The sequence below is a fragment of the Amycolatopsis regifaucium genome, assembly GCF_001613935.1.
GTDB classification, from domain to species: Bacteria; Actinomycetota; Actinomycetes; order Mycobacteriales; family Pseudonocardiaceae; genus Amycolatopsis; species Amycolatopsis regifaucium.
In genome coordinates, this window is record NZ_LQCI01000003.1 from 506,845 (window position 1) to 562,951 (window position 56,107).

Annotated in this window: 52 protein-coding genes, 1 tRNA gene and 1 pseudogene (2 of these 54 running past the window's edge); 29 read left to right on the forward strand and 25 right to left on the reverse strand. The window is 68.2% G+C overall.

Annotated elements, in window-relative coordinates:
• From AVL48_RS06210 to AVL48_RS06235, 6 genes are all read left to right on the forward strand, one after another.
• Positions 1–780, forward strand: partial view of an NAD(P)/FAD-dependent oxidoreductase gene (locus AVL48_RS06210; protein ID WP_061986220.1) — the 3' portion only. It extends 549 nt beyond the left edge of the window; only the last 780 of its 1,329 coding nucleotides appear in the window; the start codon falls outside the window, past its left edge; its stop codon occupies positions 778–780.
• Positions 781–893: 113 nt separating this feature from the next.
• Positions 894–967: transfer RNA gene (locus AVL48_RS06215), tRNA-Leu, on the forward strand.
• Positions 968–1,030: 63 nt separating this feature from the next.
• Positions 1,031–2,293, forward strand: a complete 1,263-nt coding sequence (locus AVL48_RS06220; protein ID WP_082857570.1) for a sulfite oxidase — start codon at positions 1,031–1,033, stop codon at positions 2,291–2,293.
• Between the two features lies 1 nt (position 2,294).
• Positions 2,295–2,804: a winged helix-turn-helix domain-containing protein gene (locus tag AVL48_RS06225; protein WP_061986216.1), complete on the forward strand. Its 510-nt coding sequence runs from the start codon at positions 2,295–2,297 to the stop codon at positions 2,802–2,804.
• Between the two features lie 21 nt (positions 2,805–2,825).
• Positions 2,826–3,023 (forward strand): hypothetical protein, encoded by a 198-nt coding sequence (locus AVL48_RS06230; RefSeq protein WP_063054086.1) that lies wholly within the window; start codon positions 2,826–2,828, stop codon positions 3,021–3,023.
• A 77-nt stretch (positions 3,024–3,100) separates the two neighbouring features.
• Positions 3,101–4,228 (forward strand): acyl-CoA dehydrogenase family protein, encoded by a 1,128-nt coding sequence (locus tag AVL48_RS06235; RefSeq protein ID WP_061986212.1) that lies wholly within the window; start codon positions 3,101–3,103, stop codon positions 4,226–4,228.
• 108 nt (positions 4,229–4,336) lie between these two features.
• Here AVL48_RS06235 and AVL48_RS06240 read toward each other — a convergent pair whose 3' ends face one another.
• On the reverse strand, positions 4,337–4,783 hold the full coding sequence (locus tag AVL48_RS06240) for a heavy metal-responsive transcriptional regulator (RefSeq protein WP_061986210.1): 447 nt from the start codon (positions 4,781–4,783) through the stop codon (positions 4,337–4,339).
• 128 nt (positions 4,784–4,911) lie between these two features.
• On the opposite strand from AVL48_RS06240, the gene AVL48_RS06245 reads away from it, so the two are divergent.
• Both AVL48_RS06245 and AVL48_RS06250 read left to right on the forward strand, forming a co-directional pair.
• Entirely contained in the window at positions 4,912–5,709 is a 798-nt protein-coding gene (locus AVL48_RS06245) for a TIGR03084 family metal-binding protein (RefSeq protein ID WP_061986209.1), read from the forward strand.
• 97 nt (positions 5,710–5,806) lie between these two features.
• Positions 5,807–6,448: a histidine phosphatase family protein gene (locus AVL48_RS06250; protein ID WP_061986207.1), complete on the forward strand. Its 642-nt coding sequence runs from the start codon at positions 5,807–5,809 to the stop codon at positions 6,446–6,448.
• Here AVL48_RS06250 and AVL48_RS06255 read toward each other — a convergent pair.
• From AVL48_RS06255 to AVL48_RS06270, 4 genes and pseudogenes are all read right to left on the reverse strand, one after another.
• Complete coding sequence (locus AVL48_RS06255; RefSeq protein ID WP_061986204.1) at positions 6,445–7,650, reverse strand: cytochrome P450; 1,206 nt, start codon at positions 7,648–7,650, stop codon at positions 6,445–6,447. The genes AVL48_RS06250 and AVL48_RS06255 overlap by 4 nt on opposite strands.
• Positions 7,651–7,686: 36 nt before the next feature.
• A complete protein-coding gene (locus tag AVL48_RS06260) occupies positions 7,687–8,388 on the reverse strand; it encodes a TetR/AcrR family transcriptional regulator (protein ID WP_061986360.1) in 702 nt (233 codons plus the stop codon).
• A gap of 104 nt (positions 8,389–8,492) precedes the next feature.
• Positions 8,493–9,430: pseudogene (locus tag AVL48_RS06265) on the reverse strand (CE1 family esterase).
• 168 nt (positions 9,431–9,598) lie between these two features.
• A complete protein-coding gene (locus tag AVL48_RS06270; RefSeq protein ID WP_061986202.1) occupies positions 9,599–10,834 on the reverse strand; it encodes a glycoside hydrolase family 3 N-terminal domain-containing protein in 1,236 nt (411 codons plus the stop codon).
• Positions 10,835–11,108: 274 nt separating this feature from the next.
• Between AVL48_RS06270 and AVL48_RS06275 the strand changes: the two genes are divergently transcribed.
• Genes AVL48_RS06275 through AVL48_RS06285 form a run of 3 tightly spaced genes read left to right on the forward strand, consistent with a single transcriptional unit; the run spans position 11,109 to position 12,555 of the window.
• A complete protein-coding gene (locus tag AVL48_RS06275) occupies positions 11,109–11,459 on the forward strand; it encodes an ArsR/SmtB family transcription factor (protein ID WP_061986200.1) in 351 nt (116 codons plus the stop codon).
• Between the two features lie 29 nt (positions 11,460–11,488).
• A complete protein-coding gene (locus AVL48_RS06280) occupies positions 11,489–11,983 on the forward strand; it encodes an SRPBCC family protein (protein ID WP_061986198.1) in 495 nt (164 codons plus the stop codon).
• Positions 11,980–12,555, forward strand: coding sequence for a TIGR03086 family metal-binding protein (locus tag AVL48_RS06285; RefSeq protein WP_061986196.1), 576 nt, complete (start codon positions 11,980–11,982; stop codon positions 12,553–12,555). Before AVL48_RS06280 ends, AVL48_RS06285 begins: the two co-directional genes overlap by 4 nt.
• Positions 12,556–12,571: 16 nt before the next feature.
• Here the strand turns inward: AVL48_RS06285 and AVL48_RS06290 are convergent, their stop codons facing one another.
• Complete coding sequence (locus AVL48_RS06290; RefSeq protein WP_061986194.1) at positions 12,572–12,985, reverse strand: MerR family transcriptional regulator; 414 nt, start codon at positions 12,983–12,985, stop codon at positions 12,572–12,574.
• Between the two features lie 67 nt (positions 12,986–13,052).
• On the opposite strand from AVL48_RS06290, the gene AVL48_RS06295 reads away from it, so the two are divergent.
• Together AVL48_RS06295 and AVL48_RS06300 are read left to right on the forward strand one after the other, a co-directional pair.
• Complete coding sequence (locus AVL48_RS06295; protein WP_061986192.1) at positions 13,053–14,147, forward strand: alkene reductase; 1,095 nt, start codon at positions 13,053–13,055, stop codon at positions 14,145–14,147.
• Positions 14,148–14,175: 28 nt separating this feature from the next.
• Positions 14,176–15,501: an amidase gene (locus tag AVL48_RS06300; protein ID WP_061986190.1), complete on the forward strand. Its 1,326-nt coding sequence runs from the start codon at positions 14,176–14,178 to the stop codon at positions 15,499–15,501.
• Between the two features lie 81 nt (positions 15,502–15,582).
• Here AVL48_RS06300 and AVL48_RS06305 read toward each other — a convergent pair whose 3' ends face one another.
• From AVL48_RS06305 to AVL48_RS06320, 4 genes are all read right to left on the reverse strand, one after another.
• Entirely contained in the window at positions 15,583–16,689 is a 1,107-nt protein-coding gene (locus AVL48_RS06305; RefSeq protein WP_061986358.1) for a coiled-coil domain-containing protein, read from the reverse strand.
• A 118-nt stretch (positions 16,690–16,807) separates the two neighbouring features.
• Positions 16,808–18,799, reverse strand: coding sequence for an SDR family oxidoreductase (locus AVL48_RS06310; RefSeq protein ID WP_061986188.1), 1,992 nt, complete (start codon positions 18,797–18,799; stop codon positions 16,808–16,810).
• 100 nt (positions 18,800–18,899) lie between these two features.
• Positions 18,900–19,589, reverse strand: a complete 690-nt coding sequence (locus AVL48_RS06315) for a class F sortase (RefSeq protein ID WP_061986186.1) — start codon at positions 19,587–19,589, stop codon at positions 18,900–18,902.
• Between the two features lie 13 nt (positions 19,590–19,602).
• Positions 19,603–21,072: a SpaA isopeptide-forming pilin-related protein gene (locus AVL48_RS06320; protein WP_061986184.1), complete on the reverse strand. Its 1,470-nt coding sequence runs from the start codon at positions 21,070–21,072 to the stop codon at positions 19,603–19,605.
• A 314-nt stretch (positions 21,073–21,386) separates the two neighbouring features.
• On the opposite strand from AVL48_RS06320, the gene AVL48_RS06325 reads away from it, so the two are divergent.
• From AVL48_RS06325 to AVL48_RS06345, 5 genes are all read left to right on the forward strand, one after another.
• The gene (locus AVL48_RS06325) at positions 21,387–22,223 is read left to right on the forward strand and encodes a Bax inhibitor-1/YccA family protein (protein ID WP_061986182.1); all 837 of its coding nucleotides are present in this window, start codon (positions 21,387–21,389) and stop codon (positions 22,221–22,223) included.
• A 74-nt stretch (positions 22,224–22,297) separates the two neighbouring features.
• Complete coding sequence (locus tag AVL48_RS06330; RefSeq protein WP_061986180.1) at positions 22,298–22,831, forward strand: LppU/SCO3897 family protein; 534 nt, start codon at positions 22,298–22,300, stop codon at positions 22,829–22,831.
• A 110-nt stretch (positions 22,832–22,941) separates the two neighbouring features.
• Positions 22,942–23,538 carry an LppU/SCO3897 family protein gene (locus AVL48_RS06335; protein WP_244162417.1) on the forward strand — a complete coding sequence of 199 codons (597 nt, stop codon included), beginning with the start codon at positions 22,942–22,944 and terminating at the stop codon, positions 23,536–23,538.
• A 214-nt stretch (positions 23,539–23,752) separates the two neighbouring features.
• Positions 23,753–25,021: a YeeE/YedE family protein gene (locus tag AVL48_RS06340; protein ID WP_061986176.1), complete on the forward strand. Its 1,269-nt coding sequence runs from the start codon at positions 23,753–23,755 to the stop codon at positions 25,019–25,021.
• A gap of 225 nt (positions 25,022–25,246) precedes the next feature.
• Positions 25,247–26,782 (forward strand): DHA2 family efflux MFS transporter permease subunit, encoded by a 1,536-nt coding sequence (locus AVL48_RS06345; protein ID WP_061986174.1) that lies wholly within the window; start codon positions 25,247–25,249, stop codon positions 26,780–26,782.
• Between the two features lie 198 nt (positions 26,783–26,980).
• Here the strand turns inward: AVL48_RS06345 and AVL48_RS06350 are convergent, their stop codons facing one another.
• Positions 26,981–28,201 carry an acetyl-CoA C-acetyltransferase gene (locus tag AVL48_RS06350; protein ID WP_061986172.1) on the reverse strand — a complete coding sequence of 407 codons (1,221 nt, stop codon included), beginning with the start codon at positions 28,199–28,201 and terminating at the stop codon, positions 26,981–26,983.
• 193 nt (positions 28,202–28,394) lie between these two features.
• Here AVL48_RS06350 and AVL48_RS06355 point away from each other — a divergent pair, with 193 nt between their 5' ends.
• From AVL48_RS06355 to AVL48_RS06375, 5 genes are all read left to right on the forward strand, one after another.
• Positions 28,395–29,765, forward strand: a complete 1,371-nt coding sequence (locus AVL48_RS06355; RefSeq protein ID WP_061986170.1) for a cystathionine beta-synthase — start codon at positions 28,395–28,397, stop codon at positions 29,763–29,765.
• A 233-nt stretch (positions 29,766–29,998) separates the two neighbouring features.
• Positions 29,999–31,405 (forward strand): hypothetical protein, encoded by a 1,407-nt coding sequence (locus AVL48_RS06360; protein ID WP_061986168.1) that lies wholly within the window; start codon positions 29,999–30,001, stop codon positions 31,403–31,405.
• Between the two features lie 153 nt (positions 31,406–31,558).
• Positions 31,559–32,119 (forward strand): hypothetical protein, encoded by a 561-nt coding sequence (locus AVL48_RS06365; RefSeq protein ID WP_061986166.1) that lies wholly within the window; start codon positions 31,559–31,561, stop codon positions 32,117–32,119.
• Between the two features lie 224 nt (positions 32,120–32,343).
• The gene (locus AVL48_RS06370; protein WP_061986164.1) at positions 32,344–32,952 is read left to right on the forward strand and encodes a hypothetical protein; all 609 of its coding nucleotides are present in this window, start codon (positions 32,344–32,346) and stop codon (positions 32,950–32,952) included.
• 51 nt (positions 32,953–33,003) lie between these two features.
• Positions 33,004–34,161, forward strand: coding sequence for a cystathionine gamma-synthase (locus tag AVL48_RS06375; RefSeq protein WP_061986162.1), 1,158 nt, complete (start codon positions 33,004–33,006; stop codon positions 34,159–34,161).
• A 128-nt stretch (positions 34,162–34,289) separates the two neighbouring features.
• On the opposite strand, the gene AVL48_RS06380 is transcribed toward AVL48_RS06375, so the two are convergent.
• Positions 34,290–34,559 (reverse strand): hypothetical protein, encoded by a 270-nt coding sequence (locus AVL48_RS06380; RefSeq protein ID WP_061986160.1) that lies wholly within the window; start codon positions 34,557–34,559, stop codon positions 34,290–34,292.
• A 93-nt stretch (positions 34,560–34,652) separates the two neighbouring features.
• Here AVL48_RS06380 and ilvA point away from each other — a divergent pair, with 93 nt between their 5' ends.
• Positions 34,653–35,855, forward strand: coding sequence for a threonine ammonia-lyase (ilvA, locus tag AVL48_RS06385; protein ID WP_061986159.1), 1,203 nt, complete (start codon positions 34,653–34,655; stop codon positions 35,853–35,855).
• 92 nt (positions 35,856–35,947) lie between these two features.
• On the opposite strand, the gene AVL48_RS06390 is transcribed toward ilvA, so the two are convergent.
• From AVL48_RS06390 to hppD, 7 genes are all read right to left on the reverse strand, one after another.
• Positions 35,948–36,805 carry a ferredoxin gene (locus AVL48_RS06390; protein WP_061986356.1) on the reverse strand — a complete coding sequence of 286 codons (858 nt, stop codon included), beginning with the start codon at positions 36,803–36,805 and terminating at the stop codon, positions 35,948–35,950.
• Positions 36,806–36,825: 20 nt separating this feature from the next.
• Positions 36,826–37,269, reverse strand: coding sequence for a hypothetical protein (locus tag AVL48_RS06395; RefSeq protein ID WP_061986157.1), 444 nt, complete (start codon positions 37,267–37,269; stop codon positions 36,826–36,828).
• Positions 37,269–37,715: a hypothetical protein gene (locus tag AVL48_RS06400; RefSeq protein WP_061986155.1), complete on the reverse strand. Its 447-nt coding sequence runs from the start codon at positions 37,713–37,715 to the stop codon at positions 37,269–37,271. Before AVL48_RS06400 ends, AVL48_RS06395 begins: the two co-directional genes overlap by 1 nt.
• Positions 37,699–42,627 carry a hypothetical protein gene (locus AVL48_RS06405; protein WP_061986153.1) on the reverse strand — a complete coding sequence of 1,643 codons (4,929 nt, stop codon included), beginning with the start codon at positions 42,625–42,627 and terminating at the stop codon, positions 37,699–37,701. The genes AVL48_RS06400 and AVL48_RS06405 overlap by 17 nt, the downstream gene beginning before the upstream one ends.
• Positions 42,627–42,941 (reverse strand): type VII secretion target, encoded by a 315-nt coding sequence (locus AVL48_RS06410; RefSeq protein WP_061986152.1) that lies wholly within the window; start codon positions 42,939–42,941, stop codon positions 42,627–42,629. The genes AVL48_RS06405 and AVL48_RS06410 overlap by 1 nt, the downstream gene beginning before the upstream one ends.
• Positions 42,942–42,974: 33 nt before the next feature.
• Positions 42,975–43,517 carry a YbaB/EbfC family nucleoid-associated protein gene (locus AVL48_RS06415; protein WP_061986150.1) on the reverse strand — a complete coding sequence of 181 codons (543 nt, stop codon included), beginning with the start codon at positions 43,515–43,517 and terminating at the stop codon, positions 42,975–42,977.
• Positions 43,518–43,731: 214 nt separating this feature from the next.
• Complete coding sequence (hppD, locus tag AVL48_RS06420) at positions 43,732–44,931, reverse strand: 4-hydroxyphenylpyruvate dioxygenase (protein WP_061986148.1); 1,200 nt, start codon at positions 44,929–44,931, stop codon at positions 43,732–43,734.
• 121 nt (positions 44,932–45,052) lie between these two features.
• Between hppD and AVL48_RS06425 the strand changes: the two genes are divergently transcribed.
• Positions 45,053–45,526, forward strand: a complete 474-nt coding sequence (locus AVL48_RS06425; RefSeq protein ID WP_061986146.1) for an Lrp/AsnC family transcriptional regulator — start codon at positions 45,053–45,055, stop codon at positions 45,524–45,526.
• Here AVL48_RS06425 and AVL48_RS06430 read toward each other — a convergent pair.
• The 3 genes from AVL48_RS06430 to AVL48_RS06440 form a co-directional block, all read right to left on the reverse strand.
• A complete protein-coding gene (locus tag AVL48_RS06430) occupies positions 45,523–46,326 on the reverse strand; it encodes an MBL fold metallo-hydrolase (RefSeq protein ID WP_061986144.1) in 804 nt (267 codons plus the stop codon). The genes AVL48_RS06425 and AVL48_RS06430 overlap by 4 nt on opposite strands.
• Positions 46,327–46,407: 81 nt before the next feature.
• Positions 46,408–46,908, reverse strand: coding sequence for a transcription elongation factor GreA (gene greA, locus AVL48_RS06435; RefSeq protein ID WP_016337198.1), 501 nt, complete (start codon positions 46,906–46,908; stop codon positions 46,408–46,410).
• Between the two features lie 199 nt (positions 46,909–47,107).
• Positions 47,108–47,563, reverse strand: coding sequence for a DUF4307 domain-containing protein (locus tag AVL48_RS06440; RefSeq protein WP_061986142.1), 456 nt, complete (start codon positions 47,561–47,563; stop codon positions 47,108–47,110).
• 145 nt (positions 47,564–47,708) lie between these two features.
• Between AVL48_RS06440 and mca the strand changes: the two genes are divergently transcribed.
• Both mca and AVL48_RS06450 read left to right on the forward strand, forming a co-directional pair.
• Positions 47,709–48,608 carry a mycothiol conjugate amidase Mca gene (gene mca, locus AVL48_RS06445; protein WP_061986140.1) on the forward strand — a complete coding sequence of 300 codons (900 nt, stop codon included), beginning with the start codon at positions 47,709–47,711 and terminating at the stop codon, positions 48,606–48,608.
• Positions 48,609–48,950, forward strand: a complete 342-nt coding sequence (locus AVL48_RS06450; RefSeq protein ID WP_061986138.1) for a hypothetical protein — start codon at positions 48,609–48,611, stop codon at positions 48,948–48,950.
• A gap of 72 nt (positions 48,951–49,022) precedes the next feature.
• Here the strand turns inward: AVL48_RS06450 and AVL48_RS06455 are convergent, their stop codons facing one another.
• Together AVL48_RS06455 and AVL48_RS06460 are read right to left on the reverse strand one after the other, a co-directional pair.
• The gene (locus AVL48_RS06455) at positions 49,023–51,515 is read right to left on the reverse strand and encodes a polynucleotide kinase-phosphatase (RefSeq protein WP_061986136.1); all 2,493 of its coding nucleotides are present in this window, start codon (positions 51,513–51,515) and stop codon (positions 49,023–49,025) included.
• The gene (locus AVL48_RS06460; protein WP_061986133.1) at positions 51,512–52,879 is read right to left on the reverse strand and encodes a 3' terminal RNA ribose 2'-O-methyltransferase Hen1; all 1,368 of its coding nucleotides are present in this window, start codon (positions 52,877–52,879) and stop codon (positions 51,512–51,514) included. The genes AVL48_RS06455 and AVL48_RS06460 overlap by 4 nt, the downstream gene beginning before the upstream one ends.
• 63 nt (positions 52,880–52,942) lie before the next feature.
• On the opposite strand from AVL48_RS06460, the gene AVL48_RS06465 reads away from it, so the two are divergent.
• Complete coding sequence (locus AVL48_RS06465) at positions 52,943–54,949, forward strand: thioredoxin domain-containing protein (protein WP_061986131.1); 2,007 nt, start codon at positions 52,943–52,945, stop codon at positions 54,947–54,949.
• Between the two features lie 28 nt (positions 54,950–54,977).
• Here the strand turns inward: AVL48_RS06465 and AVL48_RS06470 are convergent, their stop codons facing one another.
• Positions 54,978–55,490 (reverse strand): hypothetical protein, encoded by a 513-nt coding sequence (locus AVL48_RS06470; protein ID WP_061986129.1) that lies wholly within the window; start codon positions 55,488–55,490, stop codon positions 54,978–54,980.
• Positions 55,491–55,671: 181 nt separating this feature from the next.
• Between AVL48_RS06470 and AVL48_RS06475 the strand changes: the two genes are divergently transcribed.
• Positions 55,672–56,107: the 5' portion of a hypothetical protein gene (locus tag AVL48_RS06475; protein WP_061986355.1), read on the forward strand. It continues 125 nt past the right edge of the window; only the first 436 of its 561 coding nucleotides appear in the window; its start codon is at positions 55,672–55,674; its stop codon lies off the right edge, out of view.

The following is a 56,107-nucleotide window of genomic DNA, read 5'->3' on the forward strand; positions in this document are numbered from 1 at the left end:
GAGCTCGAGGACATGACCCGCTTCGCGGTGGAGAACTACTACCCGAACCTCAAGGTCGAGGACATCCGCTGGGTGCTCGTCGAGGCCGCCGGGCGGATCCTCCCCGAGGTGCGCGAAACGCTCGGTGTGTACACCGTCGAGCAGCTCGAAAAGCGCGGCATCGAAGTCTATTTGTCGACAGCGGCGAAGTCGTTCGAGAACGGCCATGTCGTCCTCTCCGACGGCACCGAATTCGACACCGACACGATCATCTGGACCGCCGGTGTGAAGGCGAACCCGGTGCTCGCCGGCTCGGACCTGCCGCTGGACAAGCGCGGCCGCGTCGAGGCCACCGCCGCGATGCAGGTCGTCGGACACCCCGACGTCTGGGCCGCCGGTGACAACGCCGCCGTGCCGGACCTCTCGCGCACCGAGCAGGACCCGACCGCGACCTGCCCGCCGAACGCGCAGCACGCCGTTCGTCAGGCGCGTCTGCTGGCGAAGAACATCATCAAGGTGATCCGCGGCGGCAAGCCGAAGGACTATTACCACAAGAATCTGGGTGCGGTGGCCAGTCTCGGCCTGCACAAGGGTGTCGCCGACGCGCTGAACCTGAAGATCAAGGGCTTCCCGGCCTGGCTCTTCCACCGCGCGTACCACCTCAAGGCGATGCCGACGTGGAACCGCAAGATCCGCATCCTGTTCGACTGGATGCTCGGCGGCCTGTTCCGGCGCGAGGTCATCTCGCTCGGCCAGATCAACAACCCGCGCGAGGAGTTCGACAGGCTGTCGAAGTCCTGATTTCGTAGCTTGCCGTGAAGGCCTCCTTCCCTACTTTGAGCGTAGGGAAGGAGGCCTTCACGGCGTTCAGGGTTAAGTCATCGCCGGAACGTCACATCGCTTAGGCTGTCGGTGCCCCGGTAGCCCAACTGGCAGAGGCAGTCGACTTAAAATCGACACAGTGCGGGTTCGATCCCCGTCCGGGGCACAACTGGTTCCGCTCTGTGGACACGCTGGTCCGCGCGGACGGCCGCTGCTCACAATGATCCGCATGACCGGAAGCGGCCTGACCGACGAAGCCACCTACGACCGCACGCGATTCACGCAGTGGCGGGCGGGGGAGGCGCGAGGTGACGGGCTGTCGCGGCGCACGTTGCTTCGGCTGACGGCCGGTGGCGGGCTCGCGTTGGCGGCGTTCGGATCGTTGCCGTCGGGGACGGCCTCGGCGGCCGCGCCGATCGTGAAACCCTTGCCGCCGGAGTTCTTCGAGGTCTACGGCACGAACGCGGAGACACGCTGGGAGGCGTTGAGCGGGCAGGGCTACCTGACGCCGATCGACCGGTTCTTCGTCCGTAACCACACCTCGACCCCGCTGATCGACGCACGCTCGTGGCGGCTGAAGCTGTTCGGCACCGGACTGCGCGGAGCACCGACGGCGGACCGTCCGGTGGAGTTCGCCTACGCCGACTTGCTCCGGTTGCCTTCGGAGACCATCACCTCCGCCATCGAGTGCGCGGGCAACGGCCGGAATTTCTTCACCAGCCAGCAAGGGCAGACGGTGTCCGGTACGGCGTGGAAACTCGGCGCGGTCGGAGTCGCGCGCTGGCGTGGCGTCCGTCTCGCCACCGTGCTCGCCAAGGCGGGGCTGACGCGGCACGCGGTGGACGTCCTGCCGGAAGGACTGGACGCCGACTACGTCACCGCAGGGGAAAATCTGGGAAAGGTGCGACGTCCGCTACCGGTCGCGAAGGCGTTGCAGGATGTTTTGCTGGCGTACGAAATGAACGGGCGGCCATTGCCGCCGGACCACGGTCATCCGGTGCGGCTAGTCGTGCCGTCCTGGGTGGGCATCTCATCGATCAAATGGCTGGGACGCATCGAAGTTTCGGAAACACCGCTGTTCTCACCGTGGAACACGCGGTACTACCGGTTGCTCGGCCCCGGCTACCCGGTGGAGGGCACGGTCGTGACCCGGCAGGTGGTCAAGAGCGCCTTCGAACTGCCGTGGAACGCCGAGTTCGCCGCCGGCGCCAAGCAGGTACTGCGCGGTCGGTCATGGTCGGGAAACGGCCGGATCCGGCGCGTCGAAGTGAGCACCGGTGACGGCTGGCGGCAAGCGAAGTTCGTGGGAGCGGCGACGGATCGCGGGTGGCAACGCTGGGAAATTCCTTGGCATCCCGGGGTTTCCGGCGCGTACACCCTGCGGGCGAGAGCCACGGACATCACCGGCGTCACCCAGTCGGACGTCACTCCGCACAACACGCAGGGCTACCTTTTCGACGCTGTCGTGCGGCATCCGGTCCGGGTGGTGTGAGATGACGCAGTCGGTTGTGGTGACCGGGGAACCGACCGTCGAACTGACCTTGGCCTTGCGAGTCAGCACCGACTCCGAGCACGCCGCCGCGATCACCGCGCGCCTGCTTGAGTCCTTTGAGGACACTGTCGGCGTGACTTTGACGGCGCGCACTTTCCACGATGACAAGGTCGTCGAACTCGCTGGACGGCGTCGTCGCCTCAGCGGACCCGCGCCGCCGCTGCGCATCGAGCCCGAATCACGGCGTGTGCTGCTGTGCGGCGAGGTGCTGGAGTTCACCAGGCTGGAGTTCGATCTCCTGCTGTTCCTGAGCCGGAATCCCGACCGCGTCTTCGACCGCGGCACCCTCATGGCGCGGGTGTGGGGGCTGAGCGGTGGCAACGGACGGACGGTGGACGTCCATGTCCGTAAGATCCGCGGCAAGCTCGAACCCGTGCTGGCGCCCATCACGACCGTGCGCGGGGTCGGTTACCGGTTCGACGGAGCGGGAGAGGTGCTCATCGCGGACTGAGAGCGGTCGCGGTCCTTGGGCGTGGAAGAGTCGCTGGTCTGGTCATGGGTGCAGCCGGACATGATCACGCCGCAAGCGATACCGCTGGCGAAGGTCAGGCCGACCACTCGTGCGGCGGAGCTGCAGTGCCGCGCCGATCTCGGTGTCGGTCCCGCCCTGGGTGGCGGTGGTGACGATCTCTGGTTCTCGTTCGGTCAGCGTGGCCGGCCCAGGGTGTGACTGTCGCACCGTGAAAGGCCTCCTTCGCCATTCTCGGGGTGGCGAGGTGGCCTTCGCGATTGCGGCATGATGCGGACATGACCGAGGCCACGCATCCGTTCGACCCGCCCGCCCACGAACATCGCTGGATCGAAATCGTCACCGAACTGGCGAAGGGCTTCGCCGCGACAGCGGCCGACTTCGACGATACGGCCGAGTTGCCCATCGCCAACCTCCGCGCTCTGCACGCGACCGGCCTCGACAGGGCGACGTTGCCCGCGGAGTTCGGTGGCGAGGGCCTGAGCTATCGGGCTTACGGCGAGATCGTCCGGATCCTCAGCGCCGCCTGTTCCTCGACCGCGTGCATCTGGGTGATGCACATCGGCGCCGCGGTCGGACTGGTCCAGCTGTCCGCTCCCGAAGTGGGCCGCTTCTATGCCGGGGAACTCATCGACGGCAAACGTTTCGCCAACGCGCTGTCGGAACCGAGCAGCGGGAACATGTTCCTCATGCCGCAACAGGTCGCCGAGCCCGTCGATGGCGGGTTCCGGCTCACCGGTGCCAAACGGTTCGTTTCCGGCTGCGAGGCCGCCGATCACTTCCTGGTCAACGCGCTCGTCGACGGCGCGCCGACCTTCTTCGGCGTCGCGCCGGACGACACGATGACCTTCGTACCCATCTGGGACACGATGGGACTGCGTGCCAGTCGTAGCCAGCTCGTCTCGTTCGAAGGCACGGTCCTGCGGGAGGACCGCCGGTGTCCGCCCTCGACCGAGCGGCGCCCGAACCACATCGGAGCAGGGCTCGCGTTCCTTTCACTCGGGATAGCCGACGCGGCGGAGGACGCGCTGATCACGCACTCCCGTAACCGTGTCATTCCCATGACCGGGCAGTCACTCGCCGAAATGCAATGGCTGCAGTTCGAAGTGGCGGACGTCCACACCCGCCTCGACGCCGCGCGCATGTACGCCCGCAACATGGCGTGGCTGGCAGATCAGAACTCGCCGGAATTCATGTCCGCGACCATGACCGCGAAGGTGCTCGCGAACGACGTCGCCCGCGACGTCGCCCAGCTGGCGTTGAAGGCGGGAGGTGGCTCGGGTTTTCTGCGCGCTTCGCCGATTCAGCGTCTCTTTCGGGATGCGCAGGCTGGCGGGCTGATGGCTTACTCCGCCGAGGTCTGCAAGGACAGGATCGGGAAGACGGTGCTCCTGCCGCAGGACTGACCGCTCGGATGGCCGGCCGGGTGACGTCAAGCCCGGCCGGTCCCGCCGGAACCGGTCAGCAGCAGCCGGTGCCGCAGTCGCAGTCGCACCAGTCGTCGTTCCGCATGGTCATCCACCTCCTCCCTCGGGTCCGTGGTCAGGCGGGCACCACGCGCCGGGCAGCGGATCGGCGCATTTCTCGCCGGACATCCCGGACAGCATGGAAGTGAGTTCGGCGTGCAGGGCGCCGAGCCGGGTCATCTCCGCTTCGATTTCGGCGAGATGGCGTTCCAGCATGGTTTCGGCGGGTTCACACGGGCAGACCCCGGTGTCGCGCACGCTCAGCAGGTCGCCGATCTCCGTCAGCGTCAGCCCGAGCCGCTGGGTGCCGCGGATGAACCGCAACCTGTCGATGACGTCCTCGTCGTAGCGCCGATGTGCCCCGGACGTCCGCGCCGGTGCTGGCAGGAGACCGATGCGCTCGTAGTAGCGCACGGTGTCCGGTCGTACACCGGCGCGCGAGGTCACCTGGGACATGGTCAACGCCGTCAGCGCCGTCGTCGCTTCGGTTCGCATGTACCGAGGGTAGAACCTGGACCCGGCTCCAGAATCAAGCGCGAATTTTCTGCGGCTCACGAGGAGAAGACGACGGCGTGCCGCGTCCGCATCATCGGAAAGGGTGGAAACGGCGAGAGGACGGCACGGTGACTGACTTCCGGCACGTGATCAGGGACCTCACCGCGGAGGGTGAACAGGTCGACGCCCTGGTGTCCGATCTGGACGACACGGGCTGGGCTCTGCCCACGCCCGCGGCCGGGTGGTCGGTCAGGCATCAGATCGCTCACCTTTCCTTCATTTTCAAGATCGCCGGGCTGTCCGCGGCCGAGCCGCGGAAGTTCGCCGAACTCGCGAAGACCTCGATGGCGCGCGGTTTCGACGCCGCCGTCAACGCGGCACTCGACGACTACCTCGGAGATCCCAACGAGGTCCTGCTGAGCCGGTGGCGCGCCGAACGCGACGCCGGCATCAAGGCACTCGCCGCGGTCCCGGCGGACCAGGTCGTGCCGTGGCTGGTCAACCCGCTGCCGCCGGCCATCCTCGCCTGCGCCGGGATGATGGAACTGTTCGCTCACGGCCAGGACGTCGCGGACGCGCTCGGAGTGCGCCCGGAGCGGACCGACCGGCTCGCCTACCTCGTCGGTTTCGCAGTCCGGGTGCGGGACTTCGGTTACGAAGCACGGGGGCTGACGCCGCCGGAGCAGGAGTTCCGCTTCGAGATCACTTCGCCGTCCGGGCAACTGTGGACGTTCGGCCCCGAGGATTCACCGCAGCGGATCACCGGGAGCGCGGAGGACTTCTGCCTCCTGGTCACGCGGCGCCGTCACCGCGACGATCTCGACGTCCTTGCCGAAGGCGCGCTGGCGGACCACTGGCTGGACATCGCGCAGGCGTACCGCGGCCCCGCGGGCGAGGGACGGCAGCCGGGGCAGTTCGACCGCTGAAAACCGTGTCACTTCCCCGGTGATTACGGCATCCTGGAAGTCGCGATCAACTCCGCTCGGTGCGATCGTCGGTGCACACGGGGTCTAGGAGGCGATCGTGACCAGGGTGTGGTTGATCAGGCACGGGGAAAGCGAGTCGAACGCCGGTCTTCCCGGTGGTGAGCCGGGGGCTTCGGCGCTGACCGACCTAGGCAGACGGCAGGCCGCCGAAGTCGCCGAATCCTTTGATGAACCGCCACGGTTGATCGTGACGTCGCCGTTTCTGCGGGCGAGGCAGACGTCGGAACCGACGATCAAGCGGTTCCCCGGCGCGGAACGCGAGGAGTGGCCTGTCCAGGAGTTCACCTTTCTCGGCGAACTCCATGGACAGGTCACCACCACCGCCATCCGCAGGCCGTACACCGAGGCGTACTGGGACCGGGCCGATCCACACCACGCGGTGAACGGCGCGGAATCCTTCGCCGGTCTCTTCAGCCGGACCCAGGAGTTCCTGGCCCGGCTGGGAGAACGGGAACCCGGACCGATCGCCGTCTTCACGCACGGACTCTTCATCCGCGCGGTCATGTGGTCGTTGCTGACCGGGATCACCACCCCCGACAGCGAGGCCATGCGCGGATTCCGCACGTTCGCCGACACCTACCTCGTACCGAACGGCAACATCACCGAGCTGCGGTACACACCAGGCAAGCGGGTTCCGCGAGTGGTGGTCCCGCTCGCTTCCCGGTTCGCCGACCGCTAAGGCTTCAGCAGCAGCTGAAGCTCGTTCACCCCGGTCATGTTCGGACTGGGAATGAACGAAGGCGGGACAGCGGGGTCGGTACGCAGCTCAGGGAACCGGTCCAACAGGATGTTGAGCGCCGTCTTGCCTTCCAGCCTCGCCAGCGGAGCCCCGATGCAGAAGTGGATTCCCCGGCCGAAGGCCAAATGGGGGTTATGCGCCCTGGCCGGGTCGAAGGTTCCCGGATCCGTGAACGTGCGCGGATCCCGGTTCGCGGCCGCGACCCAGATGGCGAGCATGCTGTCCGCCGGAATCGTCCGGCCGCCGAGTTCGACTTCGGTCGTCGTGGCGCGGGCGACGAGTGCGAACGGGCTGAGGAAGCGCAGTGATTCCTCGATCGTGGCGGGCAGCAGAGCGCGGTCCGCACGGACGCGCCGGTACTCGTCCGGATGGGAATCCAGGCACAGCACCGTGTTCCCGAGCAGCATCGTGGTGGTGATGTGCCCGGCGAGTAGCAGCACGTTCGCGAAGTTCACGACCTCGTTCTGCGAAAGCTTTTCGCCGTCGACCTCGGCTTCGACGAGTTTGGTCAGCAGATCTTCGCGCGGGTTCCGCCGTCGGTCGTCGACGTGCTCGCCAAGGTAGTTCACCAGGTTCCTCAGCTGCTCGACCGTTTCGTCGGAGGCCTTCTTGTCCTCTTCGGTCTGCTTGACCAGCGACCGCTGCTGACTGTTCCGCAGCAACGTGTCGACCCATTCCTTGAACAGCTCGCGGTCGCTCGCCGGGATACCGAGCAATTCGGCGATGACGATCACCGGCAGCGGATAGGCCAGATTCGTCACCAGTTCCATCGAGTCCTCCCCGTCGACGACGTCGAGGAGTTCGTTCGTCAACGTGGCGATCCGCGGTTCGAGGTCCGCGACGACCTTCGGTGTGAAGGCGTGACTCACCAGTGTGCGCAACTTCTTGTGGTCCGGTGGATCCATCTGCAGCAGGTTGCCGTCGACGAACAGGTCCTTGTCCGGCGCCAGCTCCTGGGGGATCAGGCGGGCGGTGTCGGAGGAGAAGACCTTGTGATCGCTCAAGGTCTTCAGCGCCTCGGCGTGGCCGTAGACGTTCCACATGCCCGTTTCGGGTTCGAACTGCACCGGATCGGCCGGGAATTCGCCGCGAAGCCAGAACTGGCTTTCGTGGACTCCCCAGTTTTCGGCGAGTGTGGTCATGGCGTGCCCCCTTCTTCTCGAATGAAGGAGCTCGGATCAGACGGGCTCCTCGGCTCCGTCCTGCCGGTAGATCCAGGCGTGATAGGTCGAAATGAGATCCTGGAACGCCTGGGTCACTTCGGCCGCGGTGACGGCCAAGTCCGCCGGGGACGGTTCTTCCGGCGGCTCGAACGCCGACCGGATGATGTGCGCGAGGGCATCGGCCTTCTCCTCAGGTGTGAGGCCGGTGCTCTCGGGGATGAAGCTGTCCACCAGATAGAACCCCAGCGCCGAGGCTCGCAGGGAATACAGCAGGTTCGGGATGTCGCGCAGCAGACCCCGGTCGATCATCGTCTTCAGATACCGCTCGGTCACGACGGCGTCCTGGTTCTGCAAGGGATGTTTCTTCAACCGGCCCAGTAGTTCGGTGTTGCCGGTGATGAGCGCGCCGAGCAGCGGATTTCGTTGGGTGTGCAGGAAGGTCGCCCGCTGAAACCGATGGGGGAGTACCTCCGCCGGGTCTTCGGCCAGCCTCGCGAGAAGCGCCTCGGCGGCTCGGACGGATTCACGCAGGAGCAACGCTTGGAAGAGGTCTTCCTTGGCGCGCCAGTGCAGGTAGATCGTGCCCTTCCCGATGCCGGCCTGGTTCGCGATGTCCTCGATGGTCACCTTGCGATAGCCCAGCCGCGTCAGCAGGACGCCGGCCGCGTCGAGGATGCGATCGGCGCGGCCGGCCGTGCGGTCCGGACGTTCTGCCACGTGCACTCCCAGTCTCTGACTTCGTGACCAAATTTGCTCATCAGGTCATCCGGTCAGTCAAACCGTACCGCCGCACGGGTTGGCCCGGCAAGGAAATGGCCGTTTTAAGGCCGACGATGGGCCAGGAAGAAGCTCCAGATGACCGGTGTCGCGTTGATGACCGCCGGGGTGATGGAGTCGTTGTTCGGTGCTGTGCTCGGCCAGACATGCCCGGCGCCTTCGACCCGGTAGTGCTGGAGGGAGCAGCCGAGCCAGCGTTGGACGGTGACGTCGGTTTTCGGCGAATACTGGATTGGGCGTGGGAAGCAACCATTCCGGTCTGCCCATCCGGCGAGCCAGTCCGGCAGCGTCGGCAGGCCCTTGGCGGGATTCCCGGTGTAGGGAATCGTCATGTCGGCAGTTCCGTGAAAGTCGAGAATCGGTGCCGGGCGCGATGGATCGCACTTCCCGTCCTGCGGGTAAAACGCCCCGGCGACCGGGGCGAACGCCGCGATCCGGCCTGGCATCCGGCAGGCGAGGACGCCGACGAACCCGCCGCCGTTCGATTTGCCCGTCGCGTAGATCCGGCGGGAGTCGACGCACAGGTCCCGCTGGAGCGCGTTCAACAGGTCGCTGGTGAAGAGCACGTCGTCGGCGACCGCCGAATAGGGTGCGCCGGTCCAGGCCGACTCGCCGTCGGTGCCAGGAAGCCCCTGCGGGTAAACGGAAATCGCGTCATACGCGGAGAAGCCGGACAACTCCTCCTGGTACTTCGAGGTCCGCTTGTGCCCGTGGAACGACAACACCAGCGGATACGACCGCGACGGCTGGTACCGCGCGGGAACGTGGACCGTGTACTCGCGGGCCAGACCACCGGACGTCAGAGTCCGCAGCGTCGTCACCCCGGCGGGACCGGCGAAGGACGGTCGCAACCGGTGGTCGGTACCGGACGATCGATCGATGACGGCGCTCCTGACGTCACCGGCGCGACGAGTAGGCTCAATCCGGCCGCGGCGGCGGTCATCAGTGCGAAACGGCGTAGGTACTTCATGGGACCAGGCACGCGATCCTCCTTGATCCGGCGGCGGGGCGGTGATCAGGGTCACTCCCGGCGCCGACCTGGTCAGCATTGTGTTTTCGGACCGTTTATGGACAGCCTGGTTTGCGGACGGCCCAGTCGATTCGTCCGCGCCGGGCAAGCCGCGGAGCCGCCTTCCGGGCCCCGGTTCGGTCAGCCGCAGGCCTGTTTCGCCGTGAGCACCCTGGTCAGCGCCTCATCGACCCTGGCGGCCGGGAGCGCGCCTGACGCAAGCGCTTGCTCCAGCGTGTTCAGTACCGTGCCGACGTTGCCGCCGGAGGACCACAACGCCTGATCCGCCCCCGCCTGCAACGCCTTGAGGACCGCCGTCGGCAGCGGGTACTGAGCCGTGATCGCCTTCATCGCCCCGAGATCGTCCGTGATCACCGGGCCGTCGAACGCGTAGTCCTTCCGCAGCAGCCGGTACGCCGGCGCCGACAGGGTCGACGGCGTACCGCCGGTCAGATCGGGCACGTCCAGGTGTCCGACCATGACGCCGACCTCGCCGTACTGGCCGATGTCGCGGTAAGGCACCAGATCGACCTTCCGCAGCGAAGCGAGCGGCGGCGTCCGGACCAGTCCCTTGTGGGAGTCCCCCGTGGCGTGCCCGTGCCCCGGGAAGTGCTTGAGCACCGGCTGCACCCCGGCGTCCCGTAGCCCTTGCGCGAACGCCAGGACGTACTTGCGAGCGACTTCGGGGTCCGAGCCGAACGACCGGTCGCCGACGATGTCTCGGTCCGGCTGATCGGTGATGTCGGCATCGGGCGCGTAGTCGACAGTGACGCCACGGGCCCGCATCTGCCGGCCTCGTTCGGCGGCCTTTGACCGTACCTGCGCCGGTGTCATGGTCGCGGCCATCTTCCGCGCGCTCGGCATGCTGCCGTCGAGGGCGTCGATCCGCTGAACGCGGCCACCTTCCTCGTCGATTGCCACCGACACGGGGACTTTCGCGGCCTTTTGGACCTCGTCCAACGCGCGGTTCTGCAACAGGGCCGTCTCGTTGCCGCCGAGGAAGATGCCGCCGACCTGCTGATCGCGCACCAGCTTCACCGTTGCCTGCGGGTCGCCCGCGTTCACGCCGACCACCACCAGCTGGGCCAGCCGCTGCCGGGGGCTCATCCCGGCGGTGACCGCCTTGCAGTCCGATCCGGGCGCCTGCTCCGTCCTCGGTGACGGCGAGGGAGGAGGCGGGCTGGTGGACGGGCTGGAAACGGTGCTGCCCGGCGGGGGAACCGTCCCCGCAGGCTGTGCCGATCCTGGTTGCTCGTTCGCTGTACCGCACTGCACGCTCGTGAGCAGAACAGTGGCCGCTCCCAGGATGACGGTCGCCCATCGTTTCGTCGTCTTCGGTCGCCCGGCGTTCATCAGCTCGTCTCGGTCGTCGTCCATGCCGGTACCGACGGTAACCCCAATTGCCCGCCAGTACGCGCTCGCGTGCCCTTTAGCGCAGGCGCGTGGCGGCCGAGAGCGTGGCCTCGCCTCCTTTCTCTTCCGTGTTCTTCCTCGTCAGGCTCGGTGTGGGACTTGACAAGTCGATCTGCTCCCCCGTAGATTACCACATGGTTATGGAACCGCAAGGTTATCCAAGGCTCGGCTGCGGCACGGACGTCGTGAAGACCGATCGTGAGAACTCGAACTCGTGAGAACGGAAAGGCGGGCGACCGTGGCACAGGATCTGCTCGATGTCACTTTCGCGGCGCTCGCGGACCCCACCCGCCGCGCGATCCTCGCGCGGCTCGCGCGCGGCGAAGCCACGGTGACGGAGCTGGCCGAGCCGTTCGCGATGAGCCAGCCCGCCATCTCCAAGCATCTGAAGGTGCTGGAGCGGGCGGGACTGGTGGCGCGAGGCCGTGACGCCCAGCGCCGCCCCTGCCGACTGGTGGCCGAGCCGTTGAAGAACGCGAACGAATGGCTCGGTGGCTACCGCCGCCACTGGGACGAAGCCTTCTCGCAACTGGACCTCGTCCTCGATGAGGAGCTGCGGCACCCGGAGCACCGGGACGAGACCGACTGACCACCGCACGAGCGGAAAGGAACAGCACGATGGGACGCACTCTCAGCGTGGTGAAATCCGGCGATCTGGAGATCGTCATGACGAGGTCCTTCAACGCGCCGAGGGCGCTGGTGTTCGACGCGTGGACCAAAGCGGAACTGGTACGCCGCTGGTTCGGCCCGCGTGATTGGGAAGTCAGCGAGTGTGAGATCGACCTGCGGGTCGGCGGCAGATGGCGTTACCGGCTGCGCCACGGTGACGGGAGGGAGATGCTCCTGCAGGGCGTCTACCAGGAGATCCGCCGTCCGGAAAGGCTCGTCTCCCTGGAGACGAACGACGACTGTGACGCTTCGGAAGGTCAAGCCCTGGCGACGCTGAGCCTGGTCGAACAAGGTGGCGTGACCACCCTGACGCAGGTGTTGAAGTATGGCTCGAAACGGATCCGGGACGCGGTGCTCGAATCCGGAATGGAGCGAGGCGTCGGCGAAGGGTTCGACAAGCTGGCCGAAGCCTTGGCCGTCCCGGCGGGGGCGTGCACACGATGAGCACCATCGCGGACCGCTACCGCGTCCGGGCCGACGCTTTCGAGAGCAAGGTCGCGGCCGTGAAAGCCGATCAGTGGGAGAACCGGTCGCCGTGTGAAGAGTGGAACGCCAGGGACGTCGTCGGGCACATCGTCGACATGCACGGCGTGATGCTGCGTCCCTTCGGACGTGCTCTCGGCCCAGCGCCCTCGCTCCAGAAGGACCCACTCGGAGCGTTCCGGGCGGCAAGGGCGGATATCGAAGCCGTCCTCGCCGATCCTGTGCTCGCTGTTACGGAACACGAGACCCCGACGGGGAAGATGACCGCCGAACAGCACATCGATCGGGTCGTCAGTGCCGACATGGTTGTCCACGGCTGGGATCTGGCCAGGGCTACCGGTCAGGACGACACGATCGACCCCGAGGAGGTGGCCCGGATGTTGCCGGACGCCGAGGGGATCCCCGAGGAAATGAGGATTCCTGGCGCCTTCGGGCCCGGAATCGTCGTCTTAGGTCCGGAGGTGAAGGTGCCCGACGACGCGCCCTTGCAGGACAGGCTGCTCGGGCTGATGGGCCGAGACCCGAACGCCTAGTACGCACCGGACGTGGTTAGACGTGCATGCCCCGATGCCGCCGTACGGGCCGGGAAGGAACCGGTACCTCGGCGGTGTCGGTCCCCTTGGCCGCGGCCAGGACACGCTCCAGAACCGACAGAGAGGAGGTGAGCAACGAAATCTGGTTCTGGATCCGAGTTTTGGCGATCTCGAGTTCGTCGGTCATCCCCGGTGAAGGCACCAAGTGTGTGTCGTCCCCGGAAACACAGGGAAGGAGTTCCGCGATCTTGCCACTGCACAACCCGGCCGAATAGAAGAGTTGAATCTGCAGAACCCGGGCGACGTCGTCTTCGGTGAAGGTCCGGTAGCCGTTGACACATCGATCGGGGCTCAGTAGCCCTTCCGCTTCGTAGTAACGCAAGGACCGCACACTCACCCCGGTCCGTTCCGCCAGTTCGCCGATCCGCATGAATCCACATTAGCCGCGGAAACCGACGTTGACCGTGACGCCGGTGTCAGGGTTTAGCTTCGCGTTCATGACGTTGCTCGAACCATTTCACAGCACTGCGATCCAGTTGCCGAACCGCGTCGCGATGGCCCCGATGACCCGGGGGCGTGCCGACGACAAGACAGGTGTGCCACATCCGCTGACGGCCGAGTACTACGCGCAACGCGCGTGCGCGGGCTTGATCGTGAGTGAAGGTGTTTGGGTCACTCAGACCGGCAAGAGCGGCCCTGGTATCCCGGGGCTGGTGACGGAACAGCAGGTCGCGGCCTGGCGGGCGGTGACGGAGGCCGTCCATGAGAAAGGCGGTCGGATTTTCGCGCAGCTGTGGCACGCGGGCCGGGTCAGCCACCCGGACGTGATGGGCCGGACACCGGTGGCGCCCTCGGCGGTCCGGCAGGCCGGGCGGATCTTCGTGGCCGACAGCTGGGTGGACACGGTCGAGCCCCGCGAACTCCGTGAAGATGAGATCGGCGGTGTCGTCCAGGACTTCGCCACGGCGGCACGCCGGGCCGTCGAAGCCGGGTTCGACGGCGTGGAACTCCACGGTGCCAACGGTTATCTCCTTCAGGAGTTCCTCGCCGACAACACCAACCGCCGACAGGACCGGTACGGCGGTTCTGTCGCGGCCCGGCTCAGGTTTCCGCTCGAGGTGGTCGAGGCCGTGGCCGCACAGATCGGCGTGGCCAAGGTCGCCCTGCGGATTTCACCGGGCAACCCGGAGAACGACATCGTGGAAGACGATTGGAAGGAGGTGTACTCACGACTGCTCGCGGAACTTCGCCGGTACGAGCTCGCGTACCTGCACGTCATCGACACCCCGGAGGCCGAGGCGCTGGCCTACCTGCGGCCACTGTGGCCGGGAGTGCTCATCGCGAACCTGCGTTCCGAGGAGCCGACCTCACAAAGGGAGGGTGAGTCCTTGATCGAGGCCGGATTGGCCGACGTGGTCGCCTTCGGGAGGCTGTTCATCGCGAACCCGGACCTGCCCGTCCGGTTCGCGCTCGGTGCCCCACTCGCCCAAGCGGATCACGACGTCTACTACGGCGCCCGACTCGACGGCTACACCGACTTCCCGGCGTTCGAACCGGACTCGGCGAAGTTCGCCTGTTCAGCGCGCAGCTGATCTCCGCCGTCCGTTCTACAGTGCGGGAATGGTCAAGACGGCAGTGGAAATCGCGGCAGCTGTGCGTGCCAAGGATCTCGACCCGGTCCAGGTGACCCGCGAGGCGTTGGCACGGATCGCCGCGGCGGACGGAGTGGTCGGTGCCTTCCGCCGGGTCCGGACCGAGGAGGCGCTTGCCGAGGCCGCGGCCGTCGCCGAACGCGCGGACCTGGCCGACCTGCCACTGGCGGGAGTGCCGGTCGCGGTCAAGGACGTCACTTCGGTCGAGGGCGAGTACGCCTCGTGGGGGTCGCGCGCGGGTTCCTCCACGGTGTCCACAGAGGACGGCGAGATCGCGCGACGGCTGCGCGCGGCCGGTGCGGTGATCGTCGGCCTGACCCGGGTGCCGGAGCTGTGCGTTTGGCCGTCGAGCGACGGTCCGGACGGGACGGCGCGTAATCCGCGCAACCCGTCCTACGCGGCGGGTGGTTCGTCGGGTGGGAGTGCCGCGGCTGTGGCCGCCGGGCTGGTGCCCATCGCGCACGGTACGGACGGCTTGGGCTCGATCCGGCTACCGTCCGCGATGTGCGGGATCGTCGGTCTCAAACCGGGTAAGGACGTGGTCCGCATACCGGGGGAGAACGGCTGGTTCGGACTGTCCACGCACGGCCCGATGACGACCACCGTGGCCGACGCGGCCGTGCTGATGTCGGTCCTCGCCGAACAACCCGGCCTGGCGAAACTCGCCGACCCGAAGCCGTCCCGCATCGCCCTGTCGACTCAGGTCCCGTTGACCAGGGCGCCCTTGCCGCGCGCGTTCGGTCGAGCCGTCGCACGAGCCGGAGAGCTGTTGCGCGCGGCGGGGCACACGGTCGCGCCCGGAACGCCCCGGTACAGCGCCGGAGCCGTCGGCGGCCTCTTCGCGCGCTGGGTGGCGGGCCCGGCCGAACAGGCGGCCGGGTTCGACCTCGGCGCACTCCAACCTCGGACGCGGACGCACGTCCGGCTCGGTCGCCTCTTGGCGACGCGAGTCCGGGACAGCACCCGCGAGCGCTGGCTGGAGCGTGCCGAAGAGTTCTTCACCGAGCATGACGTGCTGGTCACGCCGATGCTCGCGACACTCCCGCTCAAGGCTCGCACGTGGCATGAAAGCCGATGGATCACGAACGTGCTGCCGTCCGTGCGCGTCGCGGGTTTCGCCGGTTTCTGGAATCTCGCGGGCTACCCGGCGATGTCGGTTCCGATCGGCGTGCACCCTTCGGGGGTTCCGGCCGGCGTTCAGCTCGTCGCGGCACCCGGTGGGGAAGCACTCCTCCTCGGCCTCGCCGCCCAGCTGGAAGCGGCCAATCCCTGGCCACGCACCACCGCCACCTGATCTCCAAAAGAGAGCAAGGGACCTTTGCTATCACTCTCTTCCGGAGAGCGACAGCAAAGGTCCCTTGCTACTTTCTGCTGGTCAGGAGCCGGTTTTGGCGGGCGACGGCTTCTGTCCGTTGCCCTTCGGGGCGTTCTGCCCGTTCTTCGGCGCAGCGGCGGCAGGCGCCGAAGAAGCGGGCTTGGCGGCAGCGGGCTTGGCCGGGGCGGCGGCCTTCGACGCGGGTGGCTCGGCGGGCTTGCCCGCCGGCTTCGTCTCTTCGGCCTTGCTGTCGCCACCGACGAGCTTCGAAGCGTGCGGGATCACCGACTCCTCGGGCAGGGCGGCGAGCATCGCCTCGCTGCCCTTCAGGACCTCGTCGGCCTGCTGCAGGCTCTTGCGGGCCTGCTCGCGGATCTCCGCGAGCCGCTCGACCTTCCGCTGGGCGGCGGTCGTGCGCTGGGCGGCCGCCGTCGTGGCCTCGTCGAGCCGGCGCTTGGCCTCGGCCGTCGCCTCGTCGATGCGGCGCTTCGCCTCCGCGGTGGCCTCCGCGATCCGGCGTTCGGCCTGGTTCTTGCTGGCCGTCTGCTGGTCGGTGATGTGCTTCTCGTGCGCCGCGCGCTGAGCCGCGATCGTCTGATCGAATTCGCGTTCGATCTTCCGGCGCTTGCGCTCGGCCTCGTTGTCCAGCAGTTCCCGGCGCTGGGCGGCCTCGACGGTCAGCCGCTGGACCTCGGCCCGCGTCTCGGCGAGCGCGGCTTCGTGCTCGGAGTGCAGCGCGTCCGCCTGCTTGTCCAGTTCGGCGACAAGGCGCGAGTAGCGCTCACGGAGCTTCTTCGAAGCCTCGGTCGAGGATGCCCAGTGCTTTTCGGCGGCGACCTCGGCACGCTTCGTGATCTCGTCCGCGCGCGCCTGCGCGAGCGTCACGGTGCGTTGCATCCGCTCGTCGAGGTCTTCGAGCCGCTCCGGCGGCTTCTTCAGCTCCTCGATGCGGGCGTTGAGCTTCGCCACCTCGTGGCGCAAGGTTTCGAGTTCGCGCGAGGCCGACGTCGCCTGGGCGATCGCGGCGTCGCGGTCGGTCATCATGCGATGCAGCTGGGCTTCGAGATGATCCAGATACTGGCGCACTTCGTTCCGGTCGAAGCCGTGCCAGGCCTGGGTGTACTCGCGCCGCAGGGGCAACAGGCCGTTGTCTCGCTCGGGAACCATGGTCACGACGGTACCTGCGTACCCGGCGTCGCCGTTGTCAGGCTTCGTGATTCACCGACGTGTGTCGGCTCTCAGCTGCGATCCCTCACCTGAACGGCCGCCACCCGTGTGCGCAGTGTCACCAATGGAACCCGCGGCTGAGCCGGGCGAGCGCGACCGCCGCACGGGACAGATGCTGCTCGCCCTTCCCGATTTTCAGTCCGCCACCGCCGCCCGCGGCCGCGGAGTCCGGGAACACCTGGAATCCTTGGTAGGCCACGGCATCCGTGAGTCCGGGCGTAAGGGTGTAGGCGAGCCCGATCGCCTGTCCGGCGGGCGTGCCGATGTGCTTCGGACGCTCCTTCAGCGCCTTCATCACCATGTCCGCCGCCTGGTCCGGGGACTTCGTCGGAAACGCGTCGTAAATCTTCGTCGGCCGGATCATCGGGGTCCGCACGAGTGGCATGTGGATGGTCGTGAAGGTGATTCCGTCCCCGTGGGTCTCGGTCGCGGCGATCCTGGAGAAATAGTCCAAAGCGGCCTTCGACGCCGCGTACGCCGAAAAGCGCGGCGCGATTCCCTGCACACCGATCGACGAGACATTGACGATATGCCCGAATTTCCGCTCGGACATGTGCGGCAGTACCGCGAGGATCAGGCGCACCGCGCCGAAGTAGTTGATCGCCATCGCGCGTTCGTAATCGTGGAACCGGTCGTAGGAGAGCTTGATCGACCGACGGATCGAACGACCCGCGTTGTTCACGAGCATGTCGATCCGGCCGTGCTCGGCGAGCATCGCGTCGACGGCCTTGAGCACCGATTCCTCGTCGGTCAGGTCGGCCGGGTACACCGACGCCGTGCCGCCCGCGGCGATGATCTCGTCCCGCACTTCTTCGAGTTCGTGCTGGCGCCGCGCCACCAGCAGGGGCACGCCGCCCGCCGCCGCGACCTTGATCGCGGTCGCCCTGCCGATGCCCGACGACGCGCCGGTGATGATCACGCGGCGGCCGTCCAGTTCGCCGCGAGGGCCGTGCTTACGGGCGCGGAACGGGTCCAGGTGCTCGCGCCAGTAGCGCCACAGAGTGGGCGCGTACTCCTCGATCCGGGGCACTTCGACACCCGAGCCGATGAGCGCCTTGCGTGTCGACGCCGACGAGAACACCGATGGGAACGCCATGGTCTCCAGCAGTACCGGCGGGATGCCGAGCCGCTCCAGCACGGCGTCGCGAGCGATCGTGAAGCCGGGGATGTGCTCGCTCAGCTTCACCAGGTTGACGATGCCCTTGGACAAGCGGTCGTTGAGTTGCACGGAGATCGTCGGCGCGCCCGCGGCCTTCGCGAAGGCGTTGTACACCGATACGACCGGCTGCGGCTCCGGGTTGACCAGGTGGAACGCGCGTCCGTCGAGCCCCTTCGTGGTGACCAGCGCGAGCAGTGACTCGGCGACGTAGTCGACCGGGACGACGTTGGTGTCGCCGAGGTCGGGGCCGACGATCGGCAGGTCGGGCAGCCCGGCCAGCCTGCTGATCGCGGGGAACAGGTAGTACGGGCCATCGATCTTGTCCATCTCGCCGGTCTGGGAGTTCCCGACCACGACCGCGGGCCGGTACACCCGCCACGGCACGTCCTGCTGTTCGCGCACGAGACGTTCCGCCTCGAACTTCGTGCGGTGGTACGGCGTGACGAGCCGCTGGCCGACGTCGAACATCTCCTCGGTGAACATGCCCTCGTGGTCACCGGCGACGGCGACCGACGACACGTGGTGCAGGCAGCCGGCGTTCAGGTCGGCGGCGAGCGCGATCACCTGCGCGGTGCCCTCGACGTTGGCCTTGATGCTGGCTTCGTCGTCGGCGGTGAGGTCGTACAGGGCGGCGAGGTGGACGACGTGATCGACACCGCGAAGCTTCTCTCGATCCTCTTCGCTGACGCCGAGCAGCGGCTCGCCGAGATCACCGGTGACGAGGGTGACCCGCTCCGGATGCGGCCAGCCGTTCACGAGTTTCGCGAGTTTGTCCTGTGAGGACGGGCGGACGACGAGCGCGACCTGGTCGACGTCCTCTCTGGTGAGCAGCAGCCGGGTGAACTGGCGCCCGATCAGTCCGGTCGCCCCGGTCACCAGAAAAGTCGCCATCTGCTTCACCCTTCACCGTGCTCACCCGCGTCCACCCGGCATTCTGCTGCATGAGGACATCGCTGACCACCATGACACGGATGAAGTTACTAACGGGTAACTAGGCCGGGTCGGCGATGACGACCCGGTTCTCGGCGTAGCCGGTCTCTCCGCCGATCCAGCGGCCGCCGCAGGTGACGAGGACTATCCGATGTCGACCGGACTGGCCGAACAGCTCGTCCGCCCGCTGCGGCAGTTCGTTCTTCTTCAGCGTGATCAGCTGGGAAACCTTGTACCGCCAAGACTTCCCGGCCTTGTCGACCACGGTGACGTCACCGCCGATCCGGTCGTTCCACAGTTCCGCGAACGGCCCCGTCGCGCCCTTCCAGTTCACATGCCCGGCGAACACGCTCGCGCCGGTCGCCGAACTCAGTTCGGCGCCCCACCAGGTCACCTCGTCGAGGTTCTCCGGCACCGGAAGTTCCGCGCCCGGCCCGAGGTCCTTGCGGATCAGCTTCGCGCCCCCGCCGGCAGGCAGCCGGATCGTCCCGGGACCCTGCGGCGGGGCGGAGACGGGCGCTTGCTCAGGCTGTGGCGTCGGTGTGGGTGGCGGCGTCGTGGGGACGATCTCCGGCGGAGGCGCGACGTCCTGCTGCGCGGGCGCGGCCGGTGCGCCGCCCGCGACGGTGGCGGAGACGGGCTGAGCCGTCCCCGCCACCACGGTCGTGGGCGGCCAGATGGTCAAGGCCGCGACGAGGTCCGCGCACAGGACCGTGACGGCTCCCAGCGCGAACCCGCGTCGTACTGACATTCTCGAATCCTCTTTAGCGTCGCGAAGACCGCCGAGCGGCCACGCCCACCATCAGCGAACCGAGCAGCGCGAGCGCGCCGAGGCCGAGGATCCCGGCGGTCGACGCCGAGTTCTCGACGGTGCCCTGCATCATCGCCACCGGCCGGTCGCCGGCGGGAATGGTGCGCGGTACCTCGTTGGGCGTGTTGGCGACCTTGAGCGCCAGCGTCTCACCCGGCTTGAGCTCGCCGCAGGCGGACGGCGGATTCTTCGGATCGAACGCGTTGGTGTAACCCGGCGGCGCGCTGACCTCGACCACGCAGATCTCCTGCGGGGCCTGCAGGTTCTCGACGGTGACGGTGCCGTTCTCGCCTTCGGTGGTGACGACGGCGGGCTTGCCGTCGGCGCCGTTGAGGGGCTTGCCGTCTTGGCCGACGGCGCCGCTCGTCTTGTCCTTGGCGGTGATCCGGAGCACAGCGCCGGCGATGCCCTTGTCGGTCTTCGCGTCGACCTTGGTCACCTGCACTTTGCCCGGTTTCGCGAGGACAGCGACCCCCTGTGCCTTCAGCTCCTTCTCGCCGCCGGTCGAAACGACCCTCTGCACGCCGGTCTCGACCGGGAACTGGACATATGGCCGGTCCGCGGGCGCGGACAGCGAGCTGGCCAGCTTCGGCTGCTCACCGGTCGGCGTCACCTTGACCGTGACGGTGCCGTCTTCGCCGGTTTTCACCGTGGTGGCTTTCTCGGCCTTCGCGTTCGAAGTGGACGCGGGCTTGGTGCTCTCGCCACTGTCGACGGTCGCGTTCGACGGCGTCAGCTTCACCGGCACACCGGAGACGCCCTTGCCCCTGGCGTTCTTGACGCTGATCGTCCACTCGCCCGCGGTGCCGATGTGCTGGTCTTCCTTCGGCGGCGCGATCGCGGTGGTCCACGGGCCGCGGTTGGCCTCGGCGTCCTTGGTCAGTTTCTCGACGGCCGTGGCGGCGTCGGGGTGCTGCTCCTTCAGCTTGTCGAGGTGGTCTTGGATCTTGTAGCCGATCTCCTTCGAAGGCTTTTCCGGATTGGTGTCGGCGTCGGACCGCGGCTTGGCCGTCCAGGAGTGGAGTAGGTGCGCGAGCGCGGCGGCTTCGGCGTTGTCCTGTGTTCCGCCGTAGCGAAGGAGCAGGTAGGAGATGTTGGCCGCGATGTCCTCAGGCAGCTTCTGTCCCCATTTGTCCAGCAGTTCGTCGCCGGGCTTGTACTCCTCGTTCGTGTCCGGCGCCTTCTGCTGGAAGCTCACACAGAACACGTGCTTGCCGTTGACGACATAGGAACCGAGCCAGTCGCTCTTCTGCGCGTGGCCACCGAACGGCTGGCCGGGCGTGACCTCGTAGCCGACGCCCTGTTTCGGATCGGCCGTGGCCGGTGTCGCCGCGACGGTGGCGGACAGAGCGCCGAGAAGGCACGTCGCGATCAGGCTGGTCAAGGCGCGCGAACGCACGCTCGGGCGTGTGGTCCACCCCATGGTGTGTTGACTCCTTTGGCCGTGCTCTGCCCCGGCGCCTTTACGTCGGTGCAGGTCACACGATCGATAGGTTCCCCGACACGCCTTCGGTGTTTATCCGAACACGCAACGTGGAGGGTCGCGTGTGATCAGTGGTTTTGGCAATAGGGCATCAGGTGGGGTATCGGTGAACGGTCGGTGATCTCCGCCGCATACGGTGTGGGGGATGGGCCTCGCCTCGAATGTGAGTAAAGTCGTCTTTACTTCGACGGGAACCGGGCGGCCCGCGCGGTCGTTGAACCCGATGCAGGTGCCAGTAGATCCAGGAGGATCAGGTGCGATCCAGTAGCAACCCGGCGTTCCGGAACCTGCCGCGTGGCGCGGCGGAGTACGGACCCAACGTAGGCTTCAACCAACCCCAGGGCGGGGTCCCCGGCTACGGCCCTCCGCAGACTTCCGCCGGTGCCGGTGACCGTCCGATGACCGTCGACGACGTCGTCATCAAGACGGCGCTGAGCCTCGGCACCGCGCTGGTGACCGGTGTGCTCACCGCGATCTGGGCGATCAGCCAGATCCCGGTGTCGGCGTCCGGCAAGATCATGGGCATCCCCGGTGCCGTGATCGGCGCGCTCGTCGGCGCGATGATCGTCGGCCTCGTGATTTCGCTGGTCATCATCTTCAAGCAGAAGCCGAGCGGCCCGCTCACGCTGGCGTACTCGGCCGTCGAGGGTGTCTTCCTCGGCGCGATCAGCGGTCTGTTCGAAGCGCTGTACCCCGGTATCGCGCTGCAGGCGATCGTCGGTACCGCCGGTGTCTTCATCGCGATGTTGGTCGTCTACAAGACGGGTGCCGTCAAGGTCACCCCGAAGCTGACGAAGTGGATCGTCGGCGCCGTCGTCGGTGTCGCGATCCTGATGCTGGTGAACCTCGTCACGAGTTTCTTCGGGTTCAACCCGCTGCGTGACGGCGGGCCGATCGCGATCATCTTCAGCCTCGTGGTGATCGGTGTCGCCGCGTTCAGCTTCCTGCTCGACTTCGACCAGGCCGACCGGATGATCCGCGAAGGCATGCCTTCGAAGTGGGCGTGGTTCGCCGCCTTCGGCCTGATGACCACGCTGGTCTGGCTGTACCTCGAGATCCTGCGGTTGCTGTCGTACTTCCAAAACGACTGACCGGATTTTCTCCGCGAAAGGGCGCTCCGAGCGATCGGGGCGCCCTTTTCCGTGATGGCGAATACGCTGGCCCCATGACCGAGCACAGTGGTGAACCGCCCAGGCCGAAGCGGTCGAAATGGTTCTGGGTCGGCATTCTGGTGCCGGTCGCGATCGTGGTGCTGAGCGCGTCTTCGTGGATCTTCGGCTATCTCTCCGACACGGACGATGTCCGGGTAGGCGACTGCTACGCGATCACCACGTTCGGCGACGTCGGCGAAGACCCCGTCAAGGCGGACTGCGGTTCGGTCGAGGCCAACGCCAAGGCCGGGGCGAAGACCGAGGCAGGCGGGGCGTGTCCCGCGGGCGAGTACGACCAGCTCACCGTCGACAGGACGTTCGCCTCGTACAAGCTCTGCATGATGATCAACGCCAAGCAGGGCGACTGTCTCGAGAACTTCCTCGCCGACAGCGTGGCCTATCAGAAGGTGCCGTGCTCGGATCCCGCACGGGACGCGGAGGTCTTGAAGGTGGTCGACGGCGTCGCGACCTGTGACGACACGGAAGCGACCGACCTCAAGAGCTACTCGACGCCGCCTTCGACGGTCTGCGTGAGGAGCACCAAATAGCGAGCTCGACCAGGGGATTTCACTCTTTCGGGGACCTGCTTGGTGGCGCTGCTCACGCTAAGTGTTTGATACCGAGGTTCTCATTCCTTTCACACCTGTGAGGTTTCTCGGTGACCACTTCCCAGCCGGCCCCTGGGGGCCAAACGCCGGTGGGACAGCCCGACCCCTTCGGTCCGCCTCCCGGCGGTCAGCCGGTGGCGCCCAAGCGGTCCAAGTTCGCCTGGCTGAGATTCGCGATCCCGATCGTCGTCGTGGTGCTCAGTGCCGGCGCCTTCGCTTTCAACTACTTCACCGGTACGGGCAATGCCCAGCCCGGTGAGTGCTTGAGTGTGAGCGAATTCACGAGGACGGCCGACGAACCGAAGAAGGCCGATTGCGGCGCGCAGGAGGCGAACGTCAAGATCGCCGCGCGCGTGGGTGGCGACGAGGCCTGCCCGCAGGGTGACTACGACACCATCTCGATGTCCGGCCGGATCTCGTACAAGTTGTGCCTGGCGGTGAACGCCAAGCAGGGTGACTGCCTCACGGGCTACAACTCGTCCACCGCCGGCTACCAGAAGGTGCCCTGCACCGACCCCGGCAAGGACGCGGAGCTGCTCAAGGTCGCCGACGTCGTGGACGAGGCCGTGTGTGAAGGCACCGAAGCGACGCACGTGCGGTCGTACTCGATTCCGCCGACCACCTTGTGCCTGAAGGTCGGCAAGTAGCCGACGTTTCGCGTGAAGGCCCCCTTCGCTCGGCTCAGCCGCGGGAAGGGGGCCTTCACGCGTCTCCGGGGAGCAAGGGACCTTTGGTGTCGCCGCCGCCATCCGGCCGCGTGTGAGCCTCCGTTCGTCGCACAGTGTGGGACGGGCTGCGACCGGACGGTCACCGGACCTAACGTTGCTCGTCCCCAACCCCGCCGATCGACCTGGAGTCCTGGTGGCGACGACAGAAACCCAAGCCGGTGCGAAGAAACTCCTCGACTTCCCGACCTCTTGCGCCGCGCCGGTCCCGCGACCGGAGGAGCCGGTCAAGAGCGTGCCGCTGGCGGTCGCGGGGGTGCTCGCCGCCGGCCTGACCTGGTACGTCTGGGCGGCGCACGGGGCGAAGTTCGGTGTCCTGCTCATCCTCGGGCTTCTGCTCGGGCTCGCGCTCTTCCACTCCCGCTTCGGCTTCACTTCGGCCTGGCGCCAGCTGATCGCGGTCGGAAACGGTCAGGGCCTGCGGGCGCACACGCTGTTGCTCGGCACCGCCGCGACCTTGATCGCGCTGATCGTCGGCACCGGCTCCGGACTGTTCGGCAGCACCCCGAACCCGACCGCGGGTGGGCTGGGACTCGCCTTGTTCGTCGGCGCGACGATCTTCGCCATCGGCATGCAGCTGGGTGGCGCGTGCGCGTCGGGAACGTTGTTCGCGGTCGGCTCGGGGCAGTCGACGATCGTGCTGACCCTCGGCGGGTTCATCACCGGCTCGGTCCTCTACACAGGGGCGTATCCGCTGCTTTCGGGCTGGCCCGAGTTCAAGGGCATCCTGCTCGCCGACCACGTCGGCTGGTTCGGTTCGTGGGCGATCACCGTCGCCGTGCTCGTCGCGATCGTGCTGGGCACCCGGTTCGTGCAGAAGCGCCGCAACCCGCCGCCGGTCGGCGTCGTGCCGACCGCGCGCGGGTTCGCCCGGATCTTCCGCGGCTCCTGGCCGATCCTCGTCGGTGCCGTCGTCCTCGGCGTGCTGGCAGGCGCGGTCTTCCTGGTTTCCGGCGGGATCTGGGGTGTCACGAGCGCGTTCAGCCTGTGGGGCGCCAAGATCCTGCAGGTGTTCGGGCTGCACCCGGAGACATGGGAATTCTGGCGTCTCAAGGCGAACGCGGCTTCGCTGGCGGCGCCGATCTGGAAGGACAAGAACAGCCTCACCGACATCGGCATCATGATCGGCGCGGGGATCGCCGCCGCGGCGGCGGGCGCGTGGAAGATCCACAGTTCGATCCCGTGGCGCACCGCCGTCGCCGCGGTGCTCGGCGGGATCCTGATGGGTGTCGGCGCGCGGATGGCGGGCGGCTGCAACATCGGCGCCTACCTCGGCGGTATCTCGGTCGGCAGTCTGCACGGCTGGCTGTGGGGTGTCTTCGCGCTCGGCGGCACCTGGATCGGCCTCAAGCTGCGACCGCTTTTCGGACTCGGCAACCCGGCTCCGACAGACAGCGTCTGCTGATCACCCAGTGTGACAAACCGTATGCGGGCTTGCCCTTTCGGCCCGCATACGGGGAAAAAGTTGGCAGGTAAAACCCGTGTTCGGCTACCCTCGGCAACATGTTGTCGCTTGTGTATCAGTGCACAAGCGCCATGGGGAAGGCCCGGCGCAGGCGCCGGGCGTCAATCTCGCAGTCGCGACCGGCGGGGGTCGTCGCGTCCGCTGATCACCAGGGACGGGTTTTCCATGTCAACACAAGGTCCGGCCGCGCCCGCCGGAGACAAACTCGACGCCGGTGTGCTCAAGGTCGCCGGCGTCGTCATTCTCGGCGCGATCATGGCGATCCTCGACACGACGGTCGTCAACGTCGCGCTCCAGAAGCTGACCATCGAGTTCCAGACGTCGTTCGACACCATCCAATGGGTCGCGACCGGCTACATGCTGGCGCTGGCCACGGTCATCCCGATCACCGGCTGGGCCTCGGACCGGTTCGGCACCAAACGGCTCTACCTGACGGCGATCGGGCTGTTCCTGATCGGCTCGATGCTCACCGGGATGGCGTGGGACGTCGAGTCGCTGATCGTCTTCCGGGTACTGCAGGGCTTCGGCGGCGGCATGCTGATGCCCGCCGGTATGACGATCCTGACCAGGACGGCGGGGCCGCACCGGATCGGGCGCGTGATGGGCGTGCTCGGCGTGCCGATGCTGCTCGGCCCGATCGGCGGCCCGATCCTCGGCGGCTGGCTGGTCGACGCGGTGAGCTGGCGCTGGATCTTCTACATCAACGTGCCGATCGGCCTGATCACCATTCTGCTGGCCTGGCGCCTGCTGCCGAAGGACCGGCCGGAGCCCGGCGAGCGGTTCGACTTCGTCGGCATGCTGATGGTGTCGCCCGGACTGGCGGCGTTGATCTTCGGTGTTTCGAACATCCCGTCGGCCGGTGGTGTCGGCGCGGTGGACGTCTGGCTGCCCGCGCTGGCCGGGGTCGTGTTGCTGGTGGCGTTCGTGGTGCGGGCGAACCGGGTTTCGAACCCGCTGGTCGACCTGAAACTGTTCAAGAACCGGACGTTCTCCGTCGCGATGGTGACGATGACGTTCTTCTGCGTCGCGTTCTTCGGCGCGATGTTGTTGCTGCCCACGTACTTCGTGCTCGCCCGCGGTGAGTCGGCGATGAACGCGGGGCTGTTGCTCGCACCGCAGGGTCTCGGCGCGATGCTGACGATGCCGATCGCGGGCAGGCTGGCGGACAAGATCGGCGCCAGGAAGATCGTGCTGCCCGGGCTCGTGCTGATGCTCGCCGGGCTGATCTCGTTCACCCAGGTCACCGCGACGACGCCGTACTGGCTGCTGCTTTCGGCGCTGTTCGTCATCGGGCTCGGCATGGGCGCGACGATGATGCCGATCACCTCGGCCGCGCTGCAGACGCTCGAGCCGAAAGACATGGCGAAGGCGTCGACGGCGACGAACATCTTCCAGCAGACCGCCGGAGCGATCGGCGCGGCCGTGCTGTCGATCATCCTCGCCGCGCAGCTGGCCGGGAAGTTCGGCGTGCCGACCGCTCAGGGACAGCTCGCCGCGACGGGCGCGATCATGAACCCGGCCACGCACGAGGCGGCCGCGGGATTGGCCGCGGACTCGTTCTCGACGACGTTCCTGTGGTCGATGATCCTGCTGGCGCTGTGCCTGATCCCGGCCGCGTTCCTGCCGAAGAGCAAGCCCGCGCTGCCGGAGGACGCGGCCGACGGCGAGGTCCCCGCGGCGCCGCCGATCATGACCCACTAGGCCCGCAAGGGAGCAAGGGACCTTTGCTGCCACTTGGTTATCGAGGGGCTCTTCACGCGCCGCCCAAGTACATGAAGGCCCCCTTCCTTGCGCTAGGAGCAAGGAAGGGGGCCTTCATGTACTTCCAGCCAGCGGCGAAGGGCCTGACGATGACCTTCGCGAACCTGCCACCTTTGCTCCCTTTTGCAGGTCAGGAGGTCAGGAGAGGCGCTCCAGCACCATCGCCATGCCCTGTCCGCCGCCGACGCACATCGTCTCGAGGCCGAACTGCTTGTCGTGGTGCCGCAGCGAGTTGATCAGCGTCGAGGTGATCCGCGCGCCGGTCATGCCGAACGGGTGGCCGACGGCGATCGCGCCGCCGTTGACGTTCAGCTTGTCGAGATCGATCCCGAGGTCCTTGTAGGACGGGATGACCTGCGCCGCGAACGCCTCGTTGATCTCGACGAGGTCGATGTCGTCGATGGACATCCCGGCGCGCGCGAGCGCTCGTTTCGACGCCTCGACCGGGCCGTAGCCCATGATTTCCGGCGACAGCCCCGAAACGCCGGTCGAGACGATGCGGGCGAGCGGCGTGAGGCCGAGTTCCTTCGCCTTGGTGTCGGACATGATGATCATCGCGGCGGCGCCGTCGTTGAGCGCGCAGCAGTTGCCGGCGGTGATGCGGCCGTCGGGACGGAAGACCGGCTTGAGGCCGGAGACGCCTTCGAGGGTGACGCCGGCGCGCGGGCCGTCGTCCTTCGAGACCACGGTGCCGTCCGGCAGGGTCACCGGCGTGATGTCCTTGGCCCAGAAGCCGTCCGCGATGGCCTTCTCGGCGAGGTTCTGCGACCGGACGCCGAACTCGTCCATCTCTTCACGCGACACGTTCTTCAGCCGCGCGAGGTTCTCGGCGGTCTGGCCCATCGCGATGTAGACGTCCGGCAGGGCGCCGTTCTCCCGCGGGTCGGTCCAGCTGTCGGCGCCTTCGGCGGCCACCTGCGCGGTGCGTGCCTCGGCGTCGGCGAAGAGCGGGTTGTGGGTGTTCGGCCAGGAGTCCGAGCTGCCGTTGGCGAAGCGTGAGACGGTCTCGACACCGGCGGAGATGAACACGTCACCTTCGCCCGCCTTGATCGCGTGCAGCGCCATGCGGGTGGTCTGCAGGCTGGAAGAGCAGTACCGCGTGATGGTGCAGCCGGGCAGGTGGTCGTAGCCGAGTTCGACGGCGACCGCGCGGCCCATGTTGAAGCCCTGCTCACCGCCGGGGAGACCACAGCCCAGCATGAGGTCTTCGATCTGCGTCGGGTCGAGTTCGGGGACCTTGTCGAGCGCGGCGCGGACCATCTGCACGGTGAGATCGTCCGGGCGCATGCTCACCAGCGATCCCTTGCCGGCGCGGCCGATCGGGGATCGGGCGATGGAGACGATGACGGCTTCGGGCATGGAACGACACTCCCTTGTTCTCGATCCAGACACGCGCTAAGCGGTTGCTCACCCGGCATCCTCCACCGGAGTGAGGTGCGGGTCAAAGGCGAACGCGACCTACGCCACTCTTTCGGCCAACACCTTCCGGGCGGCCGAAAGCCCACCGGAGTTGAATGGGCACATCCCGACCTGCGGCGTTTAGGCTGTCACTGTGGATTACGTCGAGCACATCGTGGACCTCGTGGGCAACACCCCGCTGGTCAAGCTGAACGCACTGGCCGAGGGGCTGCAACCGCTCATCCTCGCCAAAGTCGAGTACGTCAACCCCGGCGGCAGCGTCAAGGACCGTATCGCGCTGCGGATGATCGAGGCCGCGGAGCGTTCCGGCGAGCTGAAGCCCGGCGGCACCATCGTCGAGCCGACGTCCGGCAACACCGGCGTCGGGCTGGCCATGGTGGCGCAGCGCAAGGGGTACAAGTGCGTGTTCGTCTGCCCGGACAAGGTCAGCGAGGACAAGCGCAACGTGCTCAAGGCCTACGGCGCCCGTGTCGTGGTGTGCCCGACAGCGGTCGCGCCGGAGCATCCGGACTCCTACTACAACGTCTCCGACCGCCTCGTGCGCGAGATCGAGGGAGCCTGGAAGCCGAACCAGTACGCCAACCCGGAGAACCCCGCCAGCCACTACCACTCGACCGGCCCGGAACTCTGGCGCCAGACCGAGGGCAAGATCACGCATTTCGTCGCGGGCGTCGGAACGGGCGGCACGATCTCGGGCACCGGCAAGTACCTCAAGGAGGTCAGCGACGGCCGGGTGCGGGTCATCGGCGCGGACCCCGAAGGCTCGGTGTACTCCGGCGGATCCGGACGGCCGTACCTGGTCGAGGGGGTCGGTGAGGACTTCTGGCCGGACACCTACGACCGGAACATCGCCGACCAGATCATCCCGGTGTCGGACGCGGATTCCTTCGACATCACCCGTCGTCTCGCGCTCGAGGAGGGGCTGCTCGTCGGCGGCTCGTGCGGAATGGCCGTCGCCGCCGCGCTCAAGCTCGCCGAAGGGCTCGGCCCGGACGACGTCGTCGTCGTGCTCCTGCCCGATGGTGGCCGCGGCTATCTCACCAAGGTGTTCAACGACGACTGGATGTCCTCCTATGGCTTCCTGCCGCCGGATTCCAGCGGCGCCACCGTCGGCGACGTGCTGATGAAGAAGCGCGGCTCGCTGCCCAGCCTGGTGCACAGTCACCCGAACGAAACGGTCGCCGAAGCGGTGGCGATCCTTTCGGAGTTCGGCGTCAGCCAGATGCCCGTGGTCAGCGCGGAACCGCCGGTCATGGCGGCCGAGGTCGTCGGCGCGGTCAACGAACGTGACCTGCTCGAAGCGCTCTTCACCGGCAAGGCGCAGCTGGCCGACCGGCTCGAACAGCACATGTCGTCGCCGCTGCCGACCATCGGCGCCGGTGAACAGGTGGGTTCGGCGATGAACGCGCTGTCGGGCGCCGACGGCGCGCTGGTGCTGGTCGACGGCAAGCCGGCGGGCGTCGTCACCCGTCACGACCTGCTGTCGTTTCTCGCGGGGCGGTAAAGAGGCATTCCATCGGATGGCCGGGCCGGGGCGTTACGAGCGGCCCACCCGGCTATCCGATAGCGTATTGGGTGAGTTGAACTTTTATGTCCTCGTCAAGGGGGTTCAAGACCCAAATGAGTGCTCCGCAGCCACCGAATCAGCCTTGGGGTGGCGCCCAGCCACCGCAGGGACCCCCGAGTGGCCCCCAGCCGCAGCAAGACAACCCGTTCGGTTCCCCGGAACCGACCCAGGTGGTGCAGCCCGGCCAGCCCGCGCAGCCCGACTACGGGCAACCGCAGTACGGGCAGCCCTCCTATGAGCAGCCCCAGGGTGGCGGGTTCGGCGACACGCCGGAGCCCACGCAGGTCGTCCAGCCGGTGCAGCAGGGTTCCGGTGACGCGAACGCGACGCAGGTCGTGCAGCCGGTGAGCGGTGGCGGGGAAGCCCCCGGCGCCGACTCCACCCAGCTCGTGCCGCCGGGTTCGCAGCCGCCCGCCATCCCGTACGCCCCGCCGCCGAGCGCGGCCGACAATCCGGCCGCCGGTGCCTACGGCGCCCAGGGTGGTGGCTTCGGTCAGCAGCAGGGCTTCAGCGGCCCCCAGCCGGGCGGGTTCGACCCGTCGCAGGGGCAGCAGCAGCCCGGCTTCGGTCAGCCCCAGCAGGGCTTCGGCGGGCAGCCGCAGGGCGGTTTCGGTCAGCAGCCCGGTTTCGGCGGACCGCCGCAGGGCTACAGCTCCGCGCCCACCGGTGGCAGTGGCGGGAACCCGATGTTCGGGTTCATCGCCGGTGGACTGGTCGGCCTTCTCGGTCTTCTCGCCCTGGTCTTCAGCTTCGTCTACTTCGGTGACGCGAGTGACTACTCCGAAGGCCTCGACAGCCAGTCCTCGAGGCTCGGACAGGAAGCGGTCGACAAGCTTCTCGACCAGTTCGGCCTGGCGTCGCCCGGCACTGTCTGGCTCTACGTGATCCTGCTGCTGGTCGCCTCGCTCATCGCGACGGCGGCCGGTGTCGGTCTCGCGCTGGCGGGCAAGCTCCCGGCCAAGATCAAGAAGATCGTGCCGATCGCGGTCACCGTGGGCGGTGCGCTTCTGCTGCTTTTCGGCATCCTCCTCCTGGGTTCCACGACCCCGTCGGGCGACGGTGTCCCGGATGAGGTCGGCATCGGCATCGGCCTGCCGCACCTGATCTTCGGCATCCTCATCCTGATCATCGGGGTGCTGGGCCTGATCCCGGCGACCGCGCAGTTCGTCGGCCTCGGTGGCGGCGGTTCGGCCCTCGGTACCACGCAGAGCGGCCAGCCCGGCGGTTTCGGCGGTCCGCCGCAGGGCGGCTTCGGCCAGCCGGGGCAGCCGGGACAGTACGGCCAGCCGCAGCAGAATCCCTATGGTCAGCCCGGTCCGCCTTCGGGCGGGTTCCCGCAGCCTGGCCAGCAAGGCGGTTTCGGTCAGCAGCAACAGCAGCCCGGCCAGCCCGGCGGTGGCTTCGGCCAGCCGGGTCAGCAGCAGGGTGGCTTCGGGCAGCCGGGTCAGCAGCAGGGTGGCTTCGGCCAACCGCAGCAGCAGGGCGGTTTCGGTCAGCAGCAACAGCAGCCCGGCCAGCCCGGCGGTGGCTTCGGCCAGCCGGGTCAGCAGCCCGGTCAGCCGCCGCAGCAGTGGTGATCAGAAGCCACTGAACGGTTTCGCGCAAGACGCCCCCGGCCTGTCGGCCGGGGGCGTCTTGTTTCCGCCGATGTCTTCCGGATCGTCCTCCACGACCTCCTCCGCCCGGCTAGGGTGAGCGCCGTTAACCCATACCCGGCTGATGGGGGCGACGTGACCGGTCCGTACGGAGATCCCGCGCGGCAGCACGGACCGGGCGGTTTCGGATATCCCGCACGGCAGGCACGACCGACCGGCGCGACGGCGATCGTCGCCGCACTGCTCGGGCTCGTCGCCGCGGGTGCCGCCGGGTACCTTCCGATCTACTTCTTCCTCAAACTGCCGTCCGGGTTCAGCATCGGCAATCTGCCGGGTCTCGTGCTGACCGCGCTGGGGTTGTATTTGCTGGCCGCCTTGCTCTTGCTGGTCGGCGCGCTGTCGGCGTTCTTCCGCTCGGTCGCCGGCGCCGTCCTGCTGATCTCCGGCTCGCTGATGGTGATCGCCGCCGTCGTGCTGGAACCGTTGGCGTTCAACGGAACCCACAGTCATTACTTCCGCACGCAGTTCGAGTTCGAGTCGTTCGTCGCCCTCGTCCGGGTGGTCATGTTCGCGGTCGTCCCGTGCACGCTGATCTTCGCGATCATCCCGCCGACGCTGAAATATCTGCGCTGGCGGCCGTCACCGGTCCAGCCCTATCGGCCGCGGGACGAGGTTCCGCGGCAACGCGGTTGGTGAGATCCTGAGGCGTACGGGCGTTGGCTGCTTCTTCGCCGAGGTGAACGGCCAGCCGACGGTCACGAACGACCTCGTCGCGTTCCTGCTCTTCGCGATGGCCGTCTCCGCTTGGTGCCGTCGGTGATCCGCCCGACTTAAAAAACGAAGAACCGTCGAAGCAGGATCGGCTTCCCGGCTGGTGCGGTGGCTGACAGGATGAGTCGAGGAAGTCGACAGGGGGAGCGATGACGTATCAGCAGTACCCACCGCAGGGCGGCTATCCGCCACCCGGCGCCTATCCGCCGCCAGGAATGGCGCTGAAACCGAGTGGCGCCACCGGCATCATCGCCGGGATTCTCGCGATTCTCGGCGGCGTGTGGTTCTTGTCCGGGCTCGTGTGGGTGCTCATCCTGCTGGTCGACCGGGTGCGGTCTTACTACATCGTCGGTGGGATCCTCGACCTCGCCGTCGGGGTGGTCCTGCTGGTCGGCGGGATCCTGTTGCTTCGGCGCAAGCGCGCCGGGCGCATGCTCGTCGTGATCGGCGCGGGCGCGGGGCTCTTCTTCGGAATTGTCCTCGTCGTTCTGCGTACGACCGGGATGGACGTGGCCTATGTGTTCGGAGGGGTCTCGGCCATCTACGGATTCCTCGGGCTGATCGTCCAGTTGCTGATCCCGGCGGTCGCGACGATCGTGCTGGCGTTACTTCCGCCGACCGGTCGCTGGCTCGCGGCAGGCAAGCAGCCCGCGGTGCCCATGTCGCCGCAGAACTTCGGTCACCCTCAGCCGCCGCCCGGATACCCACCTGCCGGTTATCCGCCGCCACAGCAGGGCCCGCCACCCGGCCAGTGGTGAGTTCGATCCCAGACGATGGGATCTCGAGGGGGTGGTCGTACCCTGGACGGTATGGCCGACGACTACTCTCTGCTGGGCTTCGAGACGCGCGCGATCCACGCCGGGCAGACCCCTGATCCCCGGACCGGCGCGGTCATCGTGCCGATCTACCAGACGTCGACCTACGCGCAGGACGGCGTCGGCGGTACGCGCGAGGGCGACTACGAATACTCGCGCACCGCGAACCCCACCCGCACCGCGCTGGAGGTCGCGCTCGCGGCGCTGGAAGGCGCCCGGCACGGCCTGGCCTACGCGTCGGGGATGGCGGCCAGCGACGTCCTGCTGCGGGCGACGCTGCGTCCCGGTGACCACCTCGTGCTCGGCAACGACGCGTACGGCGGCACGTTCCGGCTGATCGACAAGGTGCTCAGCCTGTGGGGCGTCGAGCACACGGTCGCCGATCTCGGGAACATCGCCGAGGTCCGCGCCGCGATCCGGCCGGAGACGAAGCTGATCTGGTGCGAGTCGCCGACGAACCCGATGCTGGGGATCGCCGACATCGCCGCGCTGGCCGAGGTCGCGCACGGCGCCGGAGCGCGTCTGGTGGTCGACAACACCTTCGCCACCCCGTACCTGCAGAACCCGCTTTCGCTGGGCGCGGACGTCGTCCTGCACTCGACGACCAAGTACCTCGGCGGGCACTCCGACGTCGTCGGTGGCGCGATCCTGACCAACGAGGACGAACTGCGCGAACAGCTGTTCTACCTGCGGAACGCGGCCGGTGCGGTGCCCGGCCCGTTCGACGCGTGGCTCACCCTACGCGGCATCAAGACGCTGGCGCTGCGGATGGAGCGGCACAGCGACAACGCCGAACTGATCGCCCGGATGCTGCTTAAGCACCCGAAGGTCGAGCGTGTCTACTTCCCGGGCCTGCCCGAGCACCCGGGCCACGAGGTCGCCTCGAAGCAGATGCGGCGCTTCGGCGGGATGATCTCGTTCACCCACGTCGACGGCGAGCAGGCCGCGCTCGACGTCGCGTCGAAGACGAAGTTGTTCATCCTCGCGGAGTCGCTGGGTGGTATCGAATCGCTCATCGAGCACCCGGGCCGGATGACGCACGCGAGCACCGTGGGGTCGACCCTCCAGGTGCCGGACAATCTGCTGCGCCTGTCCGTCGGCATCGAGGACGGCAGCGACCTGGTCGCCGACCTGGCCGCGGCCCTGGGCTGACCGCCGCCGAGCCCAGGGGGAGCAAGGGACCTTTGCTATCGTTAGCGTACCCATGCTAACTAAGTGAGCGCAAAGGTCCCTTGCTCTTTTCGCGCTGGTCAGCGCGGTGTGGTGGAGGAATCGCCCGGTTACGGGCGGAAGTTGCCGGGCTGGACGTCGCCGGCTTCGTGCGAGGTCCCCTGCGGCGCGGCGGGCAGTTCGGAGCCGTCGACGCAGCCGCCGACGAGTTCGATGTGGTTGTCGTGCCGGATGTACTGACCCGGGTCCACACAACCGGCGCGATCGACGGTGTAGACCGCGGCGCCGGTCAGCAGCGCGGCCGAGGTCAGGGCCAGCACGGCCGGCAGCATCCCGGCGGAACGGGTCGCCCGGACCCTGCCGATGTTCCCCCGTGCCATGCGCGCTCCCTGGTCGCTTTCACCGCCGTCGTCAAGAGTACCCGGACAGTGAACCTGTCACGTGACGTATCCGTCAGGTGGCATCATCCGGTCATGGAATTGGTCGGCGTCGAGAAGGTCCGGGCGGCCCGCAAGCTGCTGGAAGGCGTGACTCGCGTGACTCCCATGGAGCACGCCAGAGATCTTCGGAAGCTCCATGGCGGCCCGGTCCACCTCAAATGCGAGAACCTCCAGCGGACGGGTTCGTTCAAAATCCGCGGCGCGTACACCCGAATCCACGGCCTGTCCGCCGGGGAACGCGACCGTGGGGTGGTCGCGGCGAGCGCGGGCAATCACGCGCAAGGGGTAGCGCTCGCGTCGGCGCTGCTCGGGACGAAGGCCACGGTCTTCATGCCGCAACGCGCGCCGCTGCCGAAACTCGCCGCCACTCGCGGCTACGGCGCCGACGTCCATCTGCACGGTGAGGTGCTGGAGGAGACCCTTGCCGAGGCGATCGCGTTCGGCGAGCGCACCGGGGCGGTGTTCATCCACCCGTTCGACCACGCGGACATCATCGCCGGGCAGGGCACTGTCGGATTGGAAATCCTCGACCAGGTCCCGGGCGTCCGGACGGTGCTGGTCTCGACCGGAGGCGGCGGTCTGGTCGGCGGGGTCGCTTCGGCGGTGAAGGCGCTGCGCCCGGAAGTGCGGATCGTCGGCGTCCAGGCCGAGGAAGCCGCCGCGTATCCGCCGTCGCTGGCCGCGGGCGAGCCGGTCCGGCTGCGTGAGATGCACACCATGGCCGACGGGATCGCCGTCGGCCGACCCGGGCCGATCAGCTACGCGCATGTCGCCGCGTTGGTCGACGACGTCGTGACAGTGACCGAGGAGTCGCTTTCGCGGGCGGTACTGCTTTGCCTGGAAAGGCGGAAACTCGTCGTCGAACCGGCGGGCGCGGCCGGGGTGGCGGCACTGATGCAGCATCCGGGCGCCTTCGAGCCGCCGATCGTGGCGATCCTTTCGGGCGGCAACGTCGACCCGGTGCTCCTGCTCCAGATCGTGCGGCACGGGATGACCGCGGGCGGCCGCTATCTGAAGCTGCGGCTGCTGGTACCGGACAGGCCGGGCTCGCTGGCTTCGGTGCTTTCCCGTGTCAGCGAACTGGGCGCGAACGTGCTGGACGTCGAGCACTCGCGGGTCTCGGGGAGTCTCGCGCTCGGTGAGGTCGAGATCTCCCTCGCGCTGGAGACTCGCGGCCCTTCGCATTGCGCCGAGGTGGCGGAGGCGCTGCAGAAGGCTGGTTGGACGGTGGTTTGAGCGCAATGAAGGGGCCTTTCATCGCAAATTTCGCAATGAAAGGGCCCTTCATTGCGCGCCAGGGGGCACGTTGCGCGCGGGGGAGGGTGGTCCTAAGTGGACGGTTGGCCGGTGATGGCGGCGACCGCGAGTTCGCGTTCGGGCTCGCCGACCTCCGGCAGGGTGAACCGCAGCGCCCGGATGTGGGTGAGCAGTTCGGGATCGGGTGCCACGTCGTGCTCGCGCAGATAGTAGGCGACCGCGCCCGGCCAGTACCACCGGCCGTCCGTGCGGAAGTTCAACGGTACCAACGGTTCCCGATCGGGTTCGAAGGCGTCGGCGTCGTAGGTCCGTGACGCCAGCACGACCGGAGCGCCGTCAAGGTACTCCAGCACGCGGTCCCGCTCGGCGGGAGACAACGGCTCGCGGTCCACCACCGGACGGCCCGACTCGTCGAGCCCGTCGTAGACACGCGGAGACTTCAAGGCCTCCGGTGTCTCCGCGGGCGGGGTCGCGACCAAGGGCCCGGCGGGTTCCAGGCCGGCTCGTTGCCTGAACCAGGGCGGGATGTACTGCTCGGCGCGCGGGAAGAACCGAAGCTCGTCTTGGAAGCCGATCGGCGGTGGCGCCTGCCGCCACGGCGGCTCGACGTCCAGCAGGAAATCCGTGCCGAGCACCGTCGCCGAGCCATAGACCAGGATCGTGCTCAGCCAGGTCCCTCTGCCGGGCTGGTACATCCCCGCCCGAAGATTTCCGAGCAACTGCACGGCTTCCGGGCTCGGCTGCACCGGGCGGGGCAGCCCGTCCTGACCGGTGACGAGCAGGTCGACCTCGACATGCCTGCCCGCCGCCCGGTACTCGACGCGCATCTGCTGCCAGCCCGGAGGCAGCGGGGTGGCGAGGGCATGGCCGATCTGCCAGACGAGCTGCTGTTGCTGCTGCTGGGTCAACGGTACTTGTGGTCGGCTCATGTCCCCTCCCGCACCGATGATCAGTTCGCCGTGCCGGAGGCGCGACGCTGAAGCCATTCCGCGCGTTCGCCGGTTCGCGGGTAGCGCTCCAGTTCCTGGGCGAAGAACTCCGCCGGCGGGACGTGATCCCAAGCGGGTTCGTTGTCCCAGTCGTATTCCACGGAGTACCCGCCTGGATGGACCATGTGATAGCGAACCGAGGTCCAAGCGCCCTCGCCCGGTTGAGCCATGCTGTCCCGCAGGTCCACGAAGAAGTCCGCTACCCCCGACGGCGGCGTCCACGGTGTGCTCGTGCCCATCACGGTCAGCACGTGGGCCGAGATCTCGACGTAGTCCCCCACCGAACGGAAGGTGAGGAACAACTGCTCGTAATCCGACGGTACGGAGTGCACCATCCAGGTGGTGAACTCCTTGAACAGCTGATTGGCCTGTGCCGCGCTCGTGGGCACAACGGGCATGGGCATCAGTCGCGCTCCTTGTCGTTCGCCGCCGCGAGTTTCTCGCTGAGCCAAGCCGGGATGTGTTCAGGATCCCTGGGGAACTTCTTCAGATCTTCGACGTAGTGTTCCGGCTCCATGGGCGGCGTGAGCACCGGTTCGTAGTCGTAGTTGTAGTCGTAGAAGATGGCTCCCGGCGGATTCATCGAGATCCGCGCGGAGAACCAGGCGCCGCGGCCGGGCCGGTACAACAGCGTGCGCAGTTTGGCCAGTATCACGTTCAGCTCGGTCGGTGGCGCGATCTCCGGCCTGGAACCGTCGTCCATGATCACGGTGAGGCCGAGGTCCTGTGCCGGCACCGTCATCGCGCTGACCAGGTCGATGCGCCGCCAGCCTTCCACGGGGACGAGGTCCAGCAGCGCGGTGCCGAGCTGCTGGATCAGGTCCTCGTGGGTCTCACCCCCGGAAGTCATCGGGCCAGAGTGGGTCGTTGTGGTCATTGGGGAAGCTCCTGACGATTACCGAGATCCGGCCTTCGGCGTCCGGACCGTAGGCCCGGTACTGGCGGGTGTGCGCGTCGTCGACGCCGGGATCCCGGAGTTCGAAAATATCCTCGTTCTCCAACCTACTAGCGAGGCCGGTCTCGTCCCGATTCCGCTCCATCTGGTACCAGCTGTCGTCGGGATCGTAGGTCTCCGCGAGTTCCTTGGCGCCCGCGTTGCTGTTGTCCACCCGCCCTTGCGTGCCTTGGTTGCCCGCTTCGCCGGAGCCACCGACGGACGTGCCGCGGTGGTGACCACCGTCGTCGATGTTCTTCCCGGAGGCGTCCTTGCCACCGTTCGCGCCGACTCCGGCCTGCGCCGGACCGTCGCGCCGGACGTTGCTGGCGCCACCGGGATCCGGCGGGGCCGAGGTCACCACCACGTTGCCACGCTCGTCGGTCCGGTGGATCTCGCCGGGCGAACGGCGGTTCAGCGGGTTGCCGTCCTTGTCGTGCATTTCCAGGCCGTGATCGACCCGGATCACCGCGTTGGGCGGGGGGTTGTTCAGATCCGGGTTGAACGGCTGCCCGGTGTGCAGGTGGGTGATCTTGCCGTCCGGCCCGGTCTGGAACGAGCCGTAGGGCAGGCCGTCCTTGTCCACCACGTGGATACGGGTATTGGGTGGCAGGTTGTCGCGGCCCGCGATCGGATCCTTGTGCGCGATCTTGTCGCTGATCGCCTTGCGCTCGGCGTCACTGAGTGCGTCCGGGTCGCCGTCGACGAACCCCTGCGGATCGTCGCTTCGCGGCGGCGGCTGATGCGAGTAGGTGAGCTCGCGATCGGGAGCGGGCCAGGAATCCTGGACCTTGCTGGCGTTCTTGGTGCCGTAATGGCCGTCCTGGGTGATCTCCGCGCCCTGGGCGGCCGCCACCTCGGAGTTCGTCCGGCCACGCTGGCCACTGGTGGTGTCGACGTGGGTGATACGCCCCGTGTCGTCGGTGTAGAAGTCGCCTCGCGGATGCCCGTACTCGTCGGTCGGCCGGTGCACGCTGTTCGGCTTGAGCGTGGGGTTCCCGTCCGCGTCGAGCTTGGGGCTGCCGTCTTCGTTGGCATGGAGGCGGTTGAAGGGCTGGTCCTGCTTCACCGCGTTCGGGTGCGGGACCGGGTCACCCTGCGGCGTCGGCGGGTTGAACTCCTGGCCATGTTCCGGTCGCCCGTCCGGCCCGACGCGGTACTCCTCGTGGAGCGGCCCTCGGTCGATCCGGTAATTGCTGTCCGGCAACGGTTCCCGGAGTTCGGGGTTGGGACGGTCCGGTGTGCTTTCCGGGGTTTCGACCCACCTGACCTTGCGCTCGCCGTCGGTCTGGAAGCTGCCGCGGGGATTCCCGTCGGCGTCCGTGACGTGATAGCGGGTGTTCGGTTCGAGATCGGTGCGACGGCTGAACGCGTCGTTCGCACCGGGTGCCCGTGGGTCGTCGGCCTCGATCCGCACCTCGTCGCGGGGCTTCGGCGGCGACTCGATGTGGTCGACCCTGGTGACGTCCTGGCGGCCGTGCTGGGTCTTCACGTCGGTGTGCGTCACCGTCCGGACTTCGCCGTTCGCGTCGGTCGGGAAGGTGTCATGCCGATGGCCGACCTGCACGCGATAGTTGGAGTTCGGCGCCGGGCGCATGATCTCCGGGTTGCCCGGGGCGTGCAGCTTGTTCGGCGCGACGGCGTCGACGTGCGTCACGTTGCGGTTCGCGTCGGTGTAGACCCGGCTGCGCACGTTGCCGTCCGCGTCGGTGATGTCGTACCGCGTACTCGGCTCGAGCTTGCGCGGAGGCGTCGTCGGATCGAAGAACGACTGGTCGTCGCCCAGCCGGACAGGACGGGCGGGCGGCGTGAAATCGGGCTCCTCCCAGCGTCCGTCGAGCTGATGTTGAGGGGTGAGGTTGTCGCCCTCACCGCGGTCGCGGGCGCTGTCGGCGTCCACGTCCTGCTTGTCCGCGTGCGAGGTGTCCGGCGTGAAGCCGTCGTCGCTCGCCCGGCGAGCGGTGCCGTCGGGGCTGTGGATGTCCCACTCGCCGTTCGGCGGGATCCGTGGACGGGTGCGGCCGTCGGGGCCGATCTCGTAGTCGGACGAGAAGACGCGCCCGTTCGCGTCGGTCCACGCCGGCTTGCTCGGCGCCATCACCTCGGTGTCGAGTTCCCGCGACAGACGGCGCGCGAAGTCGTTCGAGCCGGCGTCACAGCCGATCAGCCGGATCGGGCGGCCGTCGTAATCGGTGTTACGGCGCAGGATGTCCGCGAATTCCTCGGGGGTGTAGGTGCGGTTGCCGATGCGGGCGTGCCCGTCCGGGGTGACGTGCACGTCGACGGTGTAGCGGCCGTCCGGGTCCGGCTGGACGCGGTGCGGCAAATCGCCCATGTCCGCGTCGCCGCGGTGATACGAGCTACCCGCCGGGGTGCCTTCGGAATGCCGCTGGTTGACCTCGTCCGGCGTCAGCGGGCGGTCCGGTTCGCCGTCGGGGCCGCGGTCGTGCGGTGAGCCGTCGGGGTGACCGTTCGGGTCCTGGCGCGGGCCGTGCCCAGCGGGGCCGTGACCGTCCGGCGAATGCGGCGGCCCGGAGTGACCACCGGGGCCGCGCCCGCCCGGTCCGGTGTTGCCGGGACCGGTGCCGCCGGGCCGGTTACCGGGGCCGTGCGTGCCCGGCGTGCCGGTGTGCGGCTGGGCGCCGGGGCCGAACTCGTTGCCGCGGGCCACCGGTTGCGGCTGATGCGGCTGGTTCGGCCGCCCGCCGGGACCGGTCTGCCCGGGACCGCGGCTGGGACCGGTGTGGGTGTCGGGAGTGCGGGGGGCGTGCGTGTCCGGGGTGCGCGGCGAACCGGGCGTGCCCGTCCAGCCACCGCCCGGCGGCCTGCCGCCGGGCGAACCCGGGGTGCCGCCGGGAGTACCGCCGCCGGGCGCGCCCTGTGGCGGCATGCCGCCCGCCATCGGCTGACCCTGCGGCGGGATACCGGGCGAGCCGTCACCACCGGTGCCGCCGCGCTGCGCGGGAACGTGCGACGGACCGGCGTCGCCGAGTCGCGGCGCGGTGGGCGCGGTACCGCTGGTCGTGGTGCCGCTGTCGGTCGGCCGGGTGGGGCTGCCGCCGTCGTTTCCGCCGTGCTGGCCGGCTGCCGGGTCGGAACGCGGAGTGGGCGAACCGCCACCGTCACCGCCGTGGGTCCGGGGCGAACCACCGCCGTCGCCGGTGTGGCCGGGCGAACCGCCGGTGTCCGCGCGCGTGGGACTCGGTGCACCGCCGTCCGGGGTGTGGCTCGGGGAGCCGCCGGTGTCGGTGCGGGTCTGCGGTGCGGACGCGGGTGAGCCGCCGTCCGGGCCGTGGGGCGGTGAACCGCCGGTATCCGCGCGGGTGTGCGGTGCCGGGGTGGGCGAACCGCCGTCGGGGGTGTGGCTCGGTGAACCATCGGCGTCGGCGCGTGTCTGCGGTGCGGGACCGCTGTCCGCGCGGGCCGTGCTCGGCGAGCCGCCGTCGGGCGCGCGGTTCGGCGTACCGGAATCGCCGGAGTGCGTGGGCGAACCGCCGTCGGAGCGGGTGTGCGGAGTACTGGGCGAACCCCCGTCGCCGGTGTGGCCGGGAGTGCCACCGCCGGAGCGCGGTGACGAGCCGGCGCCGTCCGGCGCCCTGCCGAGGTTGCCGTCCGATGTGGACGGTCCGTCGCCATCGCCCGCGCGGCTGGTGGATCCACCGTCCGAACGGGGCGGGGAGCCACCGTCTCGTGTGGACGGTGAGCCGCCACCGTCGCCGCCGCGGGTGCCGGTGCTCGACGGGGAGTCGCCGCTGGAACCGTTCGATCCGGTCGAGCCGGAATCGCCGGAGCGGCCGGAGTCGCCCGAACCACCCGAGTCGCCGTCGGAACCGTTCGAGCCGCGGGAACCGTCGCCGGCACCGTTCGAGCCATCACCGGACCCGCTGCCGGAACCGTCACCGTCCGGACCGTCGCCGGAGCCCGTGCCGCCGCCATCGGGCCCGCCGGATCCGCCGCCGCGGCCGCCGCGCTGGATGAAGCCGCCCGCCTTGATGTTCTTGGGGTTGAGCGCGTCGAGCCCGGTGACCTTGCCCGCGATCTTGCCGAAGATCTTGATGATCTTCTCGAAGACGTCGACCAGCTTGCCGAGCAGCGGGGAAACGCGCCGCATCGCGTCGCACAGTTCCTTGAGCTTGTCGGCGATCTTCGCGGCCCACTTCGCGATCGCGGTGACGGCCTGCGCGACCACGACGGGGGTACCGAAGCCGAGGGAGAACACCGTCTCCATGACCCACGCGATGAGCTTGCCGACCGCGTCCGCGATCAGCTGGCGGATGAATTCGCGGACGAACGCGACGATCTCGCCGAAGATCATCACGACGGTGCTGATCCCGCCCGCGACGGTCGCCGCCGCGCCGATCGCCTCCGCCTGCTCCGCGGCCTGCTTGCGGTACTGGTCGCCCGCCTCGCCCGTCCAGCCCGCGGTGCCGTTCTTGACCGTGTTCGACAACTCGACCTGGGTGTCTTCCAATTTCTTGGCGACGTTGCCCCAGGTTTCGGAGTACGACTGGATCACCGGCGGATCGCCTGCCACCGCGTCCAGCATGTCCTTCAGCGGCTGCATGTGTTCCATCAGGAACGACGCCACCGACGACATCAGGTAGCCGAACGGGTCGATCGCCGCGCTGGCGATCTCACCGGCGAGGCTCAGCACGCCGAGCCCGCCGCCCACCCAGTCGCCGTTCGAAATGCCGTTGAAGGCGTCCATGGCCGACTCGGCGACGCCGATCCCCGCCGCGTAGCCGTATTCGCTGTTCCCCGCCGTCAACGGGCCAGGGCCGTCTTCGTCTGTCGGCGCCTTCGCGACGAGCGGATTTCCCTCGGGCATCAGTCAGGCACCTGCACGTTCTTCAGCTCCGCGGCGAAGTTCTCGTCCTGCGCGTGGTAGGCGTTGGACGCGGACCGCACGTTGTTCGCCACCGCCGTCGCGGCTTCGACCGCCTTGTTCAGCGCGTTGATGCCGAATTCCTCGACCGGGTCGAGCATCATCCGGAACGGCTGGCAGATGATGCCGTACGCGTCGGTCGGCATGCTCACCTGTTGCGCGGCGTCGACCGCGGTACGCAGTCCGTCGGCGATGCCGTCGATCTGCTTCGCGTGCGCGTCGAGGTCGGAACCGAGCTCGTAACCCTTGCCTGCCATGGTGTCTCCCCTCTACCCGGCCGGATGGAACGTCTACGAAAGGATGCTGCCGCCGAAGTCGTCGTCATCGTCGTCCCGCGCGCGGCGGCGGCGCGGGATCGGCTTCGGCTGTGGCGGCGTGGACGAGGCGGGCGGCGGGGGCTCTTCCTCTTCGGGGCCGAAGCGGTGGTGCCGCTCGGGCTCCGGCGGAGCGGGATCCTCTTCCGGCGGCGCTTCGGGGAAGGTGCTCTGGGCTTCCGCGATCACGCGGCTCGCCGTCTCGTCGGTCGTACCGACCGTTTCGGCCATCGCCTGCTGCAGCAGTTCGGGGATCCGGGACTGCGCGAGCTGCACGAGCCGCATGACCTGCGACGAGACCTCGGCCATCCGCTTGCCGCTCGCCGCTTCGGAGATGACGAGATTGGTCAGCAGGCCCTTGGCGTCGACGGTCACTTCGACGGTGTTGTCCTTCGACCGCTCCGTCACGGTCTGTCCCTGCATCCGCGCCGCCATCGCCTGATAGCGCGCGGCGGTCTCCTGGATCTGCTTCGTCCAGTTGTCCACCATCTGTTCGCTGGCGTCGACGTTGTCCGGCATCGGGACCCTTCCACAAGCTGCATGCTGACGTCTTCACACTGACGGTCCGAAGACACCATCGGTTCCGGTGGGCGATGAGTTTTCGTCGGACAGTTTAGTGCTCGTCCGGTGTACCACCCTGGGCCGACAGAGTCGGGCCGCTCACGCGGCGAAAGGGCCCCTCACCGCACCAAATGCGATGAAGAGCCCTTTCGCGCCTTGCGAACTGCCGGGGTCAGAGGTTGCCGCGGCGCTCCTGCTCACGCTCGATGGCCTCGAAGAGGGCCTTGAAGTTGCCCTTGCCGAAGCCGAGCGAACCGTGCCGCTCGATGAGCTCGTAGAACACCGTCGGGCGGTCGCCGATCGGCTTGGTGAAGATCTGCAGCAGGTAGCCGTCCTCGTCGCGGTCGACGAGGATGCGGTGCTCCTTGAGCTTCTCGATCGGCACCCGGACCTCGCCGATCCGCGCGCGCAGCTCCGGGTCGTCGTAGTAGGAGTCCGGGGTGTCGAGGAACTCGACGCCCGCCGCGCGCATCGCCTTCACCGTGGTGATGATGTCGTTGGTGGCCAGTGCGATGTGCTGGCAGCCCGCGCCGCCGTAGAACTCGAGGTACTCGTCGATCTGCGACTTCTTCTTCGCGATCGCGGGCTCGTTGAGCGGGAACTTGACGCGGTGGTTGCCGTTGGAGACCACCTTGCTCATCAGCGCCGAGTACTCGGTCGCGATGTCGTCGCCGACGAACTCCGCCATGTTCACGAAGCCCATGACGCGGTGGTACCAGTCGACCCAGTAGTCCATCTTGCCGAGCTCGACGTTGCCGACGCAGTGGTCGACGGCCTGGAACAGCCGCTTCGGCGCGCCCTCCGGGCGGACGATGTTGCTCTCGCGCGGCTCGTAGCCGGGCAGGTAGACACCCGTGTACTTCGATCGGTCGATCAGCGTGTGGCGGGTCTCGCCGTAGGTCGCGATCGCGGCGATCCGCACCGTGCCGTGCTCGTCGGAGACGTCGTGCGGCTCCTCCAGGACGGTGGCGCCCTGCGCGCGGGCGTGCTCGATGCACTTGTCGACGTCGGCGACCTCGAGCGCGAGGTCGATGACGCCGTCGCCGTGGCGGCGGTGGTGGTCGAGCAGCGGGGAGTCGGGCTTGACGCCACCGGTGATCACGAAGCGGGCGGAGCCGGACTTCAGCACGAAGGACTTGCGTTCGAAGTTCCCGGTCTCGGGGCCGGAGTAAGCGATGAGCCGCATACCGAACGCGACCTGGTAGAACCACGCGGTCTGCGTGGCGTTGCCCGCGATGAACACCACCGCGTCCATCGACTTCACCGGGAAGGGGTCGGTCGAAGAATCGTGGTCGACGAGGCCGACGAGCTGACGCAGCTGGTCGTAGCTCACGTCGTCAAGAGCACCCTGGGGTTCCATTGTGTGCGTCATGTCAGAAGCATCCGAGTACATGACAAAATGTGCAATGGTCAAAGATTTTGCTGCACACTATGTCCAGTGTCGACGGGGGATCCGCTGTCATAGTGGGCAATCTGCGTAGGAGGTAGGGGCGATGTCGGAAAGCCTTGACGCGCTGGACGCGCGGCTGCTGCTGTTGCTCACCGACTCGCCGCGGCTCGGCGTGCTCGAATGCGCCCGTCGTCTCGGCGTCGCGCGGGGCACCGTGCAGGCCCGGCTGGACCGGCTGACCGACCGCGGGATCCTCGGCGGTTTCCCGCCGGATCTCGACCTCGGGGCGATGGGTTACGGCCTCACCGCGTTCGCCGTTCTCGAGATCGCGCAGGGTCGCCGGGCCGAGGTCGTGGCGGCGCTGTCCGCGATCGACGAGGTGTGCGAGGTCTACGCGACGACCGGGCAGGGCGACCTCTTCGTGCGGATGGTGGCGCGCGACAACGACGACCTGCAACGGGTGGTCGACGAGGTGGTCGGCGCCCCGTACGTGCGGCGGACCTCGACGTCGATCGCGTTGTCGACGCCGGTTCCGCCGCGCGTACGGCCGCTGCTGGAACGGCTGGCGCGGAGCTAGCCGACCTGGCCGAGGTACCGCTTCGCCGACCGCTGGACGGCGTCGTGCCCGTCGGTGCGGATGATCGCGTCCCACCAGGCGCCGTAGATCGCCTCGAATTCGTACGGTTCGAGCATCTCGGCCGCGCGCCGGACGACCTCCGGGCGCTCCGGGATCAGGTTCGGGTAGCTGTACATCATGCCGACGAACCGGCGGTCCGGGATGACCTGCAGGATATCGCCCGAGAGCACCGCGCCGCGGCCGTTCTCCCCGCCCGGCCAGTGCAGCACGGTCCCGCCGTCGAAGTGCACGCCGAGATTGATCAGCCGCAGGTCGGGCGCGACGTCGAGGGTCGCGCCGCTCCACAGTTTGAGGGCCGGGTCCTGCCTGCCGATCCACTGCTGGTCGTTCTCGTGCAGGTAGACGGGCACGTCGAAGGCGTGCGCCCACTCGACCATGGTGGTGTAGTAGTGCGGGTGGCTGATCGCGATCCCGGTGATCCCGCCGAGTTCGCGGACCCGCGCGACGAGGTCGTCGTCGAGGTAGCCGGCGCAGTCCCACAGGAAGTTGCCGGATTCGGCCTTGATCAGCAGGGCGCGCTCGCCGATGGCGAAGTTCGGGGTCGAGCCGACCCCGATGAGGCCGGGGCCCTGCTCTTCGACGCGCGCGGTGTACGTCCCGCTCTCGCGCACTGTCTTCAGGTCGGTCCACCGTTGTCCCGCCTGCGGGACGTACTGCCGTTCGTCGTCGCAGATCGGGCAGTCGGACCGGGGTTCCGCGTACTGCATGCCACAGGCGACGCAGATCGGTAGCTCGCTCATCGTTTCCCTCCAGAATGATCCGGGGGTCACGCTAACGGCTCATATGCGCGCCCGGCCATATCGGGCCGGGCGCGCGGACACTCACTTGCCGGTGTAAGGAACGGCCTTGACGAGCGTCACCTTCTGGATGCTGCCGTTGGGCAGCTCGTACTCACGGGTCTCGCCCTCTTTGGCGCCGAGCAGCGCCTTGCCGAGCGGGGACTCCGGCGAGTAGACGTCCAGGTCGCCTTCGGTGCCCTCTTCACGGGTCGCCAAGAGGAAGTTCTCGTCCTCGTCGTCACCGTCGTAGCGCACGGTGAGGACCTTGCCCGGTCCCGCGCTGCCATCGTTGGCGGGCGGCTCGCCCACCTTGGCCGAGCGGAGGAGCTCCTGGAGGTGGCGGATGCGGGCCTCGTGCTGGCCCTGCTCTTCGCGGGCGGCGTGGTAGCCGCCGTTCTCCTTGAGGTCGCCCTCTTCCCGGCTATCGTTGATCTTCGCGGCGATGACCGGGCGGAGCTCGATGTAGTGGTCGAGTTCCTGCTTGAGCCTGTCGTAGGCATCCTGGGTCAGCCAGGTCACCTTTGTGTCGCTCACGGTCACCATCTCCTAGTAGGGCCTGCCAGGCTTGGGTGTACAAGCCGGCCACCAGGCCGACATGGCGCGCCGGTCTGGCTGAGATAAAGGAAAAACACGGCCCGTCTTGGGCCGTGCCGGTAGATCAGAGTAACACGGCGCGAGGCATCGCCGCCGGTCGAATTCGGTCGCGCCTCGGCGTTGGGCGCCCGTTTCACCCCGTTGGCCGCTATGGCCTTGACAGGTACCGTGGTACGTCGTATGAGCACCCGAAGATATCAGCCGTGACCGGCCTTCCGATGCTCTTGATGGTGGTAGTCACCCGGCTGTTTTTCGAACCAGGCTGAATCAGAACCTCTTTGCGGCCGCTTTCCGCCCCGGCCTTGTCACGGACGCGGACGACGCACACCCCCGGCCGGTTCACCTCGTCCCTGGTCACGTTGATGGTGATCTCCATCGCGTCACCTGGCACCTCCTTGAACGCGACGCGTTCGCCTTCGATGGGCGCGCTGCCGAAGTTCAGATACGCGACGTAGGCGATACCACCGCTGACCAGCAGCGCGAGCACGCCGAACACCAGGCGCCGCCAGCGGGCGGGCCGCGCGTCGCGGGTCTTGCCGTAGCGGCCTTCCGGCAGGTCCGTCCGGGTGCTTTCCGCGCTGGGAGCATCCTGTCCCGTGCTCAACCCGGGCCTCCCGGTTGGTGTCGTCGTGCTCGCAGGGACAATGGAGTCGTATGCGAGTGGTTCCCCTCGAGTATCCGCGTCCCGCCGCGCGGGCCGTCAGGCAGGGTCGCAGGGGAATACGGAACGAGAAGGGGACGTTCGGAGCATGGTGCTAGCCGAGGAACCGCCGAAGTCGAGCCTCCGCCTGATGGCGGTACACGCGCACCCTGACGACGAGTCGAGCAAGGGTGCCGCCACGCTGGCCAGGTACGCCGCCGAAGGACACGAGGTCATGGTCGTGACCTGTACCGGTGGCGAAGCGGGCAGCGTGCTGAACCCGGCCATGGACCGTCCCGACGTAGTGGCCAACATGACCGAGATCCGCCGGGAGGAGATGGCCCGGGCGGCCAAGATCCTCGGCGTGAGTCACACCTGGCTCGGCTTCATCGACTCGGGACTGCCCGAAGGTGACCCGCTGCCCCCGGTCCCGGAGGGCTCGTTCGCGGTCATCCCGCTGGAGGAGTCCACCGGTGCGCTGGTGAAGGTCATCCGCGACTTCCGCCCGCACGTGATCGTCACCTACGACGAGAACGGCGGCTACCCGCACCCCGACCACATCCGCACGCACGAGATCTCGGTCGCGGCCTTCGACGCCGCCGGGGAGGCGGAGAGGTACCCGGAGGCGGGCGAGCCGTGGCAGCCGCTGAAGCTGTACTACGTGCACGGCTTCTCACGCGCCAGGATGACGACCTTCCACGATGCGCTGCTCGCGCGCGGCCTCGAGTCGCCGTACGAGGAGTGGCTGAAGTCGTGGGATCCGGAGAAGGCCGACGTCATGGAGCGGGTGACCACCCGCGTCGAATGCGGCGACTACTTCGAGCAGCGTGACGAGGCCCTGAAGGCGCACGCCACCCAGATCGACCCGAACAGCCGCTGGTTCGCCGTCCCGCGCGACCTGCAGCGCGAGGTCTGGCCGACCGAGGAGTACGAGCTGGTCCGCTCACTGGTGGACAGCACCCTGCCGGAGGACGATCTGTTCGCCGGTGTGAAGGAGAAGGTGGGCTGAATGAGTTTCTCGGTGCCGGCGTTCGCCGTCGTTCCAGTGACGGCGGCGTCGCAGTTCCTGGCACAACAGCCCGGCAACGGCGACAACGGCGGCCAGGGTGAGGACTTCGGCAAGTCCTCACCGGTGGGGTTCCTGATCCTCATCCTGTTCCTGATCGCCGTCGCACTGCTGGTGCGGTCGATGACCAAGCATCTGAAGCGGCTGCCGGAGAGTTTCGACGAACCGGCCACTTCTTCGGAGACCCCCGCCGACGAGACTCCTTCGGCGTCGGCGTCGGCGTCGGCGGAGAAGCCCGCTGAGCCCGTCGCCAAGGCGGAGAAACCGGCCGCCAAGTCCGACTGAGCGCTGCAATGAAGGGGCCTTTCATCGCAAATTTTGCGATGAAAGGCCCCTTCATTGCGCTTGAGAAGCGGGTCAGAGGCGCGGATCGACCGGATCCGACTCCAACGCCAGCACGGCGAACACGCACTCGTGCACTCGCCACAGCGGTTCTCCGCGCGCGAGCCGCTCCAGCGCCTCCAATCCCAGCGCGTACTCGCGCAGCGCGAGCGCCCGCTTCCGGTTCAGCCCGCGCTTGCGAAGCCGGTCGAGGTTCTCCGGCAGCGTGTAGTCGGGCCCGTAGATGATCCGCAGGTACTCCCGCCCGCGCACCTTCACCCCCGGCTGCACCAGCCCGCGCGTGCCGCGGGTCAGGTTCGCCGCCGGTTTGACGACCATGCCTTCGCCGCCCGCGCCGGTCAGCTCCAGCCACCATTCGACACCGCGCGCCACCGCCGCCGGATCCGTGGTGTCGACGGCCAGCGTCCGCGTGCGCGTGAACAGGTCGCCGGTGAGCCGGTCCAGCAGCGAGAGGTGCCACTCGTGCGGGCGGTCGTGGTACGACCGGCCCTCCGACGCGAGTACCTGGAACGGCGCGAGCCGGACGCCGTCGAGGCCGTCGGTCGGCCAGCAGTAGCGCCGGTACGCCTGACGGTAGGCGTCCACAGTGGACTCTCGGACCCGCGTCCGCGTCAGGAGCTCCGACACGTCGACCCCACGACCGGCGGCGGCGTCCAGTGAAGCGACGGCGGTGGGCAGCACGGCCTGAGCCGCCGCGCCGACAGCCGCGTACTGACCCGAGATCAGTGAGCCCGCTTTCGCGCTCCACGGCAGCAGCTCCGTGTCGAGCAGCAACCAGCCGGTGTCCAGTTCCTCGAACAGCTCTGACGCCGCTTCGCGCACACCGCTGAGCAACCGCGCGTTCTGCTCGGGCGTGAAGAACGGCCGCCCGGTGCGGGTGTAAACGGCGCCGGAACCCCGGATGCCGAACCGGGCGGGAGCCACGTCCTCGTCACGGCAGACGAGCACGACCGCCCGCGAGCCCATGTGCTTTTCTTCGCAGACAACGGATTGGACACCCGCCGCGCGGAACTCGGCGAAGGCCTCCTCGGGGTGTTCGAGGTAGTCGTCCGAACTGGACGTCGAACACGGCGCCATGGTCGGCGGCAGGTACGGCAGCCAGCGCGGGTCGACGGCGAACCGGCTCATCACCTCGAGCGCCGCCGCCGACTGCTCGGCGGAAACCCCGACCCGGCCGTGGTGGTGGGTCTGGATGATCCGCTTCCCGGTGACGTCGCCCAATTCCAGCACCGCGGGTTCGCGTCCGCCCAGCGGTCGCTCCGGTTGGAGCGGACGCGCCGGTTCGTACCAGACCTTCTTCGCCTTGACGGAGACGACTTCCCGCTCCGGGTAACGCAAAGCGGTCAGCTTCCCGCCGAAGACGCAGCCCGTGTCGAGACACATGGTCTTGTTGATCCACTCCGGCTCCAACGTCGGCGTGTGTCCATAGAGGACCATCGCGGTCCCGCGGTAGTCGCGAGCCCAGGGCAGCCGGACCGGCAAGCCGTACTCGTCGGTCTCGCCGGTGGTGTCACCGTAGAGGGCGGTGCTCCGCACCCGGCCGGACGCGCGCCCGTGGTACTTCTCGGGCAGGCCGGCGTGCGCGACGACGAGTTTGCCGTCGTCGAGGACGTAGTGCGCGATGAGCCCTTCGCAGAAGGCGTGCGCCTTCGCGCGGAAGCCGTCGTCCTGCGAGGAAAGCTGCTCCAGTGACTCCGCGAGCCCGTGTGTCGCCTGGACCTTGCGCCCGTTCAGCGCGCGGACCAGTTTCTGTTCGTGGTTCCCGCAGACGACCAGCGCGCTGCCCGCTTCGGCCATCGCCATCACACGGCGCAGCACCCCCGGCGTATCGGGGCCGCGGTCGACGAGGTCGCCGACGAAGACCGCGGTGCGACCTTCGGGATGCACGCCGTCGACGTAGCCCAGCTCGGTGAGCAGTTCCTCCAGTTCCTCGCGGCAGCCGTGGACGTCGCCGATGACGTCGAACGGCCCGGTCAGCTCGCGGCGGTCGTTGCGCAGCGGCTCGACGACGATCTCCGCCTCGGCGATCTCGGCTTCGCTCCGCAACACGTGGACACGGCGGAAACCCTCACGTTCCAACGACTTCAGCGACCGATGCAGTTCCCCGCGCTGACGGCGGACGACGTGCTCGCCGAAGTCGCGGTCCGGCCGTGACTCGTTGCGTTCCTGGCAGACCTTCGCCGGGAGGTCCAGCACGATCGCCGTCGGCAGGACGTCGTACTCCTTCGCCAGCTTCAGCAGGCTCGCCCGCGACGAGCGCTGGACGTTCGTCGCGTCGATCACGGTGACCCGGCCCGCTTCGAGCCGCTTCGCCGCGACGTAGTGGAGCACGTCGAATGCGGCGGCCGACGCGCTCTGGTCGTTCTCGTCGTCGGCCACCAGGCCGCGGAAGTAGTCGCTGGAGAGCACCTGTGTCGGCGCGAAATGGGTCCGCGCGAAGGTCGACTTGCCGGAGCCCGAGGCGCCGACGAGCACGACGAGGGACATGTCGGGAATGGTCAGCTTCATGCCACGGCCTCCTTCCGAGTGGTGAAGACCGCCATTTGGGTCGGCGGTCCTGATTCTTGGGACGCGGGTCCCACCGGCAAGTGACGGACGTCGTAGCCGTAACGCGACGCGACCCACTCGGCCCACGAGCGGAATTGCCCGCGAGTCCATTCGAACCGGTGGTCGGCATGCCGGAACCGGCCCTCTTCGAGGAATTCGAAGTGCCGGTTGTACTCGGTGTTCGGCGTCGTGACGAGCACGGTCCGAGGCGCGGCGACGCCGAACACCGCGTGCTCCAGTGCGGGCAGGCGTTCCTCGTCGACGTGCTCGATCACCTCCATCAGGACGGCGGCGTCGTACCCGGCAAGCGCCGGGTCCGCGTAGGTCAACGCGGACTGCCGGAGGGTGATCCGCGACTTGTCCTTGAGCCGCTTTTCGGCGATGTCCAACGCGCTCGCCGACACGTCGACACCGACGATCTCCGTGAACGACGGGTCCTTCTGGAGCACGCGCAGCAGCGCGCCACCTCCGCAGCCGAGGTCGAGCACCCGCCGCGCGCCCGCCGCCCGGAGCGCCGCGAGCACGCTCCCGTGCCGCTGGACGGCCAGCGGTTCCGGCCGGTCCGGCAGCTCGGTGACCAGCGCTTCGGCCTCGGCGGGCACGTCGTCGTCTTCGGCGAGGCGATCGAGCGCGTATGAGACGATCGGGCGCCGCCGTTCGAGATACCGGTTGGTGATCAGCGCACGTTCCGGGTGCCCGGCGAGCCAGCCTTCGCCGGCACGCAGCAACTTGTCGGCCTCGTCCTGCCCGACCCAGTAGTGCTTGTCACCGTCGAGTGCGGGCAGCAGGACGTACAGGTGCCGCAACGCGTCGACAACTCGCTGTGTCCCGGTCAGCCGAAGATCGACGTAGCGGGAATCGCCCCACTGGGGGAACTCGGGGTCGAGCGGGATTGCCTTCGTCTCGACCTGCCAGCCGAGCGGTTCGAACAGCTTGTGCACGACCTCGGCGCCGCCGCGCGCGGTCAGCGACGGCACCCGGATCTCCAGCGGGAACGCCTCGTCGACCAGCTCCGGCCGGTTAGCGCACCGGCCGGCGAGCGCCGTGGTGAAGACCGCCCGCAGCGCCACCGCTAGATAGGAGCCGCCCGCGTACGGCCGGTCGTTGACGTACTGCGTCAACGACGTCCCACCGCCGCGCACGAGGTCGATCGGATCGATCTCGACCAGCAGCGCGACCGTGCAGCGCTCCTCGGTCGCCTCCGGGTAGAAGACGTGCGCCGTCCCGGCCGACAGCGGGAACGACTGCGCCTTCTCCGGATGCTTGTGCAGGAGAAAGCCCAGGTCGGTGGCGGGCGCGCGGGTGGTCGTCATGGTCAGCAGCACCGGATGAGTGTCGCGCAGGCGGCCGTTCTGCGCGCCTGCATTTCCGCGTGCGACCCTGGAGTCATGTCGAATCGCCTGAAGGCCGCGACCAGCCCGTACCTGCTGCAGCACGCCGAGAACCCGGTGGACTGGTGGCCGTGGGGGGAAGAGGCGCTGGCCGAGGCGAAACGGCGGAACGTGCCGATCCTGCTTTCGGTCGGCTACGCGGCCTGCCACTGGTGCCATGTCATGGCGCACGAGTCCTTCGAGGACGAGCCCACCGCGACGCTGATGAACGCGAACTTCGTCAACATCAAGGTGGACCGGGAAGAACGCCCGGACATCGACGCGGTGTACATGACCGCCACCCAGGCGATGACCGGCCAGGGCGGTTGGCCGATGACGTGCTTCCTGACTCCCGAGGGCGAGCCGTTCCACTGCGGCACCTACTACCCGCCGTCGCCGCGGCCGGGAATGCCGTCGTTCTCACAGTTGCTTGTCGCGGTCTCCGAAGCCTGGACCGAACGCCCGGAGGAGCTGCGGTCCGGGGCCCGGCAGATCGTCGCCCACCTCACGGCGAAGACCGGCCCGCTGCCGGAGTCCGTTGTGGACAGTGCGGCGCTGGACGCCGCTTTCTCCTCGGTGCGCGGGGACTACGACGCCGAGAACGGTGGTTTCGGCGGCGCGCCGAAGTTCCCGCCGACGATGACGCTGACCTTCCTGCTCCGGCACCACCAGCGCACCGGCTCGGACCTTTCGATGGTCGAGCACACGGCCGAAGCGATGGCGCTCGGCGGGCTCAATGACCAGCTCGCCGGCGGGTTCGCGCGTTATTCGGTCGACGCGCGCTGGGAAGTGCCGCACTTCGAGAAAATGTTGTACGACAACGGGTTGCTCCTGCGCTTCTACGATCGGTTCCATGGCCGGACCGGAGTCGAGTACGCGCGGCGGACGGTCGAGGAGACCGCCGAATTCCTGCTGCGAGACCTCGGGACGGCCGAAGGTGGGTTCGCCGCGTCGCTCGACGCCGACACGAACGGCGTCGAGGGGCTCACCTACGTCTGGACTCCCGCGCAGCTCGTGGAGGTGCTCGGTGAGGAAGACGGTGCTTGGGCGGCTGAACTGTTCCAGGTGACCGAGCAGGGCAACTTCGAGCACGGCGCTTCGACGTTGCGGCTGCGTGAGCCGCACCCCGAAGACGCCGAACGCTACGAGCGGGTCCGCCGGGCGTTGCTGGCCGCGCGCGACGGACGTCCTCAGCCCGCCCGTGACGACAAGGTCATCGCCGCCTGGAACGGGCTCGCGATAGGCGCGCTCGCCAAGGCGGGTGCCCGGCTGGATCGTCCACAATGGATCGACGCGGCCGCGCGTGCGGCGGCTTTCCTGATGGACACCCATTTCGTGGACGGACGGCTGCGCCGGACCTCGCGCGACGGCGTCGTCGGCACGACCGCCGGGGTGCTGGAGGACTACTCGTGCCTCGCCGAAGGATTGCTCGAACTCCACCAGGCGACCGGAGAACCGCGCTGGCTGGCCGACGCGATCACGTTGCTGGACCTCGCCCTGGCGCATTTCGGCGTCCCGGACTCGCCAGGGGCCTACTATGACACGGCAGACGACGCGGAAGTCCTCGTGCAGCGGCCTTCCGACCCGGGTGACAACGCGAGCCCGTCAGGTGCTTCGGCACTGGCGAGCGCGCTGCTGACCGCTTCCGTCTTGGCCGGGCACGACCAGGTCGGCCGATATCGCGAGGCGGCCGAGCGGGCACTGGCGCGGGCGGGACGGCTCGCCGCCCACGCGCCGCGGTTCGCCGGGCATTGGCTGTCCGTCGCCGAAGCGGCGGCATCCGGGCCGATCCAGGTGGCCGTGGTCGGACCGGATACCGCTTCGCGCGCGAACCTGCTCGCCGCGGCCGTCTCGTCCTTGCCGGACGGGGCCGTCGTGGTGAGCGGGGTGCCGGACGCCGACGGGGTGCCGCTGCTCGCCGACCGGCCACTGGTGGAGGGCTCGGCCGCGGCGTACGTATGCCGCGGGTACGTGTGCGAACGTCCGGTCACCACTGCCGAGGAGCTGCGCTCCCAGCTCACCTGACGGGCACGCGGTGGTGAGCGCTTTCAGCTCACCAGTCCCACGCCAGCGGGCCGAAGGCGCCGCCGCCGGTCTGCGGAGCCCCGACCGGTTTCACCGCGACCTGCGGCTTCGGCTTCGGCTTGGCCGTCGTGGTCTTCGACGGCTTCGGCGTCTTCGTGGACGTCGGCGGCTTCGGAGTGGTGGTCGGTGGCGTTCCGATGATGGTGAACGTGCGGGAGGTCTTCCTGCCGTCCGAGCAGGTGAACGTCGCCGCGTACTTGCCCGGCGTCTTGCCGGCCTTGCCGTAGCCGGCGGCCTTCCCCCAGTTGCCGCCCATGGTCCACTGAAGCGGTGCGGCGAACCCCGGTGAGGTCACCGGGGTCGCCGGTCCGCAACCGCCCATCGCGGCCTTTGTCTCGGCGTAGATCTGTCCGCCGGGTTCGACTTCGGTCGGAGCCAGGCCCCAGGACACGTCCCCGGTCTCCGTCGCCGCCGCCGGTGCGATCACGGCGAGCTGGGCGGCTCCGACGATGAGCGCGCCGATCATGGCCTTCTTCAGCATGAGGTTCCCCTTTTCGTCAACTGCTGGTGGGGATACGTCCGCGCAGGTCATCAGGTTGCCTCGGGTTTCGCCGGGCGAGAACACGAGTATGTCTCGGTGATTGTGGGTGTAGCTTCAGTAGCGTTGTAATCATGTAATCGCGGAGACGAGCATGGACACCTACGTCAGGACGGCGAGGCATATGGGACGCGGTGGATGGAAAGGCCGGGGCGGCTGGCAGCAGGCGGAGATCCCGTCGGCGGACGACGCGGCCGCCTGGTTCGGCGGGCGGCTTCCCGACGGCTGGTTCGTCGGCGACCCTGAGGTCACGGTGGATCGCGAGGAGATCGTCATCGTCGGGGAACTCCAGCCCCTCACCGGCGAATACGCCGACGACGCCGCCCGTGCGGCGGCCGAGGACGGCCGGATCAGCCGGTTCCGCGAGGAAACCCGCGACGAGCGCATCGAGATCGCGCGCCAGGCGGAGCACCGGTATCAGCGCAAGGTCGCCTGGGGCGCGAGCCTCGGCGGCACGAGGCACCTGTTCACCACGCATTCGGCGCCGGTGATGACCAGGCTGCGGCAGCCCGAACGCCTGGTACTCGACACCCTCGTCGACGCGGGCGTGGCGCGATCGC

Coding starts and splice junctions, on each gene's coding strand:
- AVL48_RS06375 (WP_061986162.1), top strand. CDS start 33,004: ATGGCCGACGACTACTCTCTGCTGGGCTTCGAGACGCGCGCGATCCAC.
- AVL48_RS06280 (WP_061986198.1), top strand. CDS start 11,489: ATGGGACGCACTCTCAGCGTGGTGAAATCCGGCGATCTGGAGATCGTC.
- AVL48_RS06300 (WP_061986190.1), top strand. CDS start 14,176: ATGGTCAAGACGGCAGTGGAAATCGCGGCAGCTGTGCGTGCCAAGGAT.
- AVL48_RS06425 (WP_061986146.1), top strand. CDS start 45,053: ATGTCGGAAAGCCTTGACGCGCTGGACGCGCGGCTGCTGCTGTTGCTC.
- AVL48_RS06470 (WP_061986129.1), bottom strand. CDS start 55,490: ATGCTGAAGAAGGCCATGATCGGCGCGCTCATCGTCGGAGCCGCCCAG.
- AVL48_RS06395 (WP_061986157.1), bottom strand. CDS start 37,269: ATGCCCATGCCCGTTGTGCCCACGAGCGCGGCACAGGCCAATCAGCTG.
- ilvA (WP_061986159.1), top strand. CDS start 34,653: ATGGAATTGGTCGGCGTCGAGAAGGTCCGGGCGGCCCGCAAGCTGCTG.
- AVL48_RS06310 (WP_061986188.1), bottom strand. CDS start 18,799: ATGGCGACTTTTCTGGTGACCGGGGCGACCGGACTGATCGGGCGCCAG.
- AVL48_RS06430 (WP_061986144.1), bottom strand. CDS start 46,326: ATGAGCGAGCTACCGATCTGCGTCGCCTGTGGCATGCAGTACGCGGAA.
- AVL48_RS06305 (WP_061986358.1), bottom strand. CDS start 16,689: ATGGTTCCCGAGCGAGACAACGGCCTGTTGCCCCTGCGGCGCGAGTAC.
- AVL48_RS06465 (WP_061986131.1), top strand. CDS start 52,943: ATGTCGAATCGCCTGAAGGCCGCGACCAGCCCGTACCTGCTGCAGCAC.
- AVL48_RS06235 (WP_061986212.1), top strand. CDS start 3,101: ATGACCGAGGCCACGCATCCGTTCGACCCGCCCGCCCACGAACATCGC.
- greA (WP_016337198.1), bottom strand. CDS start 46,908: ATGGTGACCGTGAGCGACACAAAGGTGACCTGGCTGACCCAGGATGCC.
- AVL48_RS06450 (WP_061986138.1), top strand. CDS start 48,609: ATGAGTTTCTCGGTGCCGGCGTTCGCCGTCGTTCCAGTGACGGCGGCG.
- hppD (WP_061986148.1), bottom strand. CDS start 44,931: ATGACGCACACAATGGAACCCCAGGGTGCTCTTGACGACGTGAGCTAC.
- AVL48_RS06320 (WP_061986184.1), bottom strand. CDS start 21,072: ATGGGGTGGACCACACGCCCGAGCGTGCGTTCGCGCGCCTTGACCAGC.
- mca (WP_061986140.1), top strand. CDS start 47,709: ATGGTGCTAGCCGAGGAACCGCCGAAGTCGAGCCTCCGCCTGATGGCG.
- AVL48_RS06285 (WP_061986196.1), top strand. CDS start 11,980: ATGAGCACCATCGCGGACCGCTACCGCGTCCGGGCCGACGCTTTCGAG.
- AVL48_RS06345 (WP_061986174.1), top strand. CDS start 25,247: ATGTCAACACAAGGTCCGGCCGCGCCCGCCGGAGACAAACTCGACGCC.
- AVL48_RS06390 (WP_061986356.1), bottom strand. CDS start 36,805: ATGAGCCGACCACAAGTACCGTTGACCCAGCAGCAGCAACAGCAGCTC.
- AVL48_RS06290 (WP_061986194.1), bottom strand. CDS start 12,985: ATGCGGATCGGCGAACTGGCGGAACGGACCGGGGTGAGTGTGCGGTCC.
- AVL48_RS06295 (WP_061986192.1), top strand. CDS start 13,053: ATGACGTTGCTCGAACCATTTCACAGCACTGCGATCCAGTTGCCGAAC.
- AVL48_RS06400 (WP_061986155.1), bottom strand. CDS start 37,715: ATGACTTCCGGGGGTGAGACCCACGAGGACCTGATCCAGCAGCTCGGC.
- AVL48_RS06455 (WP_061986136.1), bottom strand. CDS start 51,515: ATGAAGCTGACCATTCCCGACATGTCCCTCGTCGTGCTCGTCGGCGCC.
- AVL48_RS06410 (WP_061986152.1), bottom strand. CDS start 42,941: ATGGCAGGCAAGGGTTACGAGCTCGGTTCCGACCTCGACGCGCACGCG.
- AVL48_RS06255 (WP_061986204.1), bottom strand. CDS start 7,650: ATGACCACACTCGCCGAAAACTGGGGAGTCCACGAAAGCCAGTTCTGG.
- AVL48_RS06240 (WP_061986210.1), bottom strand. CDS start 4,783: ATGCGAACCGAAGCGACGACGGCGCTGACGGCGTTGACCATGTCCCAG.
- AVL48_RS06270 (WP_061986202.1), bottom strand. CDS start 10,834: ATGGACGACGACCGAGACGAGCTGATGAACGCCGGGCGACCGAAGACG.
- AVL48_RS06220 (WP_082857570.1), top strand. CDS start 1,031: ATGACCGGAAGCGGCCTGACCGACGAAGCCACCTACGACCGCACGCGA.
- AVL48_RS06380 (WP_061986160.1), bottom strand. CDS start 34,559: ATGGCACGGGGGAACATCGGCAGGGTCCGGGCGACCCGTTCCGCCGGG.
- AVL48_RS06315 (WP_061986186.1), bottom strand. CDS start 19,589: ATGTCAGTACGACGCGGGTTCGCGCTGGGAGCCGTCACGGTCCTGTGC.
- AVL48_RS06350 (WP_061986172.1), bottom strand. CDS start 28,201: ATGCCCGAAGCCGTCATCGTCTCCATCGCCCGATCCCCGATCGGCCGC.
- AVL48_RS06405 (WP_061986153.1), bottom strand. CDS start 42,627: ATGCCCGAGGGAAATCCGCTCGTCGCGAAGGCGCCGACAGACGAAGAC.
- AVL48_RS06330 (WP_061986180.1), top strand. CDS start 22,298: ATGACCGAGCACAGTGGTGAACCGCCCAGGCCGAAGCGGTCGAAATGG.
- AVL48_RS06370 (WP_061986164.1), top strand. CDS start 32,344: ATGACGTATCAGCAGTACCCACCGCAGGGCGGCTATCCGCCACCCGGC.
- AVL48_RS06225 (WP_061986216.1), top strand. CDS start 2,295: ATGACGCAGTCGGTTGTGGTGACCGGGGAACCGACCGTCGAACTGACC.
- AVL48_RS06415 (WP_061986150.1), bottom strand. CDS start 43,517: ATGCCGGACAACGTCGACGCCAGCGAACAGATGGTGGACAACTGGACG.